Raw genomic sequence first — 56,059 nt, forward strand, 5'->3', positions numbered from 1 at the left:
GTCGAGCATCACAGCTATACCAATATCATAGGCTTGGATCGCGACTTTGGTTATGGCTTACTGCGCCTGAGCAACGATTTTCGCTGGCGGCTGCGTAATTTATGGCAAAGCGGCACTTACCTGCTATTGAGCATGTTGTTTCAGTGGGGCGTGTCGTACCACGAGCTGGCCGGCCAGCGGGTGTTTTTCGGTAAAAAAAAGGCTAACCGCCAAACGCAGGTGTCTGACAGCGAGCTAAAAAAAGCCTTTTTCGGCAAGGGCGTGCGGCAACTGGTGAAAGACTATCTGTTTTTCCCCTTAATCGCCGGGCCCATGTGGCTGTGGGTGCTGTGCGGTAATTTACTGGCCAATTTAATCCGCAATGTGTGGACATCAACGGTGATCTTTTGCGGCCACTTTACCAAACAAGTGTATGCCTTTAAGCCGGAAGACTGTGAAAACGAAAGCCGCGGCCACTGGTATTACCGTCAGATGTTGGGCTCGTCTAATTTTACCGGCCCCACCTGGCTGCATATTTTAACCGGCCATTTAAGCTGCCAGATAGAGCACCACCTGTTTCCGGATATCCCTGCCCGGCACTACCCGAATATGGCAAAACAGGTGCAGGCGATAGCGGCGAAATACGGCACCCCGTATAACACCGGCAGCTTTTTGCGCCAGTACAGTACCGTGTTTTGGCGCATTATGCGCTATTCACTACCCGGTGGTAAAAGTGCGGTAAAAGCCTTGTAGAAAAATCATCGTAGCGAGAAACGGTTTACCCTAAGCAGACCGTTGAAAGCATGGATGCTTGAGACGAGCCTACATGGATGTATTTACGGCGTGTCTGTGTGGGTGAACCGTTTCGTGCAAATACTTCATTTGACAGGTGCTGTACGCTTATCAGTTCTGTCCAGTGCGCGGATAATATCGCGCCAGCTTAAAATACCCTGCGGCCGGTTTTGGCTGTCTACCACAGGGATACACGACACGCCTTCGTGATTAAATAACTGAATCGCATCCATCACTTTAGCCTCTGGCGGCAAGGTTACCGGCTTGCGTAGCATCACCTGGTGTACCTTTTTATTTAAGGTAGCTAAATCACGCGCCGTTTCTGCTGCAGTGCCAATATGTGGGCTTAACGCTTTAAATAAATCCCGGTCAGACAGCACGCCAATTAATATCCCCTTTTCCACCACCAACACATGATGAAACTTTACATTGTCAAAAATTTGCTTCACCACGGCCAAAGTATCGTCTGGCGAGACACTCACCGGTTTGGCACTCATTAAACGGGCAACATTCAGCATGAGTTACTCTTGGCTAAGCCACTGTAATAATTCGTTGTTCCTGGCAAGACTATAGCGCTTTTACACTACTTTACCAGCACATCACCTTCTGTGCTGCCACAATAAGTAGAGCCCGCTTAACATAATGATGGCCGCCCCTATCAGGGTCGATAGCTGCGGGTACAACTGCCACAGCAGAATATCAAAACCTATGCCCCACAATAGCGCGGTGTACTCGAAAGGCGCGATCAGCGCCGAGGGCGCCACTTTAAATGCCTGGGTAATGGCAATTTGGCCGGCAAAACCGGTTATGCCAATTAAGACAAAACTAAACCACAGCTCACTTTTTAGTGGTTGCCAGTCTGGCAGGGCCAACAGGCCAGCACCGAGTGCTAATAGCGTCATCAGCCAAAACACCATATTGCCGGTGCCTTCAGTGCGGCCCAAAATACGCACTGTAATAGCCGACACCGCATAGCACAATGCGGCCAAAAGTGCCATTAAAGCGCCAAAACTTATCAGCTTGTCGCCGTCCGGTTTTAGCATAAACAGCACGCTCACCAGGCCTATGCCAATAGCCACCCAGTGCCTTGGTGCAACATATTCTTTTAGCCAAAACGCCGACATCGCCGTGATGAGCAGCGGCGCGGTAAAAAAGATGGTGTAGGCTTCGGCCAGTGCCAGGCTTTGCAGGCTATAAACAAAAGCCCACAACATAGTAACGCCCAGCACAGCGCGCAGCAGGTGCAGGCTCCAGCGGGTGTTAAGCAGGGTTTTATAGCGGCCACTGCCAATAAGCCACAGCACCACCAAGGGCCAGGCCAGGGCTCCGCGCAAACAGGCAATTTGCATGGCACTGTAATGCGGCGTGAGTGATTTCATGGCAGCGTCCATGGCGGCAAACAGCGCCACGGCCAGCACCATACACAAAATACCGTGTAAGGGTTTATCAGTATTGGAAGAGGAAGAAACGGCCATACCACAGCACCACAACAAAAGGTGCGCTATTGTATATCCTCCTGTCCTTTGCTGCGCAGAAAAAACGCCACTATCGCTGAGGTTAACACACCCATAATGGCGGCACCGATCATGCTTTGCAGCATATAGTTGCCTAGGCTGAAATACTCAGCGGCTTGTTCAACGCTCATCATGCCCTGAGTAATGGCATAGGCTTGCACATTATTAAAATACTCAGGGGTAATAATGGTGTGGGTTAGCCATTGTACTGCCGGGCTTAGCACCACAACCACCAGTGTTATCAGCACTCCGCTTTGCATGCCCTGCTTCCAGCTCATTTGCCCGCCGTAATCGCGGTGCTTTTTTTGTTTAAGTGCCAGCACATAAAGCAGTATCGCCGGTATGGCGAACAAGTTGGTGTAAGTCGCGTGCTGGGCAATATAACGGCCGTGCAGGCCAACTAACTGCTCGCCCCACATCCATAGCAGCATAACCGCAGTAAAAATAAGGCCCCAACGGATTTCGGTTTGGTATCTGTGCATAAAGACCTGTACTTATTCAATGACTAACCGCATCACTATAGCCGCTTTATCTGGCTTTGCCACAGCCGCCTATACTTAATGTGAAACTAACACCGGAGCCACCATGCGCGATGACATTTTAGCCACTGCCTTAACACTGGCCGACCACAGCAGTTGGGAGCAGCTAGGTTTACAGCAGATAGCTGCGGCACTGGGCATTAGCCTGGCTGATATTTACCCGCACTATCGCAGCAAAGATGAGTTAGTCGATGCCTGGTTTGACCGGGCTGACAAAGCCATGTTAAGCGCGCTGATAACACCAGAGTTGCCGCCAGCCAGCCGTATCGAGCAGGCGCTTAGCTGTTGGCTAAGCGAACTGTCACCCTATCATAAAGTCACCGGCCAGATGTTGTTGTATAAGCTGGAGCCTGGCCACATTCATTTGCAGGTAGCCGGCGTGTTGCGCATTAGCCGCACTGTGCAGTGGCTACGCGAAGCAGCGCGGTTACAAGCCCGCGGCATCGCCCGTATCGGCCAGGAAATAGCGCTTAGCAGCGTATTCGTGGCGGTGTTTATTTACTGGTTAAATGACAACTCACAGGCGCAGCAGCGCAGCCTGGCGTTACTGAAACATAAACTGCAGCTGGGCAATAGGTTTGGGCTATGGCATTAAGCCTGAGCATTTTGCTGTTGCCACCACTGCATAAGTTCAGTGGCATTGCCCTGCATCAGCACCGGCAAGCCGCGTTTTTGCAACTGATACTGATACATAGGGTCGTAATAGTCGCTAAGCAGCCGAGCTATCCACAGCCGGTGTAGTTGAATATCGCCGCTGTGCTGCTGTGCAGTTAATGCCCGTTCCAGCATAGCAGAGAGCTCAGTGTACAGCGCGCCGCCCAGGCGTTTGGCAATACGTGCCATCCCCTGGCGCAACATAGTGCTAAACACGGCAAAGCCCTGTTCGCCCTCCGCGGCCACTGCCTCCATATGCAAGCCGATAATATAATCCTGCAGTATCACCTCTATGCGCGCTGTTAATGGCTCGTCCAGCAGCAATAGCGGGCTGTGCTGCATCGCCTGATACAAAGTATGCGGAATATTGCGCTGGCCAATTAATAAACTTTCATCTTCTAACAACAGAAATGGCGGCTTGTCGCTTTGCACCTGCAATAGCCTGGCCGCCAGAGCGTTTTCAAAACTGATTTGGCTGGGCTGAGCCGCTAATTTACGGCCAAAGGCCGAACCACGATGATTGGCCAGTGCTTCTAAATCTACTGCCTGCAACTGTTTAAGTAAGCGGGTTTTACCGCTGCCGGTGGGGCCAGCCAATAATAACAGTGGCTGTTTTGCCGCCTGCGCTATCACATTAATCGCCGCCTGGCGCAGTGCTTTAAAGCCGCCTTGTACTCTGGGATAAATCACGCCGGCGTCAGCCAGCCACAGCTGAGCAATTTGCGAGCGCAGGCCGCCACGGGCACAGTACAACATGCCGTTTGGGTGAGCTTTGGCAAATTCTGCCCAGGCTTGCACCCGCGCCGCTTTAACCTGCCCCTGCACCAGCTGATGGCCCAGCGTGATGGCAGCCTGCTGGCCCTGTTGTTTATAACAGGTGCCCACGGCGGCGCGCTCTGTGTCGGTCATCAGAGGTAAATTAATGCTGCCACACAGCGCACCACGGCTAAACTCCTGCGGTGCGCGCAGGTCAATTAGCGGCAGTTGCTGCTGTAAAATAGCGTGATAATTCGCCGTAAGCGGTAAATTTGGCGTCATCTGCCGGGTTTAACGCACACGAATACGATGGCCACGACTGCGGGCTTTTAGCTCGCCAATCGGCTGCAGCGCTAAATCGTAGGCTACCGCCAGATGAATAAAAGCCGCCTCAGCCTGCGGGCTAACCGCCACCAGCAAGCCACCACTGGTTTGCGGATCGCACAGCAGCGCCTGCTGTTCACTGCTCAATGGTGATACTTTGCCGCCATAGCTGGCAAAGTTGCGGCCACTGCCACCGGGAATGCAACCTTTGGCAATATAGTCCGGCACAAACGGCAGTACCGGTACCGCGTGGCTATCAAGCTCAGCATTCAGGCCGCTGCCTTCGCACATTTCCAGTAAATGACCCAACAAGCCAAAGCCAGTCACATCGGTCATCGCATTTATACCGTCAATTTTTGCCATATCGGCACCGATGCGGTTTAACTGCACCATAGTGTCACGCGCCAGCAGCGCATGCTCTGGCAGCAGTTTTTTCTGCTTTTGCGCGGTCGTTAAAATACCCACCCCCAGCGGTTTGGTTAAATACAACCTATCGCCGACTTTGGCGGTATCGTTACGTTTTAGCTGATCTATCGCCACCCGGCCATTTACAGCCAGGCCAAATATCGGCTCGGGCGCATCAATACTGTGGCCACCGGCCAGCATAATGCCGGCCTCTTTGCAGGTATGACGGGCGCCTTCCAGCACCTGCTGCGCCAGCTCTGGCGGCAATTTACTCACTGGCCAGCCTAAGATGGCGATCGCCAGCATAGGCGTACCGCCCATCGCATAGATATCGCTGATCGCATTGGTGGCCGCCACCCGGCCAAAATCAAAGGCGTCATCGCAAATGGGCATAAAAAAGTCAGTGGTGCTTAACAGCGCAGTGCCATCGCCCAAGTTATAGGCGGCAGCGTCGTCTTTACTGGCGTTACCCACCAGCACGTTGTCGTCGTGCATTGTCAGGCCGGAGGCTAAAATTTTATCCAGCACCTGAGGCGAAATTTTACAGCCGCAGCCAGCGCCGTGGCTGTACTCGGTAAGCTTAATAGTGGAAAAATCAGACATAGTCAGTATCGGCTTAGACACAATAGCGCCAACATACCCAAAGCCTTTTGCAATAACAAGGCATCTTTTACTTGCCGGCTATTACCGCTACACTCGGGCGGTATTTTTGAAAAGGAAACGCTATGTCTGTCCGTTTTTTGCTCTGCGCCACCACCCTGCTGGCCACTACTGCGGCTATCGCCGACGATAACTATACCTACGCCAACTATGCTGATGTGAAGGTGCAGCACCTGCATCTGGATCTTGCAGTTAATTTCGCTGATAAAGCCCTGACCGGCTTCGCCGATTTGCAGCTAAGCTGGCAAAACCAGCAAACTAACACTGTATATCTGGATAGCCGCGATTTAATCATCGATAGAGTGTACGCCAAGCGTGCCGATGGCCAATGGCAAAAAGTGGCGTTTGAGCTTAGCGCGCGCGATGCGGTGCTGGGCAGTAAGCTGACAATAACGCCCGGCTTTCAGGCGCAAACCCTGCGTATTTACTATAGCTCTACCGACAAGGCCTCGGGCCTGCAGTGGTTAACGCCAGAGCAAACCGCCGGCAAAACCACGCCCTTTATGTTTAGCCAAAACCAGGCCATTCATGCCCGCAGCTGGATCCCCATTCAGGACACGCCCGCAGTGCGTATGACCTACAGCGCCCGTATTCAAACCCCCGACAATGTACTGGCGGTGATGAGCGCACCAAACGATCCGGCCAGTGCCCGTGATGGTGATTATCAGTTTTTTATGCCACAGGCCATACCAGCGTATTTAATTGCTATTGCCGCCGGTGATTTGCAATTTAAAGCCATGAGTGAGCAAACCGGGGTTTATGCCGAGCCCTATATTTTGCAAGCCTCGGCGGAGGAATTTGCCAGCACTCAGGCCATGATCGACGCCACCGAACAGCTGTATGGCGATTACCGCTGGGGCCGCTATGATTTGCTGATCTTACCGCCCAGTTTCCCCTTTGGTGGTATGGAAAACCCGGTACTGAGCTTTATTACCCCCACCGTCGTGGCCGGGGATGGCAGCCTGGTGAATTTAATTGCCCATGAACTGGCGCACTCCTGGTCAGGTAACCTGGTAACCAATGCCACCTGGCGCGACCTGTGGCTAAATGAAGGTTTTACCTCTTATGTTGAAAACCGCATTATGGAGCAGGTGTTCGGTACTGACCGCGCGGTGATGGAGCAGGCACTGTCGGTACAGGGTTTAAAAGACGAACTGGCGCATATGCCGGCTAATGACAGCATACTGCATATCGATTTACAGGGCCGCGACCCTGACGATGCGTTTAGTGGCGTGCCTTACACCAAGGGCCAGCTGTTTTTAATGTTTCTGGAGCAAAAGTTTGGCCGCGACAAGTTCGACCCTTTTGTTAAACAATACTTTGACGACCATGCCTTTCAAAGCCTGGATACCGCCCGCTTTGTGGTATACCTTGAGCAACAACTGCTGACCAAGTACCCCGGCATAGTGTCACTGGACGAGGTAAAGCGCTGGATTTATCAGCCTGGCTTACCTGAGGATACGCCAGAGCCACAATCTGATGCTTTTAATCAGGTGCAGCAGCAAGCCAATGGCTGGTTAGCCGGCGCAGCGGCCTTAAGCAGCTTGCCCACTGATAACTGGACGGTGCACCAGTGGCTGTATTTTATTAATAACCTGCCGCTTAGCATTACCCCCGAGCAACTGGCCGAGCTGGATGCCACCTTTAACCTGACATTATCAAGCAACAGTGAAATTGCCCATGCCTGGTATTTACTGGCACTGAAAACCGGCTATCAGGACATTGCCGCCCCACTGGAGCAGTATCTGATTAACATAGGCCGGCGTAAGCTGATTATTCCGCTGTATAAACAGCTGGCCAGCACGCCGGAGGGCCTAGCCTTTGCCCGTGCCGTGTATGAAAAAGCCCGGCCGGGCTATCACCCACTGGCGCAAGGTACTGTGGACGAGCTATTAAAGTAGCTTTGTAGCATTAAACCGTGCTGATCTAAAACCTGTTGTTAGCGTAATGGCTGGCAACAGGTTTTATTATGAGTAGCCCATGCAAAAACTGTTTTATGACGGCAGCTGCCGGCTCTGCCGGCGCGAAATTAAAGGGCTGGTGAAAAAAGCTTCTGCCTACTGGGCAGCGAAACGCAGCCACTGTAGCAACGGCGATTGCGCGGTATAAGCATGCGCCGGCGTACTGTACTGGTGGGAATATTAACCGAACAAGAGCGGATGTCACTGCTTTTGCAGGCAGCCGAAGTGGAGACCACAGCATGAGACTGATCAAGCTGCTGGGTTACGCCGGCCTGATCCCGTTTGTGGTGTTGCCGCTACTGTATGCCACACCGATGTGGCTCAGCCAGGCGACAATATTGGCGCTTTATCAGCTATACAGTGCGCTGATTTTAGGCTTTATGGCCGGAGTATTCTGGCCGGTGCTACACAGCAACACGGCAAGCCAGGCCAAAACCGAGCGGTTGGCGCTGGCAGCGGTGGCTTTCCCGGTACTAAGCTTTGTGGCGCTATTTAGTGCACCTGAGTATTTTTTGCCGGCGCAAGCCTGCTTGTTTGTGCTGCTGCGTTTAACCGAATACCGGCTGGGCCTGAACCGGCAATACGCCGGCCCTTATCGCAGCTTACGAAATCAGCTGACGTTGGTTGTGCTGGCCAGCCATGTATTGTTGTATTTTTTGGCCAGTGTCTGATGTGTTAACAGCGGTTAAGTGCGTATCCCTGCTGACTATCTAGCAGCCAAAGTTAACTTAACGGGCTGTGCTCGTCTATCCAGCGGGCCGTTTCGGCAGCGGCTGCCGGTTTGGCAAACAAATACCCCTGATAACAATAGCAACCACTTTGACGCAACAGCTCGTACTGCGCCTGGGTTTCTACCCCTTCTGCTATCAGTTTCATGCCAAAAGTGTTGGCAATACCAATGATGGCCTCTACGATTACCCAGTCGCGCGGTTTGCCAGAGCTGGCGCTACGGACAAAGTACTGGTCGATCTTTACTTCATCAAACGGCAAGCGTGATAAATAAGACAGCGACGAATAACCGGTGCCAAAGTCATCCATGGAAAACCTGACACCCAACTGTTTTATTTGCTGCATGCGGCTGACCGCATCGTCAAGATCAGCCAGGATCAGGCTTTCGGTTAACTCTAACATGAGTTGCTCTGGCTTAAACTGATACTGGCTTAAGCACTGCTGTACCTGTGCAATAAACTCCGGTTGATAAAACTGCCGTGCACTGATATTGACCGACATGATCAGCTCGCGCAGCTTCGGTTCACTCTGCCAGCGCTGCAATTGAGCACAAGCTTGCTGCAACACCCAATGGCCGATGCTGTCAATCTGGCCGGTTTCTTCGGCCAGCGCAATAAAGCGGGCCGGTGACACATAGCCCAGCTCTGGGTGTTGCCAGCGCAGCAGCGCTTCTACCCCTACCACTTTGCCACTATCAGTTAACTGGGGCTGGTAGTGTAATTCGAACTGCCCGGCCGCCAGCGCCGCCGCTAAAGCAAGCTCCAGCTGATAGCGCTGCTGAATTTCTGCTGTCATAGCCGGGTTAAAACACACCTGGCTGTTACTGCCCAGCGCTTTAGCATGTGACAGCGCAATAGCGGCTTGTTTTAATAACTCATCTGACGAAGCGCCGGGCTGCGCCAGGCAGTATCCGATGGATACCGTACAATGATACTGATGCTGCTGAATATCAAATGGCTGCTGCATTAACTGGCGCAGTGCGCTGCATTGTTGCTCAGCCTTGGGCTCCAACTCACCGGACAACGCGCCAGGTAGCAGCATAACAAACTCGTCACTGCTTAAACGGCCACAGTAAGCATTTGCCGGCGCTGCCACGCGTAGCCGCTTTGCCATTTGGATCAGCAACTGATCTCCGGCCTGATGGCCCTGGGTATCGTTTAAGCGTTTAAACTGGTCAATATCCAACAGGATTACCGCCACAGCGCTGTGCTCAGTTGCCTCGTCACACAGTTGTTGCAGCTGCTGCTGAATTTTGCCACGGTTAAAAAGGCCGGTCAGGCTGTCAAAGTAAGCCAGTTGCTGAATTTGCTGCTCGGTAGCTTTGCGCGCCGTTACATCAGTAATAAAGCCACTCCAGCTTACGCCGCCCGGGTCACGCTGCGGCTGGGCATTACCCAGCATCCAGCGTACCCTGCCGCTACTATCTTGCACGCGGTACTCGTGATACCACAGGCTGAGTTGCTCTGCCGAGCGATAAACCGATTGCAACATCGCATCCCGATCATCCGGATGAATCGCCTTCAGTGCCGGTAAGGCATCCTGCTTTGCCTGTTCAGGCGAGATACCATAAATATCGCGGATCGCCTCGCTGGCATAAGGAAAGCTAAAATGGCCATCGTTCGCCAGCCTGAACTCGTACACTAATCCTGGCACGCGGGACGCTATGCCCTGCAGCCGCAGCGCCAGCTGCTGCGTTTGCAACATGGCCTGATAACGGCTTTGCTCGGCATCCAGCACCCGGCGGCGCATTAACACTGTAATGGTCGCCAGCAGCAAGATGGTCACAGCCACCACCACCGCCAGGGTACCCAGCGTTTGCTTACTCATTACCCTGCCGCCCAAACCATACACCTGCTCGGCGGGCAAAAATACGGTAGCGTGCATGGCAACATAGTGCATGCTGGCGATCGCCATCCCCATCACCACCGAGCTGATAAACTCCAGCAACAGTTGGTTAGCCAACCAGCGGTTTAACAGCGGCCGCACCGACAGCGCCAGCGTTGCCAACAATACCGCTACTACCACCGACAGCACAAACAGCAACGGCTGATACAGCCGCTCTGCCTGCATCACCATCGCCGCCATACCGATATAATGCATACAACCAATACCGGCGCCCATCAGCACACCACCACGCACTATGGCCAGCGGCCGCTGCACACCGGCGGCCACCACTTTAAGCGTGACAAAGGCTGCAGCAATGGCCGGCAGTACCGACAGCAACGTCAGGCTTAGCTGATAACTCACCTCGACCGGTAGCTGAAGCGACATCATGCCGGTAAAGTGCATGGCCCAGACCCCCAGCCCCATCGCAACCGAGCCACTGCTTAGCCATAAACGGTATGACAAACTACTGACGGCCTGTTGCATTAAATGGCGGTGACTAAAACTGGTGTAGGCGGCCAGAATGGCAATCAGCAACGACAGCAGCACCAGCGTACCAGTGTGCTGCCCCTGATACGCCTGCGATAAGTCCGTACTGTTGGTGGTAAAAGCAAGTAACGACATACAGCCACTTAATGATGAATTGACATAAGTATCAGCTTAGCCCAGCCACATCTGCAGCGAAATATGGCCAGGCGGCGCTGGTGTGCGGCCAAGGCTAAAATGGCGCCGGGTATTGCTGGAGAAACTGCGTTAAATCGTCCAGCACCTGTGCTGACAAAGGCTGGGCAAAGGCGGCGATATTTTGTTCAAGTTGCGCCATACTGGTGGCCCCAATAATGGTTGAGGTAACCCCCTCGACCTGATTAACCCAGGCTAATGCCAGCTGCACCGGCGCCATGTTGTGCGCGGCAGCCAGCGCAACAAAGGCCGCTATCGCCTGGTTCGACTGCGGCGTATCACGAAACAAGCCATTGCGCTGCAGCATACTCCAGCGCGAGCCGGCCGGCCGTGCACCACCAAGGTATTTACCACTTAGCGCGCCGCCGGCCAGCGGCGACCACGGCAGATAGGCAATATTTTCATGTACACATTGCTCAATTAAGTAGGGCCAGTCTTTGCTGTGCAGCAGACTAAACTCATTCTGAATCGACACCATGCGCGGTACGTTGTGTTGCTTGCTAAGCTGCAGGTACTGGCTGATACCCCAGGGCGTTTCATTGGATACGCCACAAAAACGGATCTTACCGGCTTTAACGCAGTTATCCAGCGCCTGCAACAGCTCAAGCATTTGCTCAGTTTGTTCAGCGCGGCTCACGTCACTAAAACCAATGCGGCCGACCCGGTGCTTACCAAAATGCGGCGAAACCCGGTTGGGCCAGTGCAGCTGATATAAATCGATATAGTCGGTTTGCAGACGCTGCAACGAAGCGTCTACTGCCTGCACTAAGGTAGCGGCTGTCATAGGCCCGCCACCACGGATATAAGACAGCCCACTGCCGGCCATTTTGCTGGCGATAATCAGCTTGCTGCGCCTGCCCGGATTGCGTTTGAGCCAATCACCAATAATAGCTTCGGTGGCGCCATAGGTTTCGCTACTGGGCGGCACTGCATACATCTCAGCGGTGTCGATAAAATTCACGCCCTGCGCCAGCGCATAATCCAGCTGTGCATCGGCATCCGCCTGATTATTTTGACAGCCCCAGGTCATAGTGCCCAAACACACGCGCGATACCGCCAAACCACTGTGGCCTAAAACAGAAAACTGCATGCTTAACCCTGTCAGACAGTAAATAATGGATGTTATACGTTAAACAGCCTGCTCAGACTATAGCAAGCAATAAAAAGCCGCGCGGCCGCCTTTTTTGTCACCACTGGATAACCACTGGCAAATAGGCTGGCGTTCAGATGATAGTTTGTAAGATAATCGCACCATCACCACTATCAGAGAGATAACAATGCGCGTATTAGTGAAGTTGGCACTGCTGGCTCTTTTTCCCCTGCTGGCTGCCTGCTCGGATACTCCGGGAGAACGTAAACTGGAGCAATTACTGCAACAGCAATTTGAACAGCAACACCCAGGCCTGGTCGAGATTGAACAACTGGAAAAACTCAATGGTTGGACCGACAGCGACACCCGCTACACGGCAGAAGTGAGCTATCAGATCAGTTTTAATAAATCGTTCAAAGCCTACATGGACGAGCAAACGCAAAAACCGGGTAATCCGTTGGAAAAGATGGCCAGCGGCATGGCGGTTGGTTTACTAAAACTGCAATACGGTGATTTTAATGCCGGCGATGTGTATCAGGTAAAGCAGCAAAATCTGCAGCTGCGCCAGACCGAAAAAGGTTGGGCGTTAGCCGATTAACGCTCAGTGGCGGCAAAAAACAACGGCGGCCGATGGCCGCCGTTGTTTTTTTGCTTATCAGTTGTCACTCAATGTCCACTCGTTTTAGCCAAGGCGTTAAAAAGCAACTTCCAGCTCTACCCTACGGTTAGCTGAGCGCCCTTCTTTGGTGCGGTTATCGGCAATAGGCTCAGCCGGGCCTCGGCCCTCGGCAACCAGCTGTGCGTCAGTTAAGCCCTGCTGTAATAAAAAGGTTCTAACCTGCTCGGCACGTTGTAATGACAACTTATTGTTGTAAGCCAACTGGCCTGAGCTATCGCTATGACCTACTACCGCCACCTGAGAAAATGGGCTGTTTTTTAACAGTTGCGCAATAGCAGTCAGTTGCTGCTGCAAGTTGTCGCTTAAGCTGGCACCATCATGCGAAAACGCACTGATACCAGGAAAGCTCAGCTTTAACCGGCCGTCTGCTAATTCAGCGCTTTGCACGGCTGATAACGGCTGCAAGCGTGCCGCAAACACGGTTTGTGGCTTAGCGGCTTCAGCACTGACCGGTGCAGTTACTGTGTTACTGCTACTAGCCGCTGTGCTGGCACAGCCCGAGGTTAAAACGGCTGCAACAACGGCAGCCAATAGAGATAAAGTGCGCAAAGTAAAACTCCGATGTTAGTGTTAAATAATGGCGCACACTCTAATGGTTTTAATAAAACAAATAAATACTTTAAATTTACATTTTAAAAAAATAAAACCTCTTTATTTTTTTATTAAAAAACAACATTAACAAAGCCACCCCTTAGCGGCTGATAAGCCTAACCCGGCGGGGTTTTAGCGCCGGTATGATTGAACTTTCGCAGCAGATGCACTATGGTACGCCCATGCAACTACTTCATTTCTATTCAGCTGGCACGGCTGCGCTGTGCCGCACGCATAATATCGCTATCGCCTTCCATTCTTAGGCCGGTTTTGCCCTGCGCGAAACCGGCATAACAGCTTTTTCTTATCGTCATTTTTTCGGCATTGATATGAGCTTTTATAAGGCGCAGCTAACATGTATTTCTGCTATCCGAAAGTATCCAACAGCCCCCTGGCAAGCATTATTGCCGCACTGGCCTGCCAGCCGTTTTTACCTGTAGCCCCACTGGCATTAAACCGTGTGGTCCAGTTTATTGCCGATGACAACGGCCAAAGCCGGCTAAATAACGACAGCAGCTGTGTGCGTATCGGCAGCTCGGTAGAGCTGAAAAACCTCGACACCAACGAGCAGGGCTGGCTACAGCTGGTTTATCCGCTGCAGGCCAGCTACCAACAGGGCCGGATTTCCGTGCTATCACCGCTGGGCCGGGCTTTATTAGGCCAGACCACTGAAGCAGATATCCAGCTGACGGTGCTCAGGCACAGGCTTCGGCTGCGGGTGCTCAGTGTTATTAATGTTCAACAACGTATGAAGAGGAAAACCTGATGAAAACTCCTGATATAACGCTCTCTACTACCGATTTTGAGCGGCTGGACAAATTACTTGCCGGTTTAACTGAAGGTACCCTTGGTTATGACAGCTTAAGCCAGGAGCTGGAGCGCGCCATTTTGGTTGAGCCTGCAAAGCTGCCAGCAGATGTCGTTAGCATGAACTCGACAGTACGTTTTCGCCTGGCCAACGGCAAACAGAGCACGCTAACCCTTGTCTATCCAAAAGATGCAAACGGCAGTGGTGATAAAATTTCCATCCTGGCACCGGTGGGCAGCGCCTTACTGGGGCTTAAGTGCGGCGATACCATTAACTGGCCATTGCCCGGCGGTGATATGTCGACCATCACCGTCGAAGAGGTGTTGTATCAACCTGAACGTGAGGGCGCTTTTCATCGTTAACCCCGCCGCCGCGATGCCCGGCTGTCAATCCCTACAGCCGGACATCGCCGCAAAGCCACTAAAAAGAATCAAAATTTTCGATTAACCTTATCGGTTTAATTCACATACAGCTATTAAAATCTTGCTATACACTTTTCTTGCTGTGACGTTTAGCAGTATTGACCTAAGCTTGTTGTGCCGCAACGGGCAAAGGCGTGCTGCGACTGTTAATAACAAAAACACATTAACCAGGTAAACGATAAGGAAGCAGACAATGAAAAGACCGATGTTTAAAGCTAAGGCTGTGGCCACCATGGTAAGCATGCTCTTACTGTCTGGCAGCGCCTTTGCTGATAATCCACAAATGACCAAACCGGCCGGCGCCAAAGGCCAGGGCAGCACGCAAATCGGTGTCGCCCGCAATAACCAGTTCTGGTGGCCGGATCAACTGGATTTATCACCTCTGCGCGACCATGACGCGCGCTCTAATCCCTACGGTGCCAACTTTAATTATGCTGAGGCCTTTAGCAAACTGAATTTGGCGGCGGTTAAAAAAGACATTGATACGCTGTTAACGCAATCGCAAGACTGGTGGCCGGCCGACTTTGGCAACTATGGCCCGTTCTTTATCCGTATGACCTGGCACAGCGCCGGTACTTACCGCACGCTGGATGGCCGTGGCGGTGCAGACGGTGGCCAGCAGCGCTTTGACCCGCTAAACAGCTGGCCGGATAACGGTAATCTGGATAAAGCCCGCCGCTTATTGTGGCCCATTAAACAAAAATACGGTGAAGCCTTATCCTGGGCTGATTTAATGGTGCTGGCCGGTAACGTGGCGCTGGAAAACATGGGTTTTCAAACCTATGGCTTTGCCGGTGGCCGTGCCGATGACTGGGAACCCGATGTGGTGTACTGGGGGCCGGAAGTTGAGATGCTGGCCAGTGACCGCGAAGATGCTGACGGCAAACTGCAGCGCCCGCTGGGTGCGACCCACATGGGTCTGATTTATGTTAACCCGGAGGGGCCGAAAGGCGTGCCGGATCCGGTCGGTTCAGCCAAGAACATCCGTGTCGCCTTTGGCCGTATGGCGATGAACGACGAGGAAACCGTGGCGCTGATCGCTGGCGGCCACACCTTCGGTAAAATGCACGGCGCGCACAAACCAGCAGACTGCATGGGCGCAGAGCCAGGTGCAGCATCTATAGAAGAGCAAGGACTGGGCTGGAAAAATAAATGCGGCAAAGGCCATTCTGAAGATACCATTACCAGTGGTTTAGAAGGTGCCTGGACACAGGCCCCGACCCGTTGGACCACGCTGTACTTAAGCAACCTGCTGAACTTTGACTGGAAACAAACGCGCAGCCCGGCCGGCGCGATTCAGTGGATCCCCACGGACGAGTCGCTGCATACCGTGGTACCTGACGCGCATGTTAAAGGTAAATTGAACCCGCCGGTGATGACCACCGCAGATCTGGCGCTGAAGTTTGACCCTGAGTATCGCAAAATTGCCGAGCGCTTTCTGGCAAACCCGGAAGAATACCGCTTAGCCTTTGCTAAAGCCTGGTACAAGCTGACGCACCGCGATATGGGGCCACCACGTAACTTTATCGGTGCCGAGGTACCCAAAGAGGTGCTAATTTGGCAAGACCCGATTGATGAGAAAACCCAGTCGACCATCAATAACAGCGATGTTAAATCACTTAAAGCCAGTATTATGAAAACCGGCCTGACAGTGCCAGAGCTGGTGCGGGTGGCCTGGGCTTCAGCGGCCAGTTACCGTGACTCAGACATGCGTGGCGGTGCCAACGGTGCCCGTATTGCGCTGGCGCCACAAAAAGACTGGGCGGTAAACAATCCGGCGGAAACCGCCAAAGTACTGGCTGCCCTTGGCAAAGTACAGAGTGATTTCAACAAAGGCCGTCGTAAAGTGTCACTGGCAGATCTGATTGTACTAGGTGGTGCCGCTGCGATTGAAAAAGCTGCTAAAGACGCAGGCTACAATGTTACTGTGCCCTTTACACCAGGTCGTGGTGATGCGACGCAGGAGATGACCGATGTGGAGTCATTTGACTTACTGGAGCTGACCGCAGATGGGTTCAGAAACTACTTTGACGCGAAAAACAGCTACCGTTCGCCAACCGAAATGCTGATCGATAAAGCCGACCAGCTGGATTTATCGGTGCCGGAAATGACGGTGTTAGTCGGCGGTATGCGTGCGCTGGATGCAAACTTCCAGGGCGCTAAGCATGGGGTATTTACCAGCAAGCCTGGCACCTTAAACAACGATTTCTTCGTTAACCTGCTGGACATGTCCACCGTGTGGAAAAAAGCAGCTGACGAAGGTGTTTACGAAGGCTTTGATCGCAAAACCGGCGCGAAAAAGTGGTCAGCAACCTCAGTCGATCTGATCTTTGGTTCTAACTCTGAACTAAGAGCCATTGCTGAGGTGTACGCTTATGACACATCGAAACAGAAGTTTGTCGATGATTTCGTCAAAGCCTGGGTTAAGGTGATGAACCTGGATCGTTAATTGATTCGCTAAATTAACGCGTAGAAAAAGCGCTGCCCTAACCGGCAGCGCTTTTATTTTGCTTATAAACTCAGCGGCGAGCCGGCTAATTAGCCGCTGTTAACTCACGGCGTAACTTGGGCGCACTGGTATCGGGGTGTAACCAGATATCAAAAAACGCCGCGCCAAAAGCCGTGTCTTCTAAAACGCCGGTCTCTGTGCCATTAAAATAAAACTGTACCCGGCCATCTTCCAGTAACAGCGCTGCCAGCTTGTCGCCTTTTTTCACGTCCTGCCACAGGTTTTGTAACTGTGCTGCCCACTGTTGCTGCTGCTCGGCGCTGCTGTGGCCGAGCTTTTTCCACTCATCAACGGTGGCATCAATAAATTGCTGCCGGCTAATGTCGCGTTTATAGGTGAGTTCTAGCAGCACCGGGCTACTTTGCTGATAATCGGCAAACTTGCCGTTGGCAGTCGCCAGACGCGCATCATACAACTGCCAGAATAAATAGCGGTACGAGCCCTCTCCTACCGTTTTCAGCTCAGGCATCGCCTTGGTATTAAATGCCAGTACGGCGGCAAGTAACATGCTAGCTGGCTTTAACATAAAACCTCCTGCTTTGGCCCAGCGCTATGGCAAGCAGCGCCCAGGCAATGACCAACACTATGACGGCATACAGCGGCGAGGGAAATTGCAGCACGCCGCCACTTAATGCTGCCCCGCCCCAATACGATAAAGGCCCACCACTGCCACCCAAGAGGGCAGCCAGCCAGGGTTTGGTGAGAAGCTTAGCCATAAACTCTACTGCCGCCAGAGCAAATACGCCCCACAACAACACAAACCACAGCGGTAAACTCGGGCTTGCGCTAAAGCTCAGCACACCGGCGGCAACCAGTGCACTATCAAGCGCCAGCCCGACCAGCATAATCAGCAGCACCGCCACCCGCTCCCGGCGGTTTAAACGCCAAAAACCGTATAGCCAGTACAGCAATACCGGCACCATGGCCAGGCTTTGCCAAAACACTAGCGCAAACCAGCACAGCTCAAAGCCAATCAGCGCCCGCCAGTTAAAGTTTTGGCCGCCACTCATTGCTGTTTCATCCGCTGCGCCATTTTACTTCTCAGGTTATATGGCAGTAACGACAGTAGCTTTAAGGTGACACTTAACCGGCGCGGGAAGCGGATCCGGCTCTGCCCGGCCTGTAATGCCCGGTAAATGCGCTCGGCCGCCTGTTCCACCGGTACTAAAAATGGCATGGCAAAATCATTTTTTTGCGTCAATGGTGTATCAACAAAACCCGGTTCAATCAGGTGCACACTGATACCGCTGTCAGCTAAGTCTACCCGCAAACTATCGGCAAAATAACTGACCGCCGCTTTACTGGCGCCATAGGCCTCGGCGCGGGTAAAAGGAAAAAAGTGCGCCATTGAACTAACAATCGCCAGCTGTGGGCTAAGCGAGGCTTTGAGCAGAGGCATAAAAAATTTCGTTGCCGCCACCACGGCCTGAAAGTTAATGGCGAAGGTACGCTCAAAAGCGGCCAGATCCAGATTGGTCGCCTCGACATATTCGCAGGTGCCGGCATTTAACAGCAGCAAGTCCAGCACCACGCCAGCCTGTTGCAGCCGGGTAGCGGTATCCTGTATGGCGGCGGTGTCGGTCAGATCAAGCGGCAGCGCAATAATACCGGCACTTTTGGCCAAATCATCAAGCTTGTCTTTTGACCGGGCTGCGGCGTATACGATCCAGCCGTTAGCGGCATAATGTTGCGCCAGTTGGCGGCCGATGCCGGAGCTGGCACCGGTAATTAAACAGGTAGAAGTCATAACAGTTCCAGAATGTGGCTTTGCTGTTAAGACTACGGTAGCGCAACTAAGTTGGATTTACTTAAGCGTAAAGATCGACCCCCAACAGCGCCTGCACTTCGCTGCGCCGCTGCTCGTTGGCCTGGCTTTGGTAGGCATCTATGGCTTGCTGGCTGCGTTTGTCGCTGCTGGCGGAGAAACTGCTTTGCTGACGACGCTCATCATCCAGCCGGTTAATCACATCAGCACTGGCTTTTACGCCACGGCCTTGTGGCAGTTCGGTGCGTTGTTCATCACGCTGTAGCTGGACACGGCGTGGCTCAGCACCGTTAAATACGGTACTGATACTTTGTGTCGCATTGCTGGCAGCATTAATATTCAGCGTCATAGTACAAAACCCAGACAGACATAGCGCTAATTATAGCCAGCGCCGCCAACAAACCAAGCATTTTTACATTTCAGATAGCCAAACTAATTGACGATGCAGCAAGGCGGCAAGTTAACTCGTCCCCATGAGCATAGTTATCTATGTGATTGGGGCGAGTTAATGCAGCCAACACCGCTGCAGCTTCAAGTAGGACGGCTATCTCGGCCAGGCAGTTTTTGCCAGGTTACCTCATCGCGCACATACACCGGCTCGGCCAGCTCAGCAGCAACAAACTGCCCGGCCGCCAATGCCGGCAACGCCAGCGTCAGCATATCCTGCGCCGATGGGTATAAAATATCGGCAGCAATAATGGCCTGCTGTTTTGCCCGTAACACATCAGCATAAGTTTGCCAGCCGGTGCCTACAGCATAGACGTCGCCGTTCAGGTTAAAGGCGCTGAGCGTTTCCGGCTTTGCCGCTAACTCTTCAGTTTCAGCCTGCATCAGGCCATTTTGCAACGCAAAGCGGCCGATATACACCTCAGCCATGCGCGCATCAATTGCTGCTATTACCTGAGTGGCGCCGTGTAACTTGTGGGCTGCCTGTGCCATTGCCGCCAGAGTTGAGATACCATACACCGGTAAGTCAGCACCAAAAGCCAAACCCTGGGTTACCCCTACGCCAATACGCACACCGGTAAAACTGCCGGGGCCGCGGCCAAACACTATACCATCGAGTTGATTCAGGCTAAGCCCGGCCTGGTTTAACAGCTGCTGCACCATCGGCAAAATACGTTTGCTGTGCTGCTGTGGGCACACTTCATCCAGCGTCAACAGCTCGCTGCCGTATTGCAGCGCAACCGAGCAGGCTTCGGTAGAAGTATCAAGGGCCAGTAATTTTATCTTGGCTGTGCTCAACTTAATTATCCTGTTTTATTTGCTGTAAAAACTGTACCGCCTGCTCCAGCGAGCGGGTGCGGCGCATTGGCGGCAGGCTGGTTAAAAATACTTCGCCATAGGGCTTAGTGACCAGGCGATTATCGCAGATCACCATGACACCACGATCGGTCACATCACGAATAAGGCGGCCAACACCCTGTTTTAAGGTGATTACCGCCTGTGGCAGTTGCACCGCCGCGAACGGATCTTCTCCGCGCAGCGCGCAATCTTCACTGCGCGCCTGTAACAATGGCTCGTCAGGCGAGGCAAACGGCAGTTTATCAATAATCACGCAGCTTAGCGTATCACCACGTACATCTACGCCTTCCCAAAAACTGCCGGTGCCCAAAAGCACGGCATTATCCAGTTTAACAAACTGTTCTAATAACAAACGTTTACCGCTGCTACCCTGCACCAGTACCGGCTGGCGCACTAAGTCTGGCAGTTGCTGTGCCACTAACTGCAACATACGATGGCTGGTAAATAAGAAGAAACAACGGCCGTTATTGGCTTCAATCAGCCGCACCGCAATGTGTAATAACTGCTTTGCCATGCCTTGTTCATGCGGTTCGCTTAAATAGCGCGGCACACACAACAGCGCCTGCTCGGCATAGTTAAACGGGCTTTCCAATAGCAGGGTTTTGGCATTATTCAGCCCCATTTGCGCGGTGTAGTGGCTAAAGCCGTTATTTACCGACAAGGTAGCCGAGGTAAACACCCAGCTGCGTTCATTCTCAGCCACAATGGCACTGAATTTATCAGCGATACTCAGCGGCGTTAGATGCAAACTGACATGCAGCCGGCTGGTTTCAAACCATAAACTGACGCCCGTTTGCTGCATATCGGTCAGCTTTTGCAGCCGTGCTTTGCCAAGCGCCAGCCGCTCAAAGGCATTATCAATCAGATCAGAGCGCCCCAGGCTGCTTTTCATCACCAGATACAGCATATCAATAGCTTCAACCACCCGGTTTAGCGCCTGCTGCATCTCTGGCTTTTGATATTGCTCGCGCCAGTTACCGCGCGCGGGCTCGCTGCTAAACTGCAAGCGCCAGTCTTTTATCAGCTGCGCGACTTTATCGGCCGTTTTAGCCAGCTGCGGATGGTCACGCAGCTCGGTTTTACAAGCCACATCAATATCGCGGCACAGCTCCAGCAAGATACGGCTGGAGATATTCTCGCCAAAATAATCACTGGCAATATCGGGCAGCTGATGGGCTTCGTCGAAAATAATCACATCCATTTGCGGCAATAATTCGCCAAAGCCGGTGTCTTTTAGCGCTAAATCGGCAAAGAATAAATGGTGATTCACCACCACCAAATCCGCTGCCTGGGCTTTTTTGCGCGCTTTTAATAAATGGCAGTCTTCGTATACCGGGCAATCTTTGCCCAGGCAGTTGTCGGTGGTACTGGTAACATAAGGCAGGGCTTTGGAGTCTTCGCTGATATAGCTTAGCTCACCAATATCACCGCTTTGGGTTTCGGCCGCCCATTTTTTGATCAGGCTTAAATCCTGGATCAACTGGTCGTCCTGCAGCGGCACATGGTTGTAGTGCTGCTCTAAGCGAAAAATACACAAATAATTGCTGCGGCCTTTTAGCAGCGCCAATTGCAACGGGCTGGCTAAAGCTTTAACTACCTTGGGTAAGTCACGAAAATACAGCTGCTCCTGCAGGTTTTTGGTACCGGTGGATAACACCACTTTTTTCCCGCTAAGCAGCGCCGGTACTAAATAAGCATAGGTTTTGCCGGTACCGGTACCGGCCTCCACCACCAGACTGCCTGGCGTGTCTATTACCTCAGCCACTGCCTGCGCCATTTGCAGCTGCGCCTCGCGGGCGTTAAAGCCAGCGATATGCGCAGATAAGGCGCCGCCTGGCGCAAAAGCACTGGCAACTTGCTTACGCATAATGACTCAGAGTGTGGCAGAAGGTGAACAGCACAACGCAAACCAATAGAAAAATAAGGCGGCTATTATGCCTGATTAGCCGGCAAATTCAGACAAAAATATCCAGGTGGCCGTCTTTATCAACGTGTTGCTCATCTTCCGGCGTGGTATAGGGCGCTTCGGGATAGTCTTGTTGGCGGCGATCGCCTCTACGCGCCGGTCTGGTCAGGATCAGATACTTCTGTTCATGCGGCTTGATGGGCGTCAGACGCGCATCCTTAAACACCGGTACCACCTGCTTCGGATCAGGCTCGACCGGTGTACCGGGTACACGCTGTACAAAGGGCATAAAAGCGTCCATTCGCTTCTCCTTAACGCCATTTCCCCGTTATCGGCAATGCCGGGCCAAACTTAAATCAACACGCATTGACTATACAACCTGAGCATTTTTTCAGCACAAAGTTCAGTATCCGGCATACTAAGCACAGCTATTATTTTTTCGCCAGACAGGAGAAAAACCACATTTACTATAATAATCAAAGCATTAACAAAAGCATCTGTATAGCCAGTAAACAAAAACCGGCTTGCACTTAACAGCAGATACAGGTAACTTGTATAGCAACTTAACCAGCAAAACCCAAAGTATGAATACTGTAACTGTACTGCATCATCATAGCGACTAGCCGTCCGATTACTTCGGAGGGCTAATTTCTGGCGCTCCGGTGGTACAGCAATATAACAACCCCGAGCCCAGGCCCGGGGTTTTTGTTTATTCGTATTACACTTTTTAATTATCGTCACGGAGACCAGTATGAGTCCGGCAACTGAATCTAAACGTTTACGCATCGCTATGCAGAAATCCGGCCGTTTATCGGTCGACTCCCAAGCTCTGCTGACCAGCTGCGGCTTAAAAATCAACCTGCGCGAACAGCGGCTGATCGCCCATGTCGAAAATATGGATATTGATATCCTGCGCGTACGGGATGACGATATCCCCGGCCTGGTGATGGACGGCGTTTGTGATTTAGGCATCGTCGGTGAAAACGTGCTGGAAGAAGAATCACTACAGCGCAAACTGGACAACGACAGCTTTGATTACACCGTATTAAAACGGCTCGATTTTGGCGGCTGCCGCTTATCTATTGCCGTACCGCAGGAAGAAAACTACACAGGTAGTGCCTCCCTGGAAGGTAAAACCATCGCCACCACTTACCCGCGCTTGCTCGGCCGCTATTTAAAGCAGCAAGGCGTAAATGCCCGCATTGTCAATTTAAAAGGCTCGGTAGAAGTTGCGCCGCGCGCAGGTTTAGCCGATGCCATCTGCGATTTAGTCTCTACCGGCGCCACACTGGAAGCCAATGGCTTAAAAGAAGTGGAAGTGATTTACCGCAGCAAGGCAGTGCTTATTCAGCGCAAAGACTTAAGCGACGAGCGCCAGCTAAAGCTGATTAACAAGCTGATGCCGCGCATCAACGGCGTCATGCAGGCCAATGAAAGTAAATACATTATGCTGCACGCGCCGCGCGCCCGCCTTGCTGAAGTGATTGCGCTGCTACCAGGTGCAGAGAACCCGACCATGCTGCCGCTGGCCGGCAACGATGAGATGGTGGCCATTCACGTGGTGAGCAGTGAAACGCTGTTTTGGGAAACCATGGAGCAGTTAAAAGCGCTGGGCGCCAGCTCGATTTTAGTGCTGCCAATTGAAAAGATGATGGAGTAGCCATGACCAGCGTAATTAATTGGGCTTCCTTATCTGCCGCACAGCAGCAGGCGGCGCTGGCACGGCCAGCGCTGGCTGACTCCGCATCGCTAAGCTCTCAGGTAGCTGAGATTATCCGCAGCGTGCGCGCGAACGGCGATGCGGCGCTGCGTGCTTACAGCCGGCAATTTGATGGCCTGGATAGCAACCCGCTAGTGTTAAGTGCTGCAGTGAAACAGGCACAGCTGGCAAAACTGTTGCCAGAGCGTAAAGCGGCTATTGAACTGGCCTATGACAACATTCGTAAATTTCACGCTGCCCAGTTACCGTGTGATATCGAAGTAGAAACCAGTATCGGCGTAAGCTGTCAGCTGAAAAGCCGCGCTATTGCCGCTGTGGGTTTGTATATCCCCGGCGGCAGTGCGCCGCTGCCCTCTACCGTGCTGATGCTGGGCGTACCGGCGCAGTTAGCCGGTTGCGAGCGCATAGTGCTGGTAACACCGCCCGGAAAACCCCAAGCCTGCGATATCGCGCCGGAAATTCTGTATGCGGCTGAGCTATGTGGCATTAACGAGATTTATACCATCGGTGGTGCCCAGGCGATTGCCGCGCTGGCCTATGGTACTGACAGCATCGCCAAAGTGGATAAAATCTTCGGCCCGGGCAACCGTTATGTCACCGAAGCCAAACAGCAGGTGAGCCAGGATGCCCAAGGTGCACAAATTGATATGCCGGCCGGGCCGTCGGAAGTGTTGGTGCTGGCCGATAGCAGCGCTAATGCCGCCTTTGTTGCCGCCGATTTATTATCACAAGCCGAGCACGGCCCCGACTCGCAGGTGATCTTAGTCAGCGACAGCAGCAATTTGATTGACGCTGTACAGGCCGAAGTTAATCGCCAACTGGCGCTATTACCGCGTAAAGACATTGCCGCCGCCGCGCTTAGCCACAGCCGCTATATTCTAACCGCCGATTTAGCCCAGGCAGTGGCGGTAACCAATGCCTATGCGCCGGAGCACTTAATTGTGCAAACCGCTTGTGATGATGAACTGGTAGAGCAATTTAACAGCGCCGCCAGTATCTTTGTCGGCAAATGGACGCCGGAGTCTGCCGGTGACTATGCCAGCGGCACCAACCATGTACTGCCGACCTACGGATACAGCAAGACGGTGTCGAGCTTATCGCTGGCCGATTTTTACCGCCGCTTTACGGTGCAAAAGCTAAGCGCTCAGGGTATGCGTAATATTGGCCCGGCAATTGTCACCCTGGCGCAAGCCGAAAGCCTGGACGCGCACGCCAATGCGGTGCGCTTACGGTTGGCTGAACTAAATTCGATTAAGGGTTAAGCAGAAAATGGCAAACACTACCCCTACTGGCGTGAATAACCTGGCCAGACAAATGGTAAAAGATATCGTGCCCTACGCCTCAGCGCGCAGCAGCATGAGTGGCGGCGCTGTTTGGCTGAATGCCAATGAAAACGCCTTAGCGCCAAGCTATCAGCTGGACGGTTGCTTCAACCGCTACCCGTCCTGTCAGCCCAAAGCGGTGATCAACGCTTATGCCGATTATGCCGGTGTGGCGCCGGAGCAGGTGCTGGTTAGCCGCGGTGCCGATGAAGGCATAGAGCTTCTGATCCGCAGCTTCTGCGAGCCGAAACAGGACAGCATTACCATTTGCCCGCCAACGTACGGCATGTATGCGATAAGCGCCGAGAGCAACCAGACAACGGTAAATAAAGTGCTGCTGGTGAATAACGAGCAGTTGGATTTAGATGGCATCTTTGCCACTTCGCCGAAACTGGTGTTTATCTGCAGCCCGAATAACCCAACCGGCGATCTGATCCCACGCGAGCAAATTATTGCCGTACTTGAGCATTTTGCCGGTAAAGCGCTGGTGGTAGTCGATGAAGCCTATATTGAGTTTGCACCAGAAGCGACCCTCGCCAATGAATTGGCTAATTATCCGCATTTAGTGATTTTACGCACTTTATCGAAAGCCTTTGGCCTGGCCGGATTACGTTGTGGCTTTACCCTGGCCTCGGTGGAGGTGATTAACGCGCTGAAAAAGATGATCGCGCCCTACCCGATTGCCGAGCCGGTCGCACAAATTGCGGCAATGGCATTATCAAGCGCTGGTATTGCACAAATGCAACAAAGCGTTGCCAGCATTAATGCATTGCGTGATGAGTTTATCGCCTTTGCTAAGGCCCAAAGCGGCATTAACAAAGTGTGGCCCAGCAATGCCAACTATGTGTTGTTGCAGGTAAACAACGCCGCCGATTGCGTAAGTACGCTAATCCAAAGCGATATTTTAATTCGCAATCAATCCGGTCAGTTGGGCCTGAGTGAAGTGGTGCGGGTATCGATTGGTAATGCCGATGAAATGCAGCGCCTGACACAGGCAATGCAGCAGTATTTTTCTAACACTGATAGCAAAGAGAGAGTAAGCGCATGAGTGGCCAGCCTATTTTATTTATCGATCGCGACGGCACCATGGTAGAAGAGCCGCCAATTGACAAACAGCTGGATAGCCTGGAAAAGCTGGCCTATGAGCCGGGTTTAGTGCCTGCACTATTAAAGTTGCAAGCCGCTGGCTATCGTCTGGTGATGGTCACTAATCAGGATGGCCTGGGCACCGACAGCTTCCCGCGTGATACTTTTGATGCGCCGCACCACAAAATGATGCAACTGTTAACCTCGCAAGGTATTCACTTTGATGATGTGCTGATTTGCCCACACTTTGAACGCGACAACTGCAGCTGCCGCAAGCCCAAACTGGGGCTGGTAAAAGACTACCTGCAACAGGGCAAAATCGACTTTACCAACTCTTACGTGATTGGCGACCGCTTAACAGATGTGCAGCTGGCCGAAAACATGGGCCTGCCGGCATTTCAATATCACCGCGACAGCTTAGGCTGGGCGCAAATTACCAAGCAGTTACTCAGCCGCGGCCGCAAAGCCTCAGTGCGGCGCACTACGCGGGAAACCGATATTGAAATTTCGGTTGATCTGGACAGCAGCGGCAATAACTTTTTTGGTACCGGTGTTGGCTTTTTCGACCATATGCTGGAGCAAATTGCGACCCACGGCGGCTTTTCGCTGCAGGTAAAGGTGGTGGGTGATCTACACATCGACGATCACCACAGCGTCGAAGATACCGCGCTGGCATTGGGCCAGGCCTTAAAACAAGCACTGGGCAATAAACGCGGTATCAACCGTTTTGGTTTTGTGCTGCCAATGGATGAATGCCGCGCCGAGTGCGTGCTGGATTTATCCGGCCGGCCGCTGTTTGTGTTTAATGGCGAGCTGGGCGAAGGTGCTGTTGGCGGCCTTAATCTGGAAATGGTGCCGCACTTTTTCCGCTCACTAAGCGATGCCATGCTGATGACGCTGCACTTAAGCATTACGCCAGGCAATAAACACCATATGGTAGAAGGCCTGTTTAAAGCCTTTGGCCGCGCGCTGCGCCAGGCCATTACCGTATCAGGCGAAGCGCTGCCAAGCTCGAAAGGGGTGCTGTGATGAAGCTGGTGATAGTGGATACCGGCTGCGCCAATATCAGCTCGGTATATTTCGCCTTCAAACGTTTGGGTGTTGAAGCCAGTATCAGCCGCGATGCCAAAGCAATAAAATCAGCAGACAAAGTGCTGCTGCCCGGTGTGGGTACCGCACACAATGCAATGGCACAGTTACAGCAAGCCGAGCTTATTGGCACCCTGCAACAGCTGCAGCAGCCGCTGCTGGGTATTTGCCTGGGTATGCAGCTGCTTACTGCGCACAGTATGGAAGGTGATGTGGCCTGTTTAAACCTTATTCCATCAGAAGTGCTGCCCATGCAAAGCGCTGGCCTGCGCTTACCGCATATGGGCTGGAACACCTTACATCGCATCAGCAGCCACCCGTTGCTGCGTGGCTTTTCTGACACCGACTATGTGTATTTTGTGCACAGTTTTGCTGTCGCACCGGATCAGTACAGCCTGGCGCAGTGTCATTACGGCAACGACTTCGCTGCGGTAATTGGCAAAGACAATGTCGCCGGTGCCCAGTTTCACCCCGAGCGTTCGGGTAAAACCGGCGCGCGGTTATTACAGAATTTTCTGGAGTGGCAGTTATGATTATCCCCGCCATTGATTTAATTGACGGCACTGTGGTGCGGCTGTATCAGGGCCGCTACGACAACAGCACGCAGTATGATTTCAGCCCGCTTGGCCTGCGTAATCAATACGCCCAGGCCGGTGCCGACTGGCTGCATATTGTTGATCTCTCCGGTGCCAAAGACGCCACTAAACGCCAGCTGACACTGCTCACTGAGCTGATGACAGCCTCACCTTTGCATATTCAGGTCGGCGGAGGTGTTCGCAGCGAGCAGGATCTGATTGATTTACTTGATGCCGGTGCCGGTCGGGTGGTGATTGGCAGCCTGGCCATACGCCAACGCGAGCTGGTGCAGGGCTGGGTGCGCAAATACGGCGGCGAGCAGATCGTGCTGGCGCTGGATGTGGCAATAAACGATAAAGGCGAGAAAACCCTGCCCTCACATGGCTGGATTGAGCAATCTGACATTACGCTGGAGCAGGTGCTGGATGGTTATATCGCTGCCGGTGCTAAGCATGTGCTATGTACCGACATCAGTAAAGACGGCACCTTAAGCGGCTCCAACGTAACACTTTACAAAGAGCTGGCCAGTAAGTACCCGCAAATTCATTGGCAGGCCTCAGGCGGCATTGGCAAGCTGGATGATATCCGCGCCTTAATTGGCAGCGGCGTAGCCGGTGTTATTTTAGGCCGCTCGCTGCTGGAAGGTAAATTTAGCCTTGAGGAGGCCATTGCATGCTGGCAAAACGGTTAATTCCCTGCCTCGATGTGCGCGATGGCAAAGTCGTTAAAGGCGTACAGTTTCGTAACCATGAAGTTATCGGCGATATAGTACCGCTGGCGCAGCGTTACGCGCAGGCCGGCGCTGACGAGCTGGTGTTTTATGATATCACTGCGTCGAGCGATGGCCGCGTAGTGGATAAAAGCTGGGTGCGGCGTATTGCTGAAGTGATCGATATTCCGTTTTGCGTCGCCGGCGGCATTAAAAGCGTGGCCGATGCCGGCAAAATTCTGGAAATGGGCGCCGATAAAATCTCGGTTAATAGCCCGGCGCTGGCACGGCCTGAATTAATAAATGAGCTGAATCACAGCTTTGGCCAGCAGTGTGTGGTAATCGGCATTGACAGCTTTTTTGATGTTGCCTCCGGTCAGTATCAGGTATACCAGTTTACCGGTGATGAGAGCCGCACCCAGAAAACCCGCTGGCTAACCCGCGATTGGGTAAGCGAGGTGCTAAGCCGTGGTGCCGGTGAGATTGTGCTTAATTGTATGAATCAGGACGGTGTGCGTCAGGGCTATGATATTGCCCAGTTAAAAAGCATCCGCGATATCTGCACTGTGCCGCTGATTGCCAGTGGCGGCGCCGGTACTATGCAGCACTTTACTGAGGTATTTGACAAAGCTGACGTTGATGGTGCTTTGGCGGCCAGTGTGTTTCACAAAGGTATTATTGAAATAGCTGAGTTAAAAGCCAAATTGATCGCTGAGGGCATCAGCATCCGGCCGTAAAACGACAAATCTCCCCCTGCCCCCTCTTTACCAAAGAGGGGGGAACGCATCCATCATATTAATGGGTGGTTTGGAGGGAGTAGCTTTTAGCCTCCCCCTTTGAAAAAGGGGGAATGAGGGGGATTCAGAACTAACATGAACAAAGAGCAAATTAACGCCCTTAGCTGGCCCGATAACCAGTTGCTGCCAGCCATAGTACAACATCCCATCTCCGGCAAGGTGCTGATGCAGGGCTATATGAACCCAGAGGCACTTGCGCACACGCTGCAAAGCGGCAACGTCACCTTTTACAGCCGCAGCAAACAACGGCTGTGGACCAAAGGTGAAAGCTCGGGCCATACCCTACAACTGGTCAGCGTCGACAGCGACTGCGATGCCGACAGTCTTTTAGTACTGGCACTGCCACAAGGCCCCACCTGCCATGTTGGTACTGAAACCTGCTGGCATGATAACAGCGCCAACAGCCCGCAACTGGCGTTTTTATATGACTTAGAGCAAGTGATTAAAAGCCGTGAAGGAGCAGATCCGGCCAGCAGCTATACCGCCAGCTTATTTGCCAAAGGCGTAAAACGCATCGCACAAAAGGTCGGTGAAGAAGGCGTCGAATCGGCCTTAGCGGCGATGGCCGGTGACCGGGAAGAGTTGGCTAACGAAGCGGCTGATCTGATTTTTCACCTGCTGGTATTACTGCGCAGCCAAAAGTTAGAACTAAATGATGTCATTAAAGTGCTGCAGCAGCGACATAAGTAAACTGGCAGCTTCGCAGTACAGCCGCGCACATAATTCAATTGCAGCAGAAGTGGCGCAGCAACAGCTGGCTAACTACACTTAAGCCGTCATGACAGCGAAACCGCCGCATCTGCACCGCGAGGCAAACCTGATCCAAATGCTGGACCCACTGTCCACCGATTGGAATCAGGCCTTGCCAACACCCGATAGTACGGTAACCAGTAAGCTGGTTGCTGCGCTGGATTTTTCCCGTTTAAACGCCTTGTTTGAAAACTTTCTGCAGGTAATGAATGTCCCTATAGCGCTGATTGACCTGCACGGTAAAGTATTAGCCTCATCGCGCTGGCAGCGCGCCTGCGTTCAGTTTCATCGTCAGGCAGAGCCGACTTTGCAACGCTGCCTGGAAAGTGACCGTGATCTGGCGCTACAACTGGAGCAAGGTAAAAACTATTCTATTTACCGCTGTCGCAATGGTTTAACCGACTGCGCCACACCCATTATTCTTGATGGCGAACATATCGCTAACCTGTTTATTGGCCAGTTTTTGCTGCAAGAACCCGACCCGGAATATTTCAGCGCCCAGGCCCAGGAGGCAGGTTTTAATAAAGAAGAGTATCTGGCTGCGTTGGCGGAAGTACCCATTGTCGCTGAAGCCAAATTACCCGCCATGCTAAATATGCTGGCATCACTGGCGCTGCAAATTACAGAGCTTAGCCTGGCCAACACCCGCTACCAGCACAATCTGGCGCAAACCGAACGTCAGGTTGCCCTGCGCACCCAGGAACTGACACTGCAAAATCAGATCTTAAGCCAGATAAGCGAAGGCGCCGAGCTTAAAACTGTGCTGCACAACTTAGTTACGCAAGTAGAGCTGTTGCACCCGGATATGCTGTGCTCCATTTTATTACTGGACGAAGATGGTAAAACCCTGCGCCACGGCGCCGCCCCTTCACTGCCTGATGCTTACAATCAGGCAATAGATGGTGTGCAAATTGGTGCCGGGGTGGGCTCTTGCGGCACCGCCGCCTTTAGCGGTGAAACGGTAATTGTCAGTGACATCGAAAGCCATCCGTACTGGCAGCCCTATCTGGCACTGGCTGAGATTGCTAAGGTTAAATCATGTTGGTCGCAGCCGGTGAAAAATGCCCAGGGCAAGGTGCTGGGTACCTTTGCTATTTATCAGCGCTGTACTGCCAAGCCCTCCGCTGAGCTGTTAGAAAAAATAAAAACCTATGGCAATCTGGCCGAGCTCGCTATCAGCCGCAGTTTAAGTAGCGCACAAATTCGCCGGCTGGCGTTTTACGACAGCTTAACCGGCCTGGCCAACCGGCGTTTGCTGCAAGAACATCTGACACAGGCAATGGCATTAAGCCAGCGCAGCCAGAAATATTGTGGCCTGATGTTTATTGATTTAGATAACTTTAAACCGGTAAATGACATTTATGGCCACCGTATTGGCGATGGTTTGTTAACTGAAGTTGCCTACCGCTTGCAAACTGCTGTACGCCAGGCCGATACCGTAGCCCGCTTTGGCGGCGATGAGTTTATTGTCTTGCTGCGGGAAATCGACACCGAGCTGGCACGCAGCCGCCAGCATATGCAGCGGGTGGCACAAAAAATCAGCCAAACCCTGTCGCGACCGTACCCGCTTGACGACCAATTAATGCACCAATGCGCCTGCAGCATCGGCCTGGTATTGTTTAAAGGCGATACCGACTGCGACGAACTGCTACGTCAGGCCGACACAGCCATGTATCAGGCCAAACGTCAGGGACTAAACCAGCCTTGCTGGTTTAAGGCCGGTTAAAGCAAACCGCACCGAACCTATTAATCGCTCTGGCCATCGCATTAAAATGTAACAGCCTTTTTCACACTATTGACAAGCCCCGCCCCGCCGCGGACTATAGCCGCGGTCTTACGTTTAACACTTCTGTTAACACTAACAATAAAAGAGTCGCTATGAAAAAATCCTTACTTGTACTGGCGTTAGCCAGTAGCTTCGCCCTGGCAGATGAAGGCATGTGGATGCCGCAACAACTGCCACAAATTGCCACCGAACTAAAAGCTGCCGGCTTAGCGCTAGACCCGGCCGACTTAACCAAACTCACTGAGTTTCCTGCCGCGGCCATTGTTAGCTTAGGTGGCTGCTCAGCGTCTTTTGTGTCGCCCAACGGCCTGGTTGCCACTAACCACCACTGTGTGTATGGCAGCATTGCGCATAACTCAACGCCAGAGAACGATTTATTAGCCAATGGCTTTTTAGCCAAAACCTTAAGCGAAGAAGTACCCGCTGCGCCGGGCAGCCGTATTTTTGTTACCAAAGCGGTCGATAATGTCAGCGATAAAGTCATTGACGCTGCCACGGCCAAATTAAGCGGCAAAAAGCGTATTGATGCTATTGAAGCTAACCAAAAAGCCATCGTCGCCGAGTGTGAACAAGACGAAGGCCACCGCTGCACCGTAGCCGCCTATTACGGCAGCCTGGAGTTTTACTTAATTAAACAGCTGGAAATTAAAGATGTGCGTTTAGTGCACGCGCCAGCAGAAGGCGTAGGTAAATTTGGCGGTGACACCGACAACTGGATGTGGCCACGCCACACCGGTGATTACAGCTTCTACCGGGCTTATGTGAGCCCAGAGGGCAAGTCAGCCGATTACAGCACCGACAACGTGCCTTATAAGCCAGACTTTCATTTAACCCTGGCTAAAGATGGCGTGAAAGAAGGTGATTTTGTGATGGCAATGGGTTACCCCGGCCGCACGAACCGTCACCGTTTACCCAGTGAAGTCAGCGAAACCTTTGAATGGGCTTACCCGAACACGGTAGCGCACTTTAAAAACACGCTGGACATTATCGCCAAACAAACCGCCAACGATAAAGACGCTGAGCTAAAATACGCCAGCCGCGTCGCCGGCTTAAATAACTACATGAAAAACCGTCAGGGCATGCTCGACAGCTTTGCCGACAGCGACTTTTTAAGCCGCAAACAAGCCGAGCATGCTGAGCTGACCAAGTGGGTGAACAGCAGCCGTGCCAACAAAAAAGCCTATGCCGATGATTTAACAGCCATTGAAAAACTGCTGAAGCAAAGCCAGGAAAAAGATCGCAAAGACTATTTACTGGATAACGCCAAATCCCGTCTGTTAACCGTTGCAGGCGCCCTGTATCGTTTAGCAGAAGAAAGCACTAAGCCAGATGCAGCGCGTAAAGCCGGCTTCCAAAACCGTGACCTGCCGCGGTACAAAGCCTTTGTTGCCGGTATGGAGCGCAACTTTGCCGTTAGCGTAGAAAAAGCGCTGGATCTTTATAACTTAAGCCGCTATGCCGCCCAGCCGAAAAAAATGCGCGACAGTGAGTTTGATAAGGTAATGGGTATTAAAGATGGCATGTCTGAAGCTGCGCTAAAAGCATTAATCGACGGCTGGTATGCCAACACAGGCTTAACCGCACTGGATAAACGCAATGCCCTGCTGGAGATGACGCCAGAGCAAATCGCCGCGCTGGACGACAGCTTTGTTAAAGCCGCCGTTGCACTACATAAGTGGAACTTAAAACAAGAAGCGGCCGAAGAAGAGCTGGCCGGTAAAATTCAGCAGGCCTATGCCAGCTATATGCGCGCCAAAATCGCCTTTATGCAGTCGAAAGGTCAGGCCGTTTACCCGGATGCCAACAGCACACTGCGGGTCACTTACGGTAACGTAAAAGGCCGTGGCCACGGCAATGAAGACGGCAACGCCTGGGCGCCGTTTACTACGCTGCGCGGCATTACCGCTAAAGCCACCGGCGAGGGTGAATTTAACGCACCACAAAGCCAGCTAGACGCCATTAACGCCAAGCAATATGGCCCTTACAAGGTAGAAAGCTTAAACTCAGTGCCGGTAAACTTTTTGGCTACGCTGGATATTACCGGTGGTAACTCAGGTTCAGCGGTTTTAAACAGCAAAGCTGAACTGGTTGGCCTGGCGTTTGACGGCACGCTGGACTCTATTATTTCAGACTGGGACTATAATCCGGACAATACCCGCTCGATTCAGGTTGATCACCGTTTTATGCTGTGGCAAATGCAGCTGGATGGTGCCGACAATCTGTTAAAAGAAATGGGTGTTAAATAACCCTCTGAAAAAGGGCCGCAAGGCCCTTTTTTAATCATATCTTCGAGTCGAACCGACTTGTCCACACAGACACGCCGTAAATACGTCCCTGTAGGCTCGATTCGGCCATCCTGGCCTGCAACGGTCTGTTTAGAACAAGTCGATTCTCACTATGTCTGAGTCATATTACTAGTTTGCTTTTTCCAATAACTCTGCCGCCAGCCGGACAAAGTCTGACGAGGTTAAAATGCCCTTCAGCTTGTTGTTTTCATCTACCACCGGCATACAGCCGTGGCGGTTTTTCACAAAAAAGCCGGCTACCTCTTTTAGTGATTGATCTGGCGTTACCGCAGCAAAATCGGTTGCCATCATATCGGCTACCAGCTGCTGCTTTTCTTTGCGCTCCAGTGCTGTCGCACCATATTGCGCCATTAAGCCCATCACTTTGGCAATCATAATTTTTTGCGTCAGCATACCGACTAGCTCACCATTTTGTTCAATCACCGGTATATGACGCACATTTTTCTGCCGCATTAAATCATGCGCGTCTTTCAGGCTGGCATCGCGGGTAACACATAAGGGATCGGCGGTCATCAGCTGGGCAACGGTGGTAATGGTCATAAGTGGCTCCTGTAGTACTGCGAGTTTGATGTACTAGATATAGCGAAAAAGCAGGCAAACTGCAGCGAACTGGATCAAGTTTCTGCTGTTTGTTTTGTCGCGCCCGTGAGCGAACTGCCCAGCGATGCCACTATTACCAGCAAAATTGCCAGCCACTGCCACAGCGTTAACAGCTCCGCCAGAATTAAAAAACCCGCTAAAGCCGCGACGGCCGGCTCCATACTCATAAACACGCTGAAGTTTTGTGATGTCATATTGCGAAGCGCCACCATCTCCAGTGAATAAGGTATCGCACTGGATAAAATACCAACTAAAAAGCCCAGCGGCAGTACCTCCCAGCTTAGCAGCGCCACACCCTGGGTAATAAAGCCTGTCGGCACCAGTACCGCAGCTGCCACTGTCATACCTAATGCTACGGTAATACCGCCCGAGCCTTGTGTATTGGTTTTTTTACCAAATAAAATATAACCGGCCCAGCAGGCACCGGCAGCCAGCGCCAGCATGACGCCAACCGGATCTAACGCTTCGGCACCGCGCATATCGGGTAGTAGTAGTAAAATACCGGCAATGGCGCAGGCTACCCAGATAAGGTCGCGTTTACGCCGCGATGAAAACAGCGCCACCGCCAAAGGCCCGGTAAATTCCAGCGCTACGCCAATCCCCAGTGGAATGCGCGCAATGGCCAGATAAAACAGAATATTCATACCGCCCAGACACAGGCCATATACCACTATCGCCCGCCAGTCGCGGCCTTGGGGCAGCGCCCGCCAGGGCCTAAATACCAGCCACAGCACCAGCGCCGAAAAACCCAGCCGCAGCGCTGTGGTGCCGTCTGGGCCTATCAGCGGAAACAACTGCTTTGCGATAGACGCACCGGATTGAATAGTGACCATCGCCAGCAACACGCTACAGATGGCGACAACCAGGCTGCGGTTAACAGATAAAGACATAAAGCGATCCGAATGGAAATAGCAGAAGCGACAGTCGTATTGTAGATCGCAGACCACGAAAAAATAAGCCGCAACGCACTCAGTTGCGTCATCTTTGCGTTATTTCAGGGCAAATAGCTATCATCCTTTAAAAGCTGAAACACAAAAAACGCGTAATATTCAGAAAAATATCATTTTACAGCAAAGATTTAGCCTTAATTTAACCGGCATAGTGACAGGCTGGCGTTACTGGCACAACACCTGCTTAGCAGTAGCTACAGTATTGTGCTCAATGCCCTTTTCGTCCCCTGACACAGGAGCCTTACTATGAGTGGCTTACAACACCGCAGCCATCCACTGCGCGATATCCTGGATAAAGAGCTGCAGCAACGTACCTTTCCTGCGCTGACAGCCCCATGCCGGCTGTGCCAGTTTATGCTCACCGTGACACCGGCCTCGCGCAGCAGCGAGCTGAGTTTTATGCAGCAATTAGCCAGCGCACAGGGCAGCCATTTTAGTGAAACCGCACAGGATGTTAACCTGCCGCTGTTTGGCGGCACCCTGCGCTTTGAAAAACACGGCGAGTTTTCCAGTTACATTTTTATCCAGCCGGCACATGACAAACAATTGTTTGACGACCCACTGGATTTCTTACCCGCCAAAGACTGGCTTGGCCAGATTCCCGGCCAGATCTTCCGCGTGGTACAACTGAGCATTATCACACCGGCGCAGCTGACTAAGCTGGGCAATATTGACCGGCTGTTTAACCAGGATAACTGCATTAGCAGCCGTCTGGCGGGTCAGCAGGCGCGTATCTGGACCGACTTTCAAAAGCATGCTGAGGGTGCTGGCCGCATGTTGTTGCTGGATCAAGGCTTAACCCCGGCCGCGTTAGGCCGCCTGGTGCAGCAACTATTTGACCTTGGTAACTACCGCAAATTGTCGCTGTTGGGCTGGCCGGTAGCACGTCAGGCGCTGGCCAAATTGAATCTGCTGGAGCAGCAGTTATCCGATATTACTCAGCGCATTGAACATAAAAACAATGCTGACGAGCGCCTGCTAAATGAGATCACCACCATGGCGGCGCAAACTGAACATTTAATTGCCGATAACAGCTCACGCTTACAAGCCACCGCCGCTTATTATCAGCTGACGCTGGACAGGCTAAAAAGCCTGAACGAAACCCCTATCGACGGTATGTTATCGCTGCAGGATTTTACCGAGCGGCGCTTAACGCCGGCGTTTCGCACCAGTGAGTCAGTGGTGTTTCGGCAAAATGCGCTGTCGGGCCGCTTAGGCCGTTCCACCGAGCTGTTACGTACCCGCATTAACTTAACCTTAGAACAACAAAACCAACAGCTACTGGCATCAATGGATAAAAGGGCCAAACTGCAACTGCATATGCAACAAATGGTTGAAGGCTTATCGCTGGTTGCCATCAGTTACTACGCACTGCAACTGACCGATAAAGCCCTTAACGCGCTAAGTTTCTGGTTCGCCACTTTTGATTTGGCACTGTGGCAAAGCCTGAGTGTGCCTGCGGTACTGCTCAGTGTCGGGCTGTTGTTTGTTTGGCTTAACCGCCAACTGCATCGCGCAATACCGGAGCAAGCTATGTCAGATGCGGCAAAAGATCAGCAAGCGGCAAATCGTGAGAAAATGCACTGAACGCTTGAGAATTAACCAGACTAGTGCTTTACTTGCGATCCGCTGTTTTTTAAGTGGCGGGTGTTGTTCAGGAGAACCGGGATGTTACGTGTCGCTGTGTTATTAAGTTGCTTCAGTGTTGCCTGTCTGGCCAATTCGCCTGTGGCTGATACTGAAAAAACACAGCGAAAATTAAGCCCGGGGCAGTCGCTGACCGACAAAAGCCCCACTATCAAAGCACGGCCGGCACAAATTGCGGTGTATAAGTCAGTAAAACAGGATGGTACAGCGCTGTTTTCTGATCGGCAACCGTTAAACCGGCCCTATCAGGTAATGCGATTTGACTGTTTTGCCTGCGATCCGGTATCAACGGTGAACTGGCACACGGTGCCACTGTACACCAAGCCCTATAACCGCATTATTGCCAAAGCCGCTGATGAGCATCAGCTGGATCCGGCGCTTATCCGCGCCGTTATTCATGCAGAATCCTCGTTCCGGCCACAGGTAGTGTCGAAAAAAGGTGCTGTGGGGTTAATGCAGCTGATGCCACAAACAGCAAGCTATTTAGGTGTAGCCGACCCCAGCCACCCAGAGCAGAATATTATTGCCGGCAGCCGTTATCTGGCCAGTTTATTAAAACAACATAACAGCGATTTGCAGCTGGCACTGGCGGCCTATAATGCAGGCGCCAGTAATGTGAAGAAGTACAACGGTGTGCCCCCTTTTGCCGAAACCCAGGCCTATGTTGAGCGGGTGGCCATATTACACCGGCGTTACCAGCAAGCCGGTTAGCCGGGTGTATTAGCGGGCGCAGGCTTAGTTAGCGCTGCCCGCAAAATATCTTTCCAGGATACAATACCCAGCAGATGTTTTTGCTCATCCACTACCGGCAAACAACTGATGTTATGTTGCAGCAACAGCGCAGCCGCTTGCTTTACTGTGGTCTGCTCGGTAATGGTAATGACCGGCGACACCATGACCTGAAGCACCTTGCGCGAGCGGATAAATAAGCCGACAGCCGGATCGGTGGCAGCGTCCATCACCGGGCTTAACTCACGAAAATAATCTTTTACTGACACTATACCCACCAGGCGGTTACTGGCATCGGTAACCGGCACATGCTGAAAGCGTGCTTTAGCAAATACATCGCGCAGCGAGGCCAGGCTGGCATCAGCCGTCGTTGTGACCAACTTATTACGATGCGTCATAATATGGCTGATACTCATACCCACCTCGCGGCAACAGGTTAATTATCGTCTTTTTCAAACCCTTCAATGGTAACGCCCGAAAGGAAACCTGCCCCTTTGGTGTCGCCACTGCGCAGTTTGATCATCAGACGTAAATCGTTTGGCGAGTCGGCATGATGCAGCGCATCAGCGTAACTGATGCGACCGGCCTGATACAGATCGTATAGCGCCTGGTCAAAGGTTTGCATGCCCAGCTCACGCGACTTGGTCATCACCGCTTTAATTTCACCCATCTCGCCACGGGCAATTAAATCGGCAATCAACGGCGAGTTCAGCAGTACCTCAATGGCAGCAACCCGGCCTAAGCCATCGGCCGTGGGCACCAGTTGCTGTGCTACGATACCGCGCAGGTTTAACGATAAATCGAATAACAGCTTTTGGTGCATCTCTTTGGGCACCAGGTGCATAATGCGGTCTATCGCCTGGTTGGCGTTGTTAGCGTGCAAGGTAGCGATACACAAATGGCCGGTTTCAGCAAACGACAGCGCATATTCCATCGTGTCCTGGCTGCGGATCTCACCAATCAGTATTACATCCGGTGCCTGACGCAACGAGCTTTTCAGTGCCGCCTCAAAGGATTCCGTATCTATACCCACTTCGCGCTGGGTAATTAAACTTTTATGGTGCTCGTGCACAAATTCAATGGGGTCTTCAATGGTAAGAATATGGCCTTTGGCATTGCGGTTACGATAGCCCAGCAGCGCCGCCAGTGAGGTTGATTTACCGGTGCCGGTTCCCCCGACAAACAGCACCAGGCCTCGCTTGGACATGATCACTTCTTTCATGATCGGTGGCAGGCCCAGCTCATCCACGTTTGGAATTTTGGTAACAATACGGCGAACCACCATACCGGCACAATCGCGCTGCCAGAAGGCTGATACACGGAAACGGCCGCTGTCGTTGGCGATGGCAAAGTTACACTCTTTGCTGGTCATAAACTCTTGCTGCTGTTTATCATTCATCGCCGATAGCACCAGCTTCAGCGAGGTGGCATCGGTCAGCGGCGTTTCGTCAATTGGCAGCAACTCCCCGTTAATTTTTGCCGCCACCGGCATGCCGGCGGTGACAAACATATCGGAGGCCTTTTGTGCCACCATTTTTTCCAGAAAGTCTTCTAGTTGCATAGTGGTTTAGATCCTACCCATGGCGCCAAAGGTATTCTTATCCTGCGCTTTGGCGGCCGCATCTTTTTGCGTGACCAAACCGCGGTTTACCAGATTGACCAGACACTGATCCATGGTTTGCATGCCATGGGCGGCACCGGTTTGGATAACCGAATACATTTGGGCAATTTTATCTTCACGAATAAGGTTACGAATGGCTGGCAAACCCACCATGATCTCGTGCGCGGCAATACGGCCGCCGCCCACTTTTTTCAGCAGCGTTTGCGAGATAACCGCCCGTAACGACTCTGACAACATTGAGCGCACCATGTCTTTTTCTTCACCCGGGAACACGTCGATAATACGGTCGATAGTTTTAGGCGCCGAGGTGGTGTGCAGGGTGCCAAACACTAAATGGCCGGTTTCCGCAGCGGTCATCGCCAGCCGAATAGTTTCTAAATCCCGCAATTCACCCACCAGGATCACGTCCGGGTCTTCCCGCAGGGCGGAGCGCAACGCATTGCTAAAACTGTGCGTATCACGGTGCACTTCACGCTGGTTAATTAAGCTGGACTTATTGGTGTGGACAAATTCTATCGGATCCTCAATGGTGAGGATGTGGTCATGACGCATGGTGTTAATGTAATCAATCATCGCCGCCAGCGTGGTAGACTTACCCGAACCGGTCGGGCCTGTTACCAGCACTAAACCGCGTGGGTTTTCGGCGATGGTTTTAAAAATATCCGGCGCGCCTAAATCGTCCAGCGTTAATACTTCACTGGGGATGGTACGAAAAACCGCCGCCGCGCCGCGGTTTTGCACAAAGGCGTTAACACGAAAGCGGGCTAAATTAGGCACTTCAAAGGAAAAGTCTGACTCCAGGTTTTCTTCGTATTCTTTCCGCTGTTTGTCGGTCATAATTTCGTACACTAAGGCGTGCACTTCTTTATGCGACAGCGGCGGAATGTTTAACTTGCGCACATCACCGTCTACCCGGATCAGCGGCGGTACGCCGGCAGATAAGTGTAAATCCGATGCTTTATGCTGCACACTAAAGGCCAATAATTCGGTAATATCCATGACAATTTATACTCCACTTTGCCAATTGATATGAATAACATAGCAGAACAACTTAGCCTCGCCTATCAGAACCTGAATGAAAAATGCCAAGGCCTGGGCCTGACGCAGCCGGTCGCGCTGATTGCAGTGAGCAAAACCAAGCCAGCCGCTCAGGTCTTAGCCGCTTATCAGGCCGGCCAGCGCCAGTTTGGCGAAAATTACCCGCAAGAGTTGGCCGATAAAGCCACCGAGCTGGCCGACTGCCGGGACCTTCACTGGCATTTTATTGGCCCGCTACAATCGAATAAAACCAAGCTGGTCGCCCAACACGCCAGCTGGGTACACAGCATTGACCGGCTGAAAATCGCCCAGCGGTTAAATGATCAGCGCCCGGCCAGCCTTGGCAGATTAAAGGTGCTGCTGCAAATTAATATCAGCGCCGAGCTTACTAAAGGCGGCATTGCCGCGAAAGAGATGCTGGCGCTGGCCGCACAGGTCAACAACCTGCCAATGCTGCAATTAAAAGGTTTAATGGCAATACCGGCGCCGGGCGAAAGTGAGCAGGCTTTTGCTGCCATGCAGCAGCTGTCAGCTCAGCTACAACAGCACTACCCCGATGCCACTGAATTATCGATGGGCATGTCAGACGATTGGCCTTTGGCTCTGACTTATGGCGCAACTATGATACGATTAGGCACCGCTATTTTTGGCGCCCGACAGTAACAGCAAGCAAATGGGGAAAAAGTGAAACAGATGAATGACAATATGGTTGCGTTTATAGGTGCCGGTAATATGGCCCGCTGTGTGATTGCCGCTATGGTCAAGGCCGGTTACCCGGCTGATAACATTATTGCCGCCAATCGCAGTCAGCCCAAATTAACAGCCCTGGCAGCCGATTTTGCCATTCATACCACATTGGACAATATTGAAGCGGTAACAAAAGCCGATGTGATTGTGCTGGCGGTAAAACCGCAAATGATGCAAGACGTCTGCACCGCCCTTATCAACGCCGCGCCGGAAATTAGCGAAAAACTGTTTGTCACCCTGGCGGCCGGCATTACCGTGGCACGTTATCAACAGTGGCTGGGCCAGATACGGTTAGTGCGGGCCATGCCCAATACGCCGTCGCTGGTTGGCCTTGGTGTCACGGGTTTGTTTCCAAGCGGCTGCTCTAATTATGAAAAAGCCTTTGTTGATCATATGTTCAGCGGCACCGGCATGAACGTCTGGCTGCAGGACGAAGCGCAAATTGACCACATTATTGCGGTAAGCGGCAGCTCACCGGCCTACTTCTTTTTCTTTATGCAGGCCATGCAGCACGTGGCCGAGCAGCTGGGTTTTGATGCCGCCCAGGCCAAACAGATGGTGGCGCAAACGGCACTTGGCGCCGCCACTATGGCGCTTAACAGCGAGCATAGCTTTGCCGAGCTGCGCGCCCAGGTAACCTCTAAAGGTGGCACTACGCACGAAGCAGTAACCACTTTTGCCAATCAGGGCCTTGAAAAAATGGTTTCTGATGCCATGTATGCCGCGATAAAGCGGGCGCAGGAAATGGCGCAAACCTTATAATTTTTAGCCGGGAGAGCCTATGCAAGCTGTGCTGTTTCTGATTGATACCGCCTTTAGTTTGTACCTGATGGTCGTAATACTGCGCTTATGGCTGCAGTTAGTGCGAGCCGATTTTTACAACCCGTTCAGTCAGTTTGTGGTAAAAGCCACTAACCCTCTGGTATTGCCGCTGCGCCGGGCTATTCCCAGCATTGGCAGTTTAGACACTGCCACGCTGCTGTTGGCTTATGGCATCATGCTGGCCAAGCTTGTTGTGCTGCAGCTGTTGCAAAGCGGCCAGGTGCAGTGGGTGCCCAGCCTGATTTTCTCGGTTATTTTTCTGCTAAAAGAAATCTTTACCCTGCTGTTCTGGATTCTGGTGATCCGCGCTTTACTCAGCTGGTTTAGCCAGGGCAGAAGCCCGGTAGAATACGTGATGCATCAGCTGACCGAACCCGTGCTACGGCCGGTGCGGCGTATATTGCCACCAATGGGCGGGCTGGATTTATCAGTACTGGTAGTACTGGTTGGCCTGCAGTTTTTGAATATTTTATTTAGCAGCTGGTTTCCGGGGCTTTAAGTAGCACAAATCCTGCTGAACAGCGGCTAAAACACTATACTTAAGCCGTCTTAGTTAGAAAGCGCGTAACAGGCGCTTCTATTACATCTTGTGAGGTGAATTATGCGCGCTATTGTGATTACCTTGCTGCTGGGCTTTATGATTAGCTTTAGCAGCCTTGCCGAGCAAAAGAAGACACTGGGTAACTGGGACGTGCACTATATTGCCTTTCCCTCGCCGCTGTTAACCGCCGAAGTTGCCCAGCAATACCATCTGCAGCGCAGCAAATACAATGGCATTGTGAATATTTCGGTGCTAAATAGCGCCAGCCAGCAGGCAGAAAAAGTCGCCATCAGCGGCAGTGCGAAAGATTTACAAGGCCGGGTACGTCAGCTGGACTTTACCGAAGTGGTTGAAGGCGATGCAATCTATTATTTGGCTGAGCTGCCGTTTCACCACGAGCAGCGCTACAGCTTTAGCATTAACCTGCAGCAGGGCAATCAGCAGCAACAGCTTAGCTTTGTGCAAACTTTCTACGTAGATTAAAGCGGCATGATAAGTCAGAAAATCGTCCTGGCCACCGGCAATAAAGGCAAAGTAGCAGAGTTAAGCCAAATGTTAGCGCCCTTTAATTTTGAGGTGCAGCCACAAACCGAGCTTGGCGTGACCGACGCCGATGAAACCGGCCTGACCTTTATTGAAAACGCCATAATTAAAGCGCGCCATGCTGCTTTAGCTACCGGCTTACCGGCGATCGCCGATGATTCTGGCCTGGCCGTAGATGCACTGCAAGGCGCACCCGGCATTTATTCTGCCCGTTATGCCGGCGAAGGCGCGACCGACAGCGATAACATCAACAAGCTGCTCGATGCGCTGAATACTGTGCCCGAGCATCAGCGCGGCGCGCAGTTTCATTGTGTGCTGGTGTATTTGCGCCACGCAGAAGATCCTACGCCACTGGTGTGCCACGGTGTCTGGCCCGGCATTATTACTCTCTCGCCAGCCGGCAATGGCGGCTTTGGTTATGATCCGGTATTTTTTGTACCCTCAGAAGGCTGCACCAGCGCCGAGCTTAGCCGCGAGCGCAAGGCTCAGCTTAGCCACCGTGGTCAGGCACTGGCACAACTTATCGCCCTGCTCAGCCAGGTAAGTCACTCAGCCAGGCAGGTCAGTAACTAGTGGCGCTGCAACTGCCGCCACTGGCGCTGTACATTCATATTCCGTGGTGTATACAAAAATGCCCTTACTGCGACTTTAACTCCCACGCGGTAAAACAAGGTATTCCGGAGCAGGAATATATCGCTCATGTGCTGGCCGATTTAGATCAGGATCTGCCCTTAGTGAAAGGCCGCAGTATCAGCAGCATCTTTATCGGTGGCGGCACACCCAGTGTTTTTTCCGCCTCTGGCATTGCCCAGATCCTAACTGGCGTTAAGCAGCGTATACACTGCACAGACGATATGGAAGTGACCATGGAAGCCAACCCCGGCACGGTAGAAGCCGACCGGTTTGCCGGCTATGTGGCAGGCGGTGTGACGCGTTTTTCCATTGGTGTACAAAGCTTTCAGACGGCGCAATTAAAAGCGCTGGGGCGTATTCACGACAGTGCTGAAGCCATACGGGCCGCTAAACTGGCACAGCAGCTACCACTTAAAAGCTTTAACCTCGATTTAATGCATGGCCTGCCGCAGCAGGATATAGCTGGTGCGCTGGCCGATTTACAGCAAGCAATAGGCTTAAACCCACCGCATTTATCCTGGTATCAGCTCACCATAGAGCCCAACACGGCATTTGCCTCACGCCCGCCGGTGCTGCCGCCAGACGATACGCTGTGGGACATTCAGCAGCAAGGGCTGGCGCTGCTGCAGCAGCATGGCTACCAACAATATGAAATTTCAGCCTACGCCAGGGCTGGCCAGCAGTGCCGGCATAACCTGAACTACTGGCGCTATGGCGATTATTTGGGTATTGGCTGTGGCGCACACGGTAAAATTACCCTGCCCTCGCGTAACAGCATTTTACGCACGGTAAAGATTAAACACCCTAAAGGCTATATGGATATTAGCCGGGGCTATACTGACAGCCGCGAGCAGGTCGAGCCGGACGACAGACCCTTTGAGTTTTTTATGAACCGGTTTCGCCTGCTTGAACCCTGCCCCAAAGCCGACTTTAGCGCTTACACCGGCTTGCCGCTGAGCCATATTGATAAGGCCATAACCGAAGCCGCACAAAAAGGCTTGCTAACTGTCAGCGACAGCCACTGGCAAATTACCGATAAAGGCGCACGCTATTTAAACGATTTACTGACCCTGTTTATTTAACGAGGTGGGGTGTAGCGCCGCTTAACTGCGATAGTTGGACGGTTAGTCTGGCCACTCTGACGTAGAATAAGGTTAAACAAAACACAGGGAACTGACATGAAAGCATTTAATTTGCGCCGGCTGGCGCTGCCATTGGCGATAAGCGCAGCCTTACTAAACGGCTGCGGCCCGCAGCAAAGTACCGCGCCTGTACCAGAGCAGGTTCAGCAGCCACAGCAGAGCGAGAACGAAAAAGCCAATGCGCTGTTTGAACAAATTTTTATGGATAATGTGCGGCGCGATCCTGTGCTGCAAACCCGGCTGGGTATTAAAGATGATTACGATAAATGGCGCGATCTGTCTGACGCGCATTTTGACGCCGGCTTAGCGCTAACCCGCCAGCACCTGACGCTGCTTGAGGCCATTGACAGTAGCAAGTTAGACGACGCCACCCGCGTCAGTTACCTGTTAATGCAGCGTAATTTAGAGCAAGAGCTGGCTGATGCCAAATGGCGCCTGTACAGCTACCCGGTCAACCAGATGTTTGGTACCCACTCGCAGGTGCCGTCTTTACTGATTAACCAGCACAGCATCAGTGATGAGCACGATGCCAAAGCTTATATCGCCCGGTTAAATGCAGTACCTGCACTGTTTAGCCAACTGCAACAACAACTAGAGCAGCGCGCCAAAGCGGGTATTATCGCGCCTAAGTTTGTTTTTGCCCATGTGATTTCCGCCAGTGAAAATGTGATTAAAGGTGCGCCTTTTGATGCTGGCGAACCCAGCACCCTACTGGCCGATTTCAGTAAAAAAGTAACGGCACTGGCGCTTGATGATAACAGCAAAAAACTGCTGCAGGACGAGGCCACCGTGGCACTACTGACCAGTGTAAAACCGGCCTATACCAGCCTTATCAGCTACTTACGGCAGCTGGAGCAGCAAGCTGACACTGTTGATGGCGTTTGGCGTTTTAAAGACGGTGAGCAGTTTTATAACAATGCACTTAAACGCACCACCACTACAGATTTGACCGCAGAGCAAATTCACCAGCTTGGGCTGGACGAAGTAGCACGTATTCATAGCGAAATGCGCGCCATTATGCAGCAAACCGGCTTTGACGGTGACTTAAAAGCCTTTTTCCACTTTATGCAAAACGATCCGCAGTTTTATTACCCGGATACCGCTGAGGGCAAAGCAGCGTATTTAGCCGACGCGACGGCGGTAATAGACCATATGCGCACCCGGCTGGATGAGCTGTTTCTGGTCAAACCCAAAGCAGAGATGATTGTTAAAGCAGTAGAGCCGTTTCGGGAGCAAACAGCCGGTAAAGCGTTTTACCAGCAGCCGTCAATGGATGGCTCACGCCCGGGCATTTATTACGCTAATTTATACCGCATGAGCGATATGCCCAAATACGAGCTGGAAGCGCTGGCCTACCACGAGGGCATACCCGGCCATCATATGCAGCTGGCCATCGCGCAAGAGTTGACTGAAATGCCTAAGTTTCGCCGCTTTGGCGGCTACACGGCCTATATCGAAGGCTGGGGTTTATACACTGAATTGCTGCCAAAAGAAATTGGCCTGTATCAGGATCCCTACTCTGACTTTGGCCGCTTAGCCATGGAGCTGTGGCGCGCTTGCCGCCTGGTGGTTGACACCGGTATCCATGCGAAAAAATGGAGCCGCGAACAGGCTATTCAGTACCTGCTGGACAATACACCAAACACCGAAACCGCTATTGAAAAAGCCATAGAGCGTTATATCGTGATGCCCTCGCAAGCCACAGCCTATAAAGTGGGCATGATTAAAATTATTGAACTGCGCGAAAAAGCCAAAACCGCGCTGGGCGATAAGTTTGATATCCGTAAATTCCATGATGTGGTGCTAAAAAACGGCGCCGTACCGTTGGATGTACTGGAGCAACTGGTCGACGAGTATATTGCTGCAACAGCAGCCTAACTGGCAAGCTGATAGAAGCAGTCGGCCAATAGGCCGGCTGCCTCTTTGTCACTACACCGAAATTAACACACTGCATTTAGTTGAAGTAAATCCCACTTATTACCGTATAGGTCTTCAAACACCGCTACGGTGCCATAAGGCTCTTCGCGGGGTAATTCGTTAAACTGCACACCTTTAGCTACCATAGCCTGGTAGTCACGCCAGAAGTCATTAGTGTGTAAAAACAAAAATACCCGCCCACCGGCCTGATTACCAACTACTGCAGTTTGCTCAGGCTTGCGGGCTTTGGCCAACAGCAGGTTAGCGCCATTGCTCCCGGGTGGGCTTAACTGTACCCAGCGTTTGCCTGCACCTAAATCGGTATCTTGCAGTAATACAAAGCCCATTTTAGTTGTGTAGAACGCTATCGCCTCGTCATAGTCATGTACCAGCAGGGCAACACTGCCCAAGTGTTGTTTTATCGTATCGGCCATAGTACTTTCCCGTTATATCAGTTGACGCCAAGTCTAGGGGCTGGGGTTAATAACACAAGCGAAAAACAGCAGGCTAGGCGGCCTGCTGCTGGATATGTTGTTGTAGCTTTAGTGCAGCCTGCTGCAGCTGAATAAATACGGCACTGTCTTTTACCAGTTGCGCGTCCTGGTCAAACACCTGATAAAAGTTAGCAACCGACACGGCGCCCGTCAGCTGAGCGCCCATGTAGGGGGCGGCGTTGACAGCTGTTTGCAGCACACTCTGCGCCCCGCCCGGCCCGGGTGCGGCAGCAAGAAACAGCGCCGGCTTGTGCTGAAAAATATGCCGCTTTGAGCGTGAGGCCCAGTCGTACAAGTTTTTAAACGCTGCGGTGAAGTTACCGTTGTGTTCGGCAAAGGCCACAATCAGACCATCAGCAACGGCAATACGCTGTAAGAAAGCCGTTACCTGTTCCGGTACACCCAGCGCGTGTTCACGCTGTTCGCTGTAAACCGGCAAATCATAATCATCAAGCTTAAGTGTTTCCACTTTGGCCTGCGGCAGTAATCTGGCGGTGCTCAGGGCAAGCTGCTGATTAATAGACTGAGGGTTATTGCTGGCAGCAAAAGCAAGGATCTTCATAGTGCCTCCTGCTCGTTACGCAGAGCTTTGTCCTGATTCAAATTGCGCTGTTGCGGCAGATCGCTTAAATACTCGACAAATTCCACTTCAAAACCGGCCGGATCAATAAAATACACATTTTTGCGATAAGGCTCGGTTGCGCCCGGTTTGGCAATAGCATAACCGGCGCTTTGTAAGCGGTTGATAACCGCCGCCAGATTGTTGGTGACATAAGCAAAATGCGCCAGCCCCACACTGTGGCCTTCCAGCTTACGGTTTAGCCCCTCACCGTGGTCGCTTAGCGCCAGGTAGTGGTAGTCATCGCCAAAATGCAGCCATTTGCGTGGTTTACCATACCATTCGCCATGGCCTTCATCACGGATGCGCCAGTGTGGAAAGGCAGCGCGGTAAAAATGCAGCATGGCGTCCATGTCGGCCACTACCAGATTAACGTGTTCTAAATACATACAGGGTCTCCTTGCATTAAGTTAGCCAGCAGGGTAAAACCTAAACCTAAGTTAAGGTAAAGTACTTTTTGCATCTTAGTAAAATCGGAGCAATGCATGTCAGAAGCAACATGGAGTGTGGGGCGGGTAGCAAAACGCTGTGGCGTGAAAGTCAGCACCCTGCATTTTTACGAGCAAAAAGGCCTGATTAAAAGCTGGCGTAACGCGGGCAATCAGCGCCGCTATAAACCGGATGTTTTGCGCCGCATTGCAGTGATTAAAGCCGCGCAGCAGATGGGTATTAGTTTGGAAGAAGTAAAGCAGGCGTTGTTATCGCTGCCGGATAACCGCACGCCAACGGTAGAAGACTGGCGAGACTTATCAAAGAACTGGCAACACATGTTGAACGCCCGCATTGCCTATCTGCAGAGGCTAAGGGACTACCTGACCAGCTGCATTGGTTGCGGCTGCCTGAGTATGCACAGCTGCCCGTTGTATAACCCGGACGATACCCTGGCCCAGCAGGGCAGCGGTGCGGTGATCCTGCAGCAGGCGGCAAAGCAGTGCCTGGTTGCTACGCCTGACGCCAACGACGGCTAAGCCACTTTTCCAGTTCCAGGATAAGAAACACTCCTATCGCCACGGCCACACAAAGCAGACCGTGACTAAAGCTTAACGGCTGACTGTGAAACAGCTGCTGTAACAACGGCAGATAGGTAAAGGCTAACTGCAAGCCAAATACGATAGCCACAGCAATAAGCACCGCCTGAGTGCCTTTGACCCCCTGCCACGACAGCGAAGGCCCCTGCATATAGCGCACACTAAACAAATACCATACCTCCATGGCGACCAACGTATTGACGGCCATGGTGCGGGCGTATTCGACACTGAGCTGCTGTGCAATGGCCCAGTTAAACACGGCGAAAATGCCCGCGGTAAACAGCATAGAAACCAGCACAATACGCCACAGCACAAAACGCGAAACTAAGGCTTCATTTACCCGCCTTGGCGGGCGGCGCATCAGGTTAGACTCAGCCGGTTCAAACGCCAGCGCCAGCGCCAACCCAATGGAGCTGACCATATTTACCCATAGAATTTGCAACGGCATTATCGGCAGGGTTAAGGCAAACAGCAGCGCCAGCACAATGGCCAGTGACTCGCCACCGTTTACCGGCAGCAAAAAAGCAATGGCTTTTTTCAGGTTGTCATACACATTACGCCCGGCCGCCACGGCGCTGGCAATAGTGGCAAAGTTGTCATCCAGCAGTACCATTTCACTGGCATCACGTGCCGCTTCGGTACCGCCCTGCCCCATAGCAATGCCCACGTCGGCACGTTTGAGTGCCGGTGCGTCATTAACGCCATCGCCAGTCATGGCAACCACTTCTCCCTGCTGTTGCAATGCACTGACTAACCGCAGCTTATGCTCTGGCGTGGTGCGGGCAAATACGGCGGTATGTTGCACAGCCTGCCTAAGCTCGGTATCCGTTAACTTGTCCAGTTCATAGCCGCTTAACACTGTGGCGGCATCAGCAAGACCAAGCTGGCTGGCAATAGCCGCCGCCGTTGCAGCATGATCGCCGGTAATCATTTTTACCCGTACACCGGCTTGCTGACAGTCGGCAATAGCACTGATGGCTTCAGGCCGTGGCGGGTCAATCAGGCCAACCAGTCCTAACAGCAACACCCCCTGCTGCAGATCACGCTCATTTAACAGGGTTTGCTGATGGCTTAAGCATTTCACCGCCAGCGCCAGCACACGCTGGCCAGCGGCGGCTATCTGATTAACCTGCTGCTGCCAATAATGGCTGTCCAGCGCCACAGCGCCGTTAGCACTGTAGTAACCCTGACACTTGGCCAGTACGGCTTCGGGAGCGCCTTTGATAAACACATAAGCATGGCCCTGATGGTCGCTGTGCAGAGTTGCCATATATTTGTGCGCTGCATCAAAGGGGATCTCATCATGCCGCGGGTAGGCTTGCATTTGCTCGCGCTGCGCCAGGCCATGCTTTTGGGCTAACACCAAAAGGGCCGCTTCCATCGGATCGCCCTGGATCTGCCGTGCCTCTGCTGTTGCGCCTTGTGTTAAACGCGCGTCGTTACACAATAAAGCGCAGCGACACAGCCAGTCCAGCGTCTGGCGGTCTGCGGCGTTATCAACGCCATCAATATGCCCACTGGCCTGATAGCCTTTGCCACTAACCTTAAGCCGCGCAGCAGCTAACTGCACCGTCGTTACCATCATCTCGTTTAGTGTCAGGGTGCCGGTTTTATCAGAGCAAATCACCGACACCGCCCCTAAGGTCTCCACCGCCGGCAAGCGGCGAATAATGGCGTTACGCCTGGCCATACGGGTAACACCAATGGCCAGGGCTATGGTTAAAATAGTTGGTAAGCCTTCCGGAATGGCGGCCACTACCAGGCTAACCACCGCCATAAATAAATAACTCAGCGCATAATCTCTGAAGTAGCCCAGTACAAACACCAGCCCGGCGACCGACAACACCGCCAGGGTTAAATAACGGGCAAATTGCGCCATTTGCTGCAGCAAGGGGGTAGTCAACAGTTGCACCTTCGTCAGCAACTGGTTAATGCGGCCAAGCTCGGTATCGCTGCCGGTCGCCACCACTAATGCCAGCGCCCGTCCCTGGGTCACCAGGGTGCCGCTGTAGACCATATTGCGCCGGTCAGCCAGCGCGACCACACCGGTCAGGACATCGCTATGCTTACTTAGCGCTACCGACTCACCGGTTAATGCCGCTTCCTGCACCTGCAGGTTATACACCTGCAACAGACGCATATCAGCGGGCACTTTATCGCCGGCTTCCAGTATCACAATATCACCGGGCACCAGCTCGCTGGCGTCCAGCTGTCGCGTTTCCCCATCGCGAAGCACGCGGGCCCGGTTGCAAAGCAAGGCGCCAATTGCCGACAGCGCTTTTTCTGCCTGGCCTTCCTGCACAAAACCGATAATGCCATTTACCAGCACTACCGCCAGGATCACCGCCATATCCAGGTATTCTGACAAGAACAGCGCCAGCGCCGCCGCAACTAACAAGACGTAAATCAGCAGGTTGTTAAACTGGCGCAAAAAGCGGCGCCAGGCAGGCGCCGGCGGTTTTACCGGTAACAGGTTAGCGCCATAGCGCTGGCGCGCAGCCACTACCTGCGCATCGGTTAAGCCTGATGTTACGCCTACCTGATACTGCTGGCACAGCTCGTTTGCCGTTTGTTGATACGCTTCAGTTACCGACATAAAGGTTCCGGGTTGCTTAGGCTAACCTAACCATAGCAAGCGTAGCGGGCAATAGCGCTGCGCCAGATCAAAAAAATGGCCATCGGTCACTGGCGGCTTATTTGCCAGCGTCCGGGGTTTACGGGTATGCTGTAAACACAGGCAACTGCTGGAAAATGCTATGATTTCAATTCACTACTTTGAGCCAGAAAGCCAAAGCTGGCATAGCCGAAGCTTAAGCCAACTGCCGAAAACCATACCGGCCGATGCCAGAGTGTGGATAAATTTAACTGACGCCAGCACCGATGAGCAGCTTAATGTGCTACAGCGTTTTGCCATTATGCCCACCATAGTGGAAGACTTCAGCCGCCAGCGTCACCCACCCAAACTGGAAACACAAACCGACTTTACCTTGCTGATTTTACGCGGCTATGCCGATGCTGACTTTAGCGAATACACCCAGAGCGCTCAGGTTAACTTGTTGTATTCTAAACAAGTACTAATTAGCATTGTGCGCTGCCACAATGCGGCCTTGCTGGCACAGCTAACCCCACAAATGGTAGCCGGGCAAAGCCCGACCATCGCCGAATGGGTAAAGCAGCTGATCCTGGCGGTGTCGGCCAGTTATCTGGAAAAACTGATCAATTTTGAAGATGAGCAAAGTGAGCTTGAAGATGCCATGCTGCACCGCGGTAATGATGAGCAGATGGCACTGATTATGCGCTACCGCTCGGTGCTCCGGAAAATCAACCGCAATCTGGCTTACCAAAAAGATATTTTCTCTGATGCGCTGTATGAAGAACAAAACCCGCTACTAAAACAATTTAACAGCAGCGAAATTCGTGATTTTTACGAAAAATTTGAGCGGCTGCACAGCATGACTGATTTATACTACGATCAGTTAAGCGATCTGGTAGAAGGCTATTTGTCTACCACCTCGCATCAAATTAACGAACGTATGAAAGTATTGACTATCGTCAGTACCATTTTTATTCCACTGACATTTATTGCCGGTATTTATGGCATGAACTTCGTGTATATGCCTGAGCTGCAAATGCCTAATGCTTACTTTTTAGTGCTAATTGCCATGGCCTTAGGCGGTGTAGGCGGTTTAATTTGGTTTAAAATACGCGGCTGGTGGTAATACCGGCACAGGAGTGGTAGATGGCTGAAAACCAACCGCTGGATATTGAAGAGATAGTACGCGACAGCTTTGATGAGAACGAGGCTGAGCAGTTAACCGATAAACTGAGCCAGTTAGAGCCGGAAGAAATTGCCATCGCGCTGGAGGCAATGCCGGTAGAGCAACGGGTTGCCACCTGGCTAACCTTACACAGCGATGATCAAATTGCCGCCCTGACCTATATGCGGGTTGATGCGCGTGACAACGTTTTCAAGCAACTGGACGAAGCGCAGCTGCGCAGCCTGGTTGAGGAAATGGATGTTGACGATCTGATTGAGCTGCTGGATGAACTGCCACAGCGTATCTACGATTACGCTTGCTCCAGGCTCGACGCCAGCCAGCGGCGCTGGCTGGATACCGCTCTGGGGTATGATGAAGATCAATGTGGTCGTTATGCCGACCACGATATGCTTATTATCAACAAAAACGCCAAGGTGCGTGATGCCATCCGCTTATTTCGCCAACTGGCTGACGATGCCGAGTACCACGATGCGCTGTTTGTGGTAGACCGCACCGGCCGCTATGTCGGTTTGGTGCACGCTACCCAGCTACTGGGCCTGGGCAGCCATTTACCGATTGAGACAGTGATCGATAAAGACGCGCCGCTGGTTGAAGGTGAAATGGAGCTGGATCAGGGTTCAGACATTGTATCGCGCTCTGGCTATACCGCGCTGGCCGTTGTTGACGCTGAGGGCAAATTGCTGGGCCGGTTATCAATAGGTGAAGCACTGGAAAACGTGCGCAGAAGCCTGGAAAGCCAGTTTATGCATACCGCCGGTTTAGACGAAGAAGAAGACTTGTTCGCTCCGGTGGTTGACAGTGCCAAGCGTCGCGCTTTGTGGCTGGGCATTAACCTGTTAACCGCCTTCTTAGCCGCCTGGACCATAGGGCTATTTGAAGCCACCTTACAGCAGGTTGTCGCACTTGCGGTGCTGATGCCGATAGTTGCCAGCATGGGCGGTATCGCCGGCAGCCAAACCTTAACACTGATTATCCGCGGCCTGGCGCTGGAGCAAATTACGCCAAAAACCTATTTAACCCTGCTGCGCAAAGAGCTGGGCGTTGGTGCCATTAATGGCGTACTGTGGGCATTAGTCATCGCTGTGACCACCTATTTCTGGTTCGGTGATTGGGTAATAGGCGGCATTATTGGCATGGCCATTATTATTAATATCGTGGTGGCCGCCATTGCTGGTGTGTTAATTCCGATTTGGCTGGAAAAACTCGATATTGACCCGGCGCTGTCCGGCTCGGTCATATTAACCACGGTAACCGACGTAATTGGCTTTTTTGCTTTCCTCGGCTTAGGCTCATTATTTCTGTTGGCTTAAAAAGCAATAACTATATTTGCGCTGGCGGCAGCTTTTCTTGCTGCCAGCGCACGCGCCGGCTTTTACAATAGGCAAAAAAATACCGCTTATCGGAGAGCGCATGAAAATTGCGATTTTATCGCGCAATGCAGAACTGTATTCCACCAAACGCCTGGTTGAAGCGGCGCAAGAGCGCGGCCATCAGGTGCAGGTGATTGACCCTTTAACCTGCTACATTAACGTAAACCGGGTTAAATCTTCTATTCACCATAAAGGCGAAGCGCTGGAAGGCTTTGATGCAGTGATCCCCCGTATCGGCGCCTCTATTACCTTTTATGGCACCGCAGTGCTGCGCCAGTTTGAAATGATGGGCGTATACAGCTTAAATGAGTCTGTCGCCATCAGCCGAGCCCGCGACAAGCTACGTAGCTTGCAGTTGCTGGCACGCCAGGGCATTGGCTTACCTGTCACCGGTTTTGCTGATAAGCCTGGTGATATTCCGGATTTGATAGACATGGTAGGCGGTGCGCCGCTGGTAATAAAACTGCTGGAAGGCACCCAGGGTATAGGCGTAGTGCTGGCAGAAACCCGCACCGCCGCCGAGAGCGTGATTGAAGCCTTTATGGGCTTAAATGCCAATATTCTGGTGCAGGAGTATATCCGTGAAGCCAATGGCGCCGATATCCGCTGTTTTGTTATCGGCAATAAAGTAGTGGCGGCAATGAAGCGCCAGGCCAAAGCCGGTGAGTTTCGCTCTAACCTGCACCGCGGTGGCACCGCCTCGGCAGTACGGCTGAGTAAAGAAGAGCGCGACACGGCCGTGCGGGCCGCCAGAACCGTGGGGCTGAATGTGGCCGGGGTGGATTTACTGCGCTCTAACCATGGCCCGGTCGTCATGGAAGTAAACAGCTCGCCCGGTTTAGAGGGCATAGAAACCGCCACTGATAAAGACATTGCCGGCATGAGCATTGCTTTTTTAGAGCAGAAAGTCGCCGCCCATAAAACCCGGCGTAAACTTAATACCAAAGGAACCGGCTAATGCAAACTGGTAGCAGAGCAGCTTTTGTTTTAGGTAACAGCAGTATTCCGCCCGGCAGCCGCGCCGTGGTGGATATCCCTTTTGGTAAGCTGTACACCCACACTGAGCTGAATATCGGCGCCCATGTTATTCATGGTCGGCGGGACGGGCCTGTGCTGTTGGTTGCCGCTGCGCTACACGGTGATGAAATTAACGGTGTGGAGATTTGCCGTCGCTTACTGAAACTGCCGCGCCTAAACCAGCTAAAAGGCACGCTGATCGTGGTGCCTATTGTTAACACCTATGGCTTTGTGCAGCAGTCGCGCTATTTGCCAGATCGGCGCGATTTAAACCGCAGTTTCCCAGGCAGTGAAAAGGGCTCGCTGGGCAGCCGGATGGCGTTTCAGTTTACCGATAAAATTTTGAAAAAATGCACCCATGCCATCGACTTACACACCGGTGCCATTCACCGCTCTAACCTGCCGCAAGTGCGCGCCAGCGCCAAAGACAAAATGGCGCTGCGCATGGCTGAAGTGTTTAACGCCCCTATTATTATTAAAGCCGCCAGCCGCGAGGGCACCATGCGGGGTACTGCCAACAGCCTGGGTATTCCTATTCTGCTGTACGAAGCCGGTGAGGCACTGCGCTTTGACGAGCAATCGATCAATATTGGTGTGCGCGGCATTCTTAATGTAATGACCGATTTAGGCATGCTCAGGGCCGGGCGCAAAAAGCCGCTAACCAAATCACTGTTCTCGAAAAAAAGCAGCTGGGTGCGCGCCGAACATGATGGCATTGCCCGTTACTA

The 56,059-nt window shown here is 52.4% G+C and carries 57 protein-coding genes (2 of these 57 cut by a window edge); 33 read left to right on the forward strand and 24 right to left on the reverse strand.

Translation table 11 applies throughout. The features are described from left to right. Positions 1 to 732 carry the 3' portion of a fatty acid desaturase family protein gene (locus RNAN_RS04935; protein ID WP_008219393.1) on the forward strand. It extends 354 nt beyond the left edge of the window, so 732 of the gene's 1,086 nt are visible here — the last part of the coding sequence; its start codon lies beyond the left edge, outside the window; its stop codon occupies positions 730 to 732. Between the two features lie 125 nt (positions 733 to 857). On the opposite strand, the gene RNAN_RS04940 is transcribed toward RNAN_RS04935, so the two are convergent. The 3 genes from RNAN_RS04940 to RNAN_RS04950 form a co-directional block, all read right to left on the reverse strand. Then, positions 858 to 1,289: a CBS domain-containing protein gene (locus RNAN_RS04940; protein ID WP_008219395.1), complete on the reverse strand. Its 432-nt coding sequence runs from the start codon at positions 1,287 to 1,289 to the stop codon at positions 858 to 860. A gap of 81 nt (positions 1,290 to 1,370) precedes the next feature. Further along, positions 1,371 to 2,246 carry a DMT family transporter gene (locus RNAN_RS04945; RefSeq protein WP_008219397.1) on the reverse strand — a complete coding sequence of 292 codons (876 nt, stop codon included), beginning with the start codon at positions 2,244 to 2,246 and terminating at the stop codon, positions 1,371 to 1,373. A 26-nt stretch (positions 2,247 to 2,272) separates the two neighbouring features. Next, on the reverse strand, positions 2,273 to 2,767 hold the full coding sequence (locus tag RNAN_RS04950) for a DUF4199 domain-containing protein (RefSeq protein WP_008219398.1): 495 nt from the start codon (positions 2,765 to 2,767) through the stop codon (positions 2,273 to 2,275). Between the two features lie 103 nt (positions 2,768 to 2,870). Here RNAN_RS04950 and RNAN_RS04955 point away from each other — a divergent pair, with 103 nt between their 5' ends. Further along, a complete protein-coding gene (locus tag RNAN_RS04955) occupies positions 2,871 to 3,419 on the forward strand; it encodes a TetR/AcrR family transcriptional regulator (RefSeq protein ID WP_008219401.1) in 549 nt (182 codons plus the stop codon). On the opposite strand, the gene mnmH is transcribed toward RNAN_RS04955, so the two are convergent. Together mnmH and selD are read right to left on the reverse strand one after the other, a co-directional pair. Next, positions 3,416 to 4,516, reverse strand: a complete 1,101-nt coding sequence (gene mnmH / locus RNAN_RS04960; RefSeq protein WP_008219404.1) for a tRNA 2-selenouridine(34) synthase MnmH — start codon at positions 4,514 to 4,516, stop codon at positions 3,416 to 3,418. The two genes, RNAN_RS04955 and mnmH, sit on opposite strands and share 4 nt — an antisense overlap. Positions 4,517 to 4,525: 9 nt before the next feature. Further along, positions 4,526 to 5,566, reverse strand: a complete 1,041-nt coding sequence (selD, locus tag RNAN_RS04965) for a selenide, water dikinase SelD (protein WP_008219406.1) — start codon at positions 5,564 to 5,566, stop codon at positions 4,526 to 4,528. A gap of 122 nt (positions 5,567 to 5,688) precedes the next feature. Here selD and RNAN_RS04970 point away from each other — a divergent pair, with 122 nt between their 5' ends. The 3 genes from RNAN_RS04970 (at position 5,689) to RNAN_RS04975 (ending at position 8,255) form a co-directional block, all read left to right on the forward strand. Further along, positions 5,689 to 7,524 (forward strand): M1 family metallopeptidase, encoded by a 1,836-nt coding sequence (locus RNAN_RS04970; protein WP_008219408.1) that lies wholly within the window; start codon positions 5,689 to 5,691, stop codon positions 7,522 to 7,524. Positions 7,525 to 7,603: 79 nt separating this feature from the next. After that, positions 7,604 to 7,732 (forward strand): hypothetical protein, encoded by a 129-nt coding sequence (locus RNAN_RS19495; protein ID WP_008219409.1) that lies wholly within the window; start codon positions 7,604 to 7,606, stop codon positions 7,730 to 7,732. Positions 7,733 to 7,823: 91 nt separating this feature from the next. Further along, positions 7,824 to 8,255, forward strand: coding sequence for a DUF3429 domain-containing protein (locus RNAN_RS04975; protein ID WP_008219411.1), 432 nt, complete (start codon positions 7,824 to 7,826; stop codon positions 8,253 to 8,255). 52 nt (positions 8,256 to 8,307) lie between these two features. Here RNAN_RS04975 and RNAN_RS04980 read toward each other — a convergent pair whose 3' ends face one another. Both RNAN_RS04980 and RNAN_RS04985 read right to left on the reverse strand, forming a co-directional pair. Beyond that, on the reverse strand, positions 8,308 to 10,821 hold the full coding sequence (locus RNAN_RS04980; RefSeq protein ID WP_008219413.1) for an EAL domain-containing protein: 2,514 nt from the start codon (positions 10,819 to 10,821) through the stop codon (positions 8,308 to 8,310). 94 nt (positions 10,822 to 10,915) lie between these two features. Further along, the gene (locus tag RNAN_RS04985) at positions 10,916 to 11,968 is read right to left on the reverse strand and encodes an aldo/keto reductase (protein ID WP_008219415.1); all 1,053 of its coding nucleotides are present in this window, start codon (positions 11,966 to 11,968) and stop codon (positions 10,916 to 10,918) included. A gap of 187 nt (positions 11,969 to 12,155) precedes the next feature. On the opposite strand from RNAN_RS04985, the gene RNAN_RS04990 reads away from it, so the two are divergent. After that, entirely contained in the window at positions 12,156 to 12,566 is a 411-nt protein-coding gene (locus RNAN_RS04990) for a hypothetical protein (protein ID WP_008219418.1), read from the forward strand. Between the two features lie 96 nt (positions 12,567 to 12,662). Here the strand turns inward: RNAN_RS04990 and RNAN_RS04995 are convergent, their stop codons facing one another. Next, complete coding sequence (locus RNAN_RS04995; RefSeq protein WP_008219420.1) at positions 12,663 to 13,196, reverse strand: OmpA family protein; 534 nt, start codon at positions 13,194 to 13,196, stop codon at positions 12,663 to 12,665. A 397-nt stretch (positions 13,197 to 13,593) separates the two neighbouring features. On the opposite strand from RNAN_RS04995, the gene RNAN_RS18635 reads away from it, so the two are divergent. The 3 genes from RNAN_RS18635 to katG all read left to right on the forward strand — a co-directional run bounded on the left by RNAN_RS18635 (position 13,594) and on the right by katG (position 16,917). Beyond that, positions 13,594 to 14,004, forward strand: a complete 411-nt coding sequence (locus RNAN_RS18635) for a GreA/GreB family elongation factor (protein WP_008219423.1) — start codon at positions 13,594 to 13,596, stop codon at positions 14,002 to 14,004. Continuing rightward, positions 14,004 to 14,408, forward strand: a complete 405-nt coding sequence (rnk, locus tag RNAN_RS05005) for a nucleoside diphosphate kinase regulator (protein WP_008219424.1) — start codon at positions 14,004 to 14,006, stop codon at positions 14,406 to 14,408. The genes RNAN_RS18635 and rnk overlap by 1 nt, the downstream gene beginning before the upstream one ends. Positions 14,409 to 14,661: 253 nt before the next feature. Further along, complete coding sequence (katG, locus tag RNAN_RS05010) at positions 14,662 to 16,917, forward strand: catalase/peroxidase HPI (protein WP_008219426.1); 2,256 nt, start codon at positions 14,662 to 14,664, stop codon at positions 16,915 to 16,917. An 85-nt stretch (positions 16,918 to 17,002) separates the two neighbouring features. Here the strand turns inward: katG and RNAN_RS05015 are convergent, their stop codons facing one another. From RNAN_RS05015 to RNAN_RS05045, 7 genes are all read right to left on the reverse strand, one after another. Then, complete coding sequence (locus tag RNAN_RS05015) at positions 17,003 to 17,503, reverse strand: chalcone isomerase family protein (protein ID WP_008219429.1); 501 nt, start codon at positions 17,501 to 17,503, stop codon at positions 17,003 to 17,005. Beyond that, positions 17,487 to 17,987: a DUF2878 domain-containing protein gene (locus RNAN_RS05020; RefSeq protein ID WP_008219431.1), complete on the reverse strand. Its 501-nt coding sequence runs from the start codon at positions 17,985 to 17,987 to the stop codon at positions 17,487 to 17,489. Before RNAN_RS05020 ends, RNAN_RS05015 begins: the two co-directional genes overlap by 17 nt. Further along, positions 17,984 to 18,724 (reverse strand): SDR family NAD(P)-dependent oxidoreductase, encoded by a 741-nt coding sequence (locus RNAN_RS05025; protein ID WP_008219432.1) that lies wholly within the window; start codon positions 18,722 to 18,724, stop codon positions 17,984 to 17,986. Before RNAN_RS05025 ends, RNAN_RS05020 begins: the two co-directional genes overlap by 4 nt. Positions 18,725 to 18,785: 61 nt before the next feature. Beyond that, positions 18,786 to 19,091 carry a hypothetical protein gene (locus RNAN_RS05030; protein WP_008219434.1) on the reverse strand — a complete coding sequence of 102 codons (306 nt, stop codon included), beginning with the start codon at positions 19,089 to 19,091 and terminating at the stop codon, positions 18,786 to 18,788. 182 nt (positions 19,092 to 19,273) lie between these two features. Then, complete coding sequence (tsaB, locus tag RNAN_RS05035; protein WP_008219436.1) at positions 19,274 to 19,987, reverse strand: tRNA (adenosine(37)-N6)-threonylcarbamoyltransferase complex dimerization subunit type 1 TsaB; 714 nt, start codon at positions 19,985 to 19,987, stop codon at positions 19,274 to 19,276. A 1-nt stretch (position 19,988) separates the two neighbouring features. Beyond that, positions 19,989 to 21,914, reverse strand: a complete 1,926-nt coding sequence (gene yoaA / locus RNAN_RS05040; protein ID WP_008219439.1) for a DNA repair helicase YoaA — start codon at positions 21,912 to 21,914, stop codon at positions 19,989 to 19,991. 88 nt (positions 21,915 to 22,002) lie between these two features. Beyond that, positions 22,003 to 22,254 carry a hypothetical protein gene (locus RNAN_RS05045; protein ID WP_008219440.1) on the reverse strand — a complete coding sequence of 84 codons (252 nt, stop codon included), beginning with the start codon at positions 22,252 to 22,254 and terminating at the stop codon, positions 22,003 to 22,005. A gap of 450 nt (positions 22,255 to 22,704) precedes the next feature. On the opposite strand from RNAN_RS05045, the gene hisG reads away from it, so the two are divergent. The 10 genes from hisG to RNAN_RS05095 all read left to right on the forward strand — a co-directional run bounded on the left by hisG (position 22,705) and on the right by RNAN_RS05095 (position 34,034). Further along, a complete protein-coding gene (hisG, locus tag RNAN_RS05050; RefSeq protein WP_008219442.1) occupies positions 22,705 to 23,613 on the forward strand; it encodes an ATP phosphoribosyltransferase in 909 nt (302 codons plus the stop codon). A gap of 2 nt (positions 23,614 to 23,615) precedes the next feature. Further along, positions 23,616 to 24,935, forward strand: a complete 1,320-nt coding sequence (hisD, locus tag RNAN_RS05055) for a histidinol dehydrogenase (protein WP_008219444.1) — start codon at positions 23,616 to 23,618, stop codon at positions 24,933 to 24,935. Positions 24,936 to 24,942: 7 nt separating this feature from the next. Then, the gene (gene hisC / locus RNAN_RS05060) at positions 24,943 to 26,043 is read left to right on the forward strand and encodes a histidinol-phosphate transaminase (RefSeq protein WP_008219447.1); all 1,101 of its coding nucleotides are present in this window, start codon (positions 24,943 to 24,945) and stop codon (positions 26,041 to 26,043) included. Next, entirely contained in the window at positions 26,040 to 27,110 is a 1,071-nt protein-coding gene (gene hisB / locus RNAN_RS05065; RefSeq protein WP_008219449.1) for a bifunctional histidinol-phosphatase/imidazoleglycerol-phosphate dehydratase HisB, read from the forward strand. The genes hisC and hisB overlap by 4 nt, the downstream gene beginning before the upstream one ends. Continuing rightward, on the forward strand, positions 27,110 to 27,703 hold the full coding sequence (hisH, locus tag RNAN_RS05070; RefSeq protein WP_008219451.1) for an imidazole glycerol phosphate synthase subunit HisH: 594 nt from the start codon (positions 27,110 to 27,112) through the stop codon (positions 27,701 to 27,703). The genes hisB and hisH overlap by 1 nt, the downstream gene beginning before the upstream one ends. Further along, positions 27,700 to 28,437 carry a 1-(5-phosphoribosyl)-5-[(5-phosphoribosylamino)methylideneamino]imidazole-4-carboxamide isomerase gene (gene hisA / locus RNAN_RS05075; RefSeq protein WP_008219453.1) on the forward strand — a complete coding sequence of 246 codons (738 nt, stop codon included), beginning with the start codon at positions 27,700 to 27,702 and terminating at the stop codon, positions 28,435 to 28,437. Before hisH ends, hisA begins: the two co-directional genes overlap by 4 nt. Further along, positions 28,419 to 29,192, forward strand: coding sequence for an imidazole glycerol phosphate synthase subunit HisF (gene hisF / locus RNAN_RS05080; protein ID WP_008219455.1), 774 nt, complete (start codon positions 28,419 to 28,421; stop codon positions 29,190 to 29,192). Before hisA ends, hisF begins: the two co-directional genes overlap by 19 nt. A gap of 135 nt (positions 29,193 to 29,327) precedes the next feature. Then, on the forward strand, positions 29,328 to 29,942 hold the full coding sequence (gene hisIE / locus RNAN_RS05085) for a bifunctional phosphoribosyl-AMP cyclohydrolase/phosphoribosyl-ATP diphosphatase HisIE (protein ID WP_008219458.1): 615 nt from the start codon (positions 29,328 to 29,330) through the stop codon (positions 29,940 to 29,942). Positions 29,943 to 30,030: 88 nt separating this feature from the next. Beyond that, entirely contained in the window at positions 30,031 to 31,728 is a 1,698-nt protein-coding gene (locus RNAN_RS05090) for a PocR ligand-binding domain-containing protein (protein ID WP_008219462.1), read from the forward strand. 152 nt (positions 31,729 to 31,880) lie between these two features. After that, complete coding sequence (locus RNAN_RS05095) at positions 31,881 to 34,034, forward strand: S46 family peptidase (RefSeq protein ID WP_008219464.1); 2,154 nt, start codon at positions 31,881 to 31,883, stop codon at positions 34,032 to 34,034. Between the two features lie 168 nt (positions 34,035 to 34,202). Here RNAN_RS05095 and RNAN_RS05100 read toward each other — a convergent pair whose 3' ends face one another. Both RNAN_RS05100 and RNAN_RS05105 read right to left on the reverse strand, forming a co-directional pair. After that, the gene (locus RNAN_RS05100) at positions 34,203 to 34,634 is read right to left on the reverse strand and encodes a CBS domain-containing protein (protein WP_008219465.1); all 432 of its coding nucleotides are present in this window, start codon (positions 34,632 to 34,634) and stop codon (positions 34,203 to 34,205) included. 74 nt (positions 34,635 to 34,708) lie between these two features. Continuing rightward, the gene (locus RNAN_RS05105; RefSeq protein WP_008219468.1) at positions 34,709 to 35,584 is read right to left on the reverse strand and encodes an EamA family transporter; all 876 of its coding nucleotides are present in this window, start codon (positions 35,582 to 35,584) and stop codon (positions 34,709 to 34,711) included. 306 nt (positions 35,585 to 35,890) lie between these two features. On the opposite strand from RNAN_RS05105, the gene RNAN_RS05110 reads away from it, so the two are divergent. Together RNAN_RS05110 and RNAN_RS05115 are read left to right on the forward strand one after the other, a co-directional pair. Continuing rightward, a complete protein-coding gene (locus RNAN_RS05110) occupies positions 35,891 to 37,231 on the forward strand; it encodes a DUF3422 family protein (RefSeq protein WP_008219470.1) in 1,341 nt (446 codons plus the stop codon). Between the two features lie 81 nt (positions 37,232 to 37,312). Continuing rightward, the gene (locus RNAN_RS05115) at positions 37,313 to 38,002 is read left to right on the forward strand and encodes a lytic transglycosylase domain-containing protein (protein WP_008219472.1); all 690 of its coding nucleotides are present in this window, start codon (positions 37,313 to 37,315) and stop codon (positions 38,000 to 38,002) included. On the opposite strand, the gene RNAN_RS05120 is transcribed toward RNAN_RS05115, so the two are convergent. The 3 genes from RNAN_RS05120 to RNAN_RS05130 are packed head-to-tail and all read right to left on the reverse strand — an operon-like array spanning position 37,999 to position 40,640. Continuing rightward, entirely contained in the window at positions 37,999 to 38,436 is a 438-nt protein-coding gene (locus RNAN_RS05120) for a CBS domain-containing protein (protein ID WP_008219474.1), read from the reverse strand. The two genes, RNAN_RS05115 and RNAN_RS05120, sit on opposite strands and share 4 nt — an antisense overlap. A gap of 20 nt (positions 38,437 to 38,456) precedes the next feature. Further along, a complete protein-coding gene (locus tag RNAN_RS05125; RefSeq protein WP_008219475.1) occupies positions 38,457 to 39,581 on the reverse strand; it encodes a PilT/PilU family type 4a pilus ATPase in 1,125 nt (374 codons plus the stop codon). 6 nt (positions 39,582 to 39,587) lie between these two features. Further along, the gene (locus RNAN_RS05130) at positions 39,588 to 40,640 is read right to left on the reverse strand and encodes a type IV pilus twitching motility protein PilT (RefSeq protein ID WP_008219476.1); all 1,053 of its coding nucleotides are present in this window, start codon (positions 40,638 to 40,640) and stop codon (positions 39,588 to 39,590) included. A 30-nt stretch (positions 40,641 to 40,670) separates the two neighbouring features. Between RNAN_RS05130 and RNAN_RS05135 the strand changes: the two genes are divergently transcribed. The 7 genes from RNAN_RS05135 to RNAN_RS05165 all read left to right on the forward strand — a co-directional run bounded on the left by RNAN_RS05135 (position 40,671) and on the right by RNAN_RS05165 (position 46,985). After that, entirely contained in the window at positions 40,671 to 41,342 is a 672-nt protein-coding gene (locus tag RNAN_RS05135; protein WP_008219478.1) for a YggS family pyridoxal phosphate-dependent enzyme, read from the forward strand. Positions 41,343 to 41,363: 21 nt separating this feature from the next. Then, positions 41,364 to 42,188, forward strand: a complete 825-nt coding sequence (proC, locus tag RNAN_RS05140) for a pyrroline-5-carboxylate reductase (RefSeq protein WP_008219480.1) — start codon at positions 41,364 to 41,366, stop codon at positions 42,186 to 42,188. 19 nt (positions 42,189 to 42,207) lie between these two features. Continuing rightward, positions 42,208 to 42,747 (forward strand): YggT family protein, encoded by a 540-nt coding sequence (locus tag RNAN_RS05145; protein ID WP_008219481.1) that lies wholly within the window; start codon positions 42,208 to 42,210, stop codon positions 42,745 to 42,747. Positions 42,748 to 42,849: 102 nt separating this feature from the next. After that, positions 42,850 to 43,272 carry a DUF4426 domain-containing protein gene (locus tag RNAN_RS05150; protein WP_008219483.1) on the forward strand — a complete coding sequence of 141 codons (423 nt, stop codon included), beginning with the start codon at positions 42,850 to 42,852 and terminating at the stop codon, positions 43,270 to 43,272. A 6-nt stretch (positions 43,273 to 43,278) separates the two neighbouring features. Continuing rightward, the gene (gene rdgB / locus RNAN_RS05155) at positions 43,279 to 43,905 is read left to right on the forward strand and encodes an RdgB/HAM1 family non-canonical purine NTP pyrophosphatase (protein WP_008219485.1); all 627 of its coding nucleotides are present in this window, start codon (positions 43,279 to 43,281) and stop codon (positions 43,903 to 43,905) included. Continuing rightward, positions 43,905 to 45,047: a radical SAM family heme chaperone HemW gene (gene hemW / locus RNAN_RS05160; RefSeq protein WP_008219487.1), complete on the forward strand. Its 1,143-nt coding sequence runs from the start codon at positions 43,905 to 43,907 to the stop codon at positions 45,045 to 45,047. The genes rdgB and hemW overlap by 1 nt, the downstream gene beginning before the upstream one ends. Positions 45,048 to 45,143: 96 nt before the next feature. Continuing rightward, the gene (locus RNAN_RS05165) at positions 45,144 to 46,985 is read left to right on the forward strand and encodes a DUF885 domain-containing protein (RefSeq protein ID WP_008219488.1); all 1,842 of its coding nucleotides are present in this window, start codon (positions 45,144 to 45,146) and stop codon (positions 46,983 to 46,985) included. Positions 46,986 to 47,047: 62 nt separating this feature from the next. Here the strand turns inward: RNAN_RS05165 and RNAN_RS05170 are convergent, their stop codons facing one another. The 3 genes from RNAN_RS05170 to RNAN_RS05180 all read right to left on the reverse strand — a co-directional run bounded on the left by RNAN_RS05170 (position 47,048) and on the right by RNAN_RS05180 (position 48,526). Beyond that, the gene (locus RNAN_RS05170) at positions 47,048 to 47,458 is read right to left on the reverse strand and encodes a VOC family protein (RefSeq protein WP_008219491.1); all 411 of its coding nucleotides are present in this window, start codon (positions 47,456 to 47,458) and stop codon (positions 47,048 to 47,050) included. A 73-nt stretch (positions 47,459 to 47,531) separates the two neighbouring features. Beyond that, positions 47,532 to 48,080 (reverse strand): NADPH-dependent FMN reductase, encoded by a 549-nt coding sequence (locus RNAN_RS05175; protein WP_008219492.1) that lies wholly within the window; start codon positions 48,078 to 48,080, stop codon positions 47,532 to 47,534. After that, the gene (locus tag RNAN_RS05180) at positions 48,077 to 48,526 is read right to left on the reverse strand and encodes a VOC family protein (protein WP_008219494.1); all 450 of its coding nucleotides are present in this window, start codon (positions 48,524 to 48,526) and stop codon (positions 48,077 to 48,079) included. Before RNAN_RS05180 ends, RNAN_RS05175 begins: the two co-directional genes overlap by 4 nt. Before the next feature lie 96 nt (positions 48,527 to 48,622). Here RNAN_RS05180 and soxR point away from each other — a divergent pair, with 96 nt between their 5' ends. After that, positions 48,623 to 49,105: a redox-sensitive transcriptional activator SoxR gene (gene soxR, locus RNAN_RS05185; RefSeq protein WP_008219496.1), complete on the forward strand. Its 483-nt coding sequence runs from the start codon at positions 48,623 to 48,625 to the stop codon at positions 49,103 to 49,105. Here the strand turns inward: soxR and RNAN_RS05190 are convergent. Further along, positions 49,080 to 51,761, reverse strand: a complete 2,682-nt coding sequence (locus tag RNAN_RS05190; RefSeq protein ID WP_008219498.1) for a cation-translocating P-type ATPase — start codon at positions 51,759 to 51,761, stop codon at positions 49,080 to 49,082. The two genes, soxR and RNAN_RS05190, sit on opposite strands and share 26 nt — an antisense overlap. 160 nt (positions 51,762 to 51,921) lie before the next feature. On the opposite strand from RNAN_RS05190, the gene RNAN_RS05195 reads away from it, so the two are divergent. The 4 genes from RNAN_RS05195 to RNAN_RS05210 all read left to right on the forward strand — a co-directional run. Continuing rightward, positions 51,922 to 52,884: a magnesium transporter CorA family protein gene (locus RNAN_RS05195; RefSeq protein ID WP_008219501.1), complete on the forward strand. Its 963-nt coding sequence runs from the start codon at positions 51,922 to 51,924 to the stop codon at positions 52,882 to 52,884. Positions 52,885 to 52,904: 20 nt separating this feature from the next. Next, entirely contained in the window at positions 52,905 to 54,254 is a 1,350-nt protein-coding gene (gene mgtE / locus RNAN_RS05200) for a magnesium transporter (RefSeq protein ID WP_008219503.1), read from the forward strand. A 100-nt stretch (positions 54,255 to 54,354) separates the two neighbouring features. Beyond that, positions 54,355 to 55,272 (forward strand): 30S ribosomal protein S6--L-glutamate ligase, encoded by a 918-nt coding sequence (gene rimK, locus RNAN_RS05205; RefSeq protein WP_008219507.1) that lies wholly within the window; start codon positions 54,355 to 54,357, stop codon positions 55,270 to 55,272. Continuing rightward, positions 55,272 to 56,059, forward strand: partial view of a succinylglutamate desuccinylase/aspartoacylase family protein gene (locus RNAN_RS05210; protein ID WP_008219509.1) — the 5' portion only. Its footprint extends 268 nt past the window's final position; 788 of the gene's 1,056 nt are visible here — the first part of the coding sequence; the start codon lies at positions 55,272 to 55,274; the stop codon falls past the right edge of the window. The genes rimK and RNAN_RS05210 overlap by 1 nt, the downstream gene beginning before the upstream one ends.

It is taken from the genome of Rheinheimera nanhaiensis E407-8, from assembly GCF_000296695.1.
Lineage (GTDB): Bacteria > Pseudomonadota > Gammaproteobacteria > Enterobacterales > Alteromonadaceae > Alishewanella > Alishewanella nanhaiensis.

Excerpts from the sequence above, each read along its gene's own strand:
- RNAN_RS04940 (WP_008219395.1), bottom strand. The coding sequence starts at position 1,289 with ATGCTGAATGTTGCCCGTTTAATGAGTGCCAAACCGGTGAGTGTCTCG.
- RNAN_RS04945 (WP_008219397.1), bottom strand. The coding sequence starts at position 2,246 with ATGGCCGTTTCTTCCTCTTCCAATACTGATAAACCCTTACACGGTATT.
- RNAN_RS04950 (WP_008219398.1), bottom strand. The coding sequence starts at position 2,767 with ATGCACAGATACCAAACCGAAATCCGTTGGGGCCTTATTTTTACTGCG.
- RNAN_RS04955 (WP_008219401.1), top strand. The coding sequence starts at position 2,871 with ATGCGCGATGACATTTTAGCCACTGCCTTAACACTGGCCGACCACAGC.
- mnmH (WP_008219404.1), bottom strand. The coding sequence starts at position 4,516 with ATGACGCCAAATTTACCGCTTACGGCGAATTATCACGCTATTTTACAG.
- selD (WP_008219406.1), bottom strand. The coding sequence starts at position 5,566 with ATGTCTGATTTTTCCACTATTAAGCTTACCGAGTACAGCCACGGCGCT.
- RNAN_RS04970 (WP_008219408.1), top strand. The coding sequence starts at position 5,689 with ATGTCTGTCCGTTTTTTGCTCTGCGCCACCACCCTGCTGGCCACTACT.
- RNAN_RS19495 (WP_008219409.1), top strand. The coding sequence starts at position 7,604 with ATGCAAAAACTGTTTTATGACGGCAGCTGCCGGCTCTGCCGGCGCGAA.
- RNAN_RS04975 (WP_008219411.1), top strand. The coding sequence starts at position 7,824 with ATGAGACTGATCAAGCTGCTGGGTTACGCCGGCCTGATCCCGTTTGTG.
- RNAN_RS04980 (WP_008219413.1), bottom strand. The coding sequence starts at position 10,821 with ATGTCGTTACTTGCTTTTACCACCAACAGTACGGACTTATCGCAGGCG.
- RNAN_RS04985 (WP_008219415.1), bottom strand. The coding sequence starts at position 11,968 with ATGCAGTTTTCTGTTTTAGGCCACAGTGGTTTGGCGGTATCGCGCGTG.
- RNAN_RS04990 (WP_008219418.1), top strand. The coding sequence starts at position 12,156 with ATGCGCGTATTAGTGAAGTTGGCACTGCTGGCTCTTTTTCCCCTGCTG.
- RNAN_RS18635 (WP_008219423.1), top strand. The coding sequence starts at position 13,594 with ATGTATTTCTGCTATCCGAAAGTATCCAACAGCCCCCTGGCAAGCATT.
- rnk (WP_008219424.1), top strand. The coding sequence starts at position 14,004 with ATGAAAACTCCTGATATAACGCTCTCTACTACCGATTTTGAGCGGCTG.
- katG (WP_008219426.1), top strand. The coding sequence starts at position 14,662 with ATGAAAAGACCGATGTTTAAAGCTAAGGCTGTGGCCACCATGGTAAGC.
- RNAN_RS05015 (WP_008219429.1), bottom strand. The coding sequence starts at position 17,503 with ATGTTAAAGCCAGCTAGCATGTTACTTGCCGCCGTACTGGCATTTAAT.
- RNAN_RS05020 (WP_008219431.1), bottom strand. The coding sequence starts at position 17,987 with ATGAGTGGCGGCCAAAACTTTAACTGGCGGGCGCTGATTGGCTTTGAG.
- RNAN_RS05025 (WP_008219432.1), bottom strand. The coding sequence starts at position 18,724 with ATGACTTCTACCTGTTTAATTACCGGTGCCAGCTCCGGCATCGGCCGC.
- RNAN_RS05030 (WP_008219434.1), bottom strand. The coding sequence starts at position 19,091 with ATGACGCTGAATATTAATGCTGCCAGCAATGCGACACAAAGTATCAGT.
- yoaA (WP_008219439.1), bottom strand. The coding sequence starts at position 21,914 with ATGCGTAAGCAAGTTGCCAGTGCTTTTGCGCCAGGCGGCGCCTTATCT.
- RNAN_RS05045 (WP_008219440.1), bottom strand. The coding sequence starts at position 22,254 with ATGGACGCTTTTATGCCCTTTGTACAGCGTGTACCCGGTACACCGGTC.
- hisG (WP_008219442.1), top strand. The coding sequence starts at position 22,705 with ATGAGTCCGGCAACTGAATCTAAACGTTTACGCATCGCTATGCAGAAA.
- hisD (WP_008219444.1), top strand. The coding sequence starts at position 23,616 with ATGACCAGCGTAATTAATTGGGCTTCCTTATCTGCCGCACAGCAGCAG.
- hisC (WP_008219447.1), top strand. The coding sequence starts at position 24,943 with ATGGCAAACACTACCCCTACTGGCGTGAATAACCTGGCCAGACAAATG.
- hisB (WP_008219449.1), top strand. The coding sequence starts at position 26,040 with ATGAGTGGCCAGCCTATTTTATTTATCGATCGCGACGGCACCATGGTA.
- hisH (WP_008219451.1), top strand. The coding sequence starts at position 27,110 with ATGAAGCTGGTGATAGTGGATACCGGCTGCGCCAATATCAGCTCGGTA.
- hisA (WP_008219453.1), top strand. The coding sequence starts at position 27,700 with ATGATTATCCCCGCCATTGATTTAATTGACGGCACTGTGGTGCGGCTG.
- hisF (WP_008219455.1), top strand. The coding sequence starts at position 28,419 with ATGCTGGCAAAACGGTTAATTCCCTGCCTCGATGTGCGCGATGGCAAA.
- hisIE (WP_008219458.1), top strand. The coding sequence starts at position 29,328 with ATGAACAAAGAGCAAATTAACGCCCTTAGCTGGCCCGATAACCAGTTG.
- RNAN_RS05090 (WP_008219462.1), top strand. The coding sequence starts at position 30,031 with ATGACAGCGAAACCGCCGCATCTGCACCGCGAGGCAAACCTGATCCAA.
- RNAN_RS05095 (WP_008219464.1), top strand. The coding sequence starts at position 31,881 with ATGAAAAAATCCTTACTTGTACTGGCGTTAGCCAGTAGCTTCGCCCTG.
- RNAN_RS05100 (WP_008219465.1), bottom strand. The coding sequence starts at position 34,634 with ATGACCATTACCACCGTTGCCCAGCTGATGACCGCCGATCCCTTATGT.
- RNAN_RS05105 (WP_008219468.1), bottom strand. The coding sequence starts at position 35,584 with ATGTCTTTATCTGTTAACCGCAGCCTGGTTGTCGCCATCTGTAGCGTG.
- RNAN_RS05110 (WP_008219470.1), top strand. The coding sequence starts at position 35,891 with ATGAGTGGCTTACAACACCGCAGCCATCCACTGCGCGATATCCTGGAT.
- RNAN_RS05115 (WP_008219472.1), top strand. The coding sequence starts at position 37,313 with ATGTTACGTGTCGCTGTGTTATTAAGTTGCTTCAGTGTTGCCTGTCTG.
- RNAN_RS05120 (WP_008219474.1), bottom strand. The coding sequence starts at position 38,436 with ATGAGTATCAGCCATATTATGACGCATCGTAATAAGTTGGTCACAACG.
- RNAN_RS05125 (WP_008219475.1), bottom strand. The coding sequence starts at position 39,581 with ATGCAACTAGAAGACTTTCTGGAAAAAATGGTGGCACAAAAGGCCTCC.
- RNAN_RS05130 (WP_008219476.1), bottom strand. The coding sequence starts at position 40,640 with ATGGATATTACCGAATTATTGGCCTTTAGTGTGCAGCATAAAGCATCG.
- RNAN_RS05135 (WP_008219478.1), top strand. The coding sequence starts at position 40,671 with ATGAATAACATAGCAGAACAACTTAGCCTCGCCTATCAGAACCTGAAT.
- RNAN_RS05145 (WP_008219481.1), top strand. The coding sequence starts at position 42,208 with ATGCAAGCTGTGCTGTTTCTGATTGATACCGCCTTTAGTTTGTACCTG.
- RNAN_RS05150 (WP_008219483.1), top strand. The coding sequence starts at position 42,850 with ATGCGCGCTATTGTGATTACCTTGCTGCTGGGCTTTATGATTAGCTTT.
- rdgB (WP_008219485.1), top strand. The coding sequence starts at position 43,279 with ATGATAAGTCAGAAAATCGTCCTGGCCACCGGCAATAAAGGCAAAGTA.
- RNAN_RS05165 (WP_008219488.1), top strand. The coding sequence starts at position 45,144 with ATGAAAGCATTTAATTTGCGCCGGCTGGCGCTGCCATTGGCGATAAGC.
- RNAN_RS05170 (WP_008219491.1), bottom strand. The coding sequence starts at position 47,458 with ATGGCCGATACGATAAAACAACACTTGGGCAGTGTTGCCCTGCTGGTA.
- RNAN_RS05175 (WP_008219492.1), bottom strand. The coding sequence starts at position 48,080 with ATGAAGATCCTTGCTTTTGCTGCCAGCAATAACCCTCAGTCTATTAAT.
- RNAN_RS05180 (WP_008219494.1), bottom strand. The coding sequence starts at position 48,526 with ATGTATTTAGAACACGTTAATCTGGTAGTGGCCGACATGGACGCCATG.
- soxR (WP_008219496.1), top strand. The coding sequence starts at position 48,623 with ATGTCAGAAGCAACATGGAGTGTGGGGCGGGTAGCAAAACGCTGTGGC.
- RNAN_RS05190 (WP_008219498.1), bottom strand. The coding sequence starts at position 51,761 with ATGTCGGTAACTGAAGCGTATCAACAAACGGCAAACGAGCTGTGCCAG.
- RNAN_RS05195 (WP_008219501.1), top strand. The coding sequence starts at position 51,922 with ATGATTTCAATTCACTACTTTGAGCCAGAAAGCCAAAGCTGGCATAGC.
- mgtE (WP_008219503.1), top strand. The coding sequence starts at position 52,905 with ATGGCTGAAAACCAACCGCTGGATATTGAAGAGATAGTACGCGACAGC.
- rimK (WP_008219507.1), top strand. The coding sequence starts at position 54,355 with ATGAAAATTGCGATTTTATCGCGCAATGCAGAACTGTATTCCACCAAA.